56 protein-coding genes and 1 riboswitch (2 of these 57 running past the window's edge) are annotated in these 55,261 nt (G+C 71.5%); of the genes, 24 read left to right on the forward strand and 32 right to left on the reverse strand.

All coding sequences use genetic code 11. From position 1 onward, the window contains the following. Positions 1-284 carry the 3' portion of an RNA polymerase-binding protein RbpA gene (locus ACIBKX_RS38660; protein WP_030360404.1) on the forward strand. 91 nt of this gene lie to the left of the window's left edge, so the window shows 284 of its 375 coding nt (coding positions 92-375); the start codon falls outside the window, past its left edge; the stop codon is at positions 282-284. 84 nt (positions 285-368) lie between these two features. Here ACIBKX_RS38660 and fxsA read toward each other — a convergent pair whose 3' ends face one another. The 4 genes from fxsA to ACIBKX_RS38680 form a co-directional block, all read right to left on the reverse strand. Beyond that, entirely contained in the window at positions 369-944 is a 576-nt protein-coding gene (gene fxsA / locus ACIBKX_RS38665; protein ID WP_363275461.1) for an FxsA family membrane protein, read from the reverse strand. A 91-nt stretch (positions 945-1,035) separates the two neighbouring features. Continuing rightward, on the reverse strand, positions 1,036-1,764 hold the full coding sequence (locus ACIBKX_RS38670) for a polyprenol monophosphomannose synthase (RefSeq protein WP_363275531.1): 729 nt from the start codon (positions 1,762-1,764) through the stop codon (positions 1,036-1,038). Positions 1,765-2,314: 550 nt separating this feature from the next. Continuing rightward, the gene (locus ACIBKX_RS38675) at positions 2,315-3,958 is read right to left on the reverse strand and encodes an amidohydrolase (protein WP_363275462.1); all 1,644 of its coding nucleotides are present in this window, start codon (positions 3,956-3,958) and stop codon (positions 2,315-2,317) included. 48 nt (positions 3,959-4,006) lie between these two features. Next, the gene (locus ACIBKX_RS38680; protein ID WP_030789227.1) at positions 4,007-4,447 is read right to left on the reverse strand and encodes an Lrp/AsnC family transcriptional regulator; all 441 of its coding nucleotides are present in this window, start codon (positions 4,445-4,447) and stop codon (positions 4,007-4,009) included. A 198-nt stretch (positions 4,448-4,645) separates the two neighbouring features. On the opposite strand from ACIBKX_RS38680, the gene ACIBKX_RS38685 reads away from it, so the two are divergent. Then, the gene (locus ACIBKX_RS38685) at positions 4,646-5,095 is read left to right on the forward strand and encodes a hypothetical protein (protein ID WP_363275463.1); all 450 of its coding nucleotides are present in this window, start codon (positions 4,646-4,648) and stop codon (positions 5,093-5,095) included. Positions 5,096-5,111: 16 nt separating this feature from the next. Here the strand turns inward: ACIBKX_RS38685 and ACIBKX_RS38690 are convergent, their stop codons facing one another. Both ACIBKX_RS38690 and ACIBKX_RS38695 read right to left on the reverse strand, forming a co-directional pair. Then, complete coding sequence (locus tag ACIBKX_RS38690) at positions 5,112-6,203, reverse strand: phosphotransferase family protein (protein WP_363275464.1); 1,092 nt, start codon at positions 6,201-6,203, stop codon at positions 5,112-5,114. A 62-nt stretch (positions 6,204-6,265) separates the two neighbouring features. Continuing rightward, complete coding sequence (locus ACIBKX_RS38695; RefSeq protein ID WP_363275465.1) at positions 6,266-7,393, reverse strand: hypothetical protein; 1,128 nt, start codon at positions 7,391-7,393, stop codon at positions 6,266-6,268. Positions 7,394-7,652: 259 nt separating this feature from the next. On the opposite strand from ACIBKX_RS38695, the gene ACIBKX_RS38700 reads away from it, so the two are divergent. After that, the gene (locus tag ACIBKX_RS38700; protein WP_363275466.1) at positions 7,653-7,937 is read left to right on the forward strand and encodes a hypothetical protein; all 285 of its coding nucleotides are present in this window, start codon (positions 7,653-7,655) and stop codon (positions 7,935-7,937) included. On the opposite strand, the gene ACIBKX_RS38705 is transcribed toward ACIBKX_RS38700, so the two are convergent. Continuing rightward, positions 7,900-9,150, reverse strand: coding sequence for an acyl-CoA dehydrogenase family protein (locus ACIBKX_RS38705; protein WP_399377210.1), 1,251 nt, complete (start codon positions 9,148-9,150; stop codon positions 7,900-7,902). The genes ACIBKX_RS38700 and ACIBKX_RS38705 overlap by 38 nt on opposite strands. Positions 9,151-9,484: 334 nt before the next feature. Between ACIBKX_RS38705 and ACIBKX_RS38710 the strand changes: the two genes are divergently transcribed. After that, a complete protein-coding gene (locus ACIBKX_RS38710; RefSeq protein ID WP_363275469.1) occupies positions 9,485-10,729 on the forward strand; it encodes a glycoside hydrolase family 18 protein in 1,245 nt (414 codons plus the stop codon). Positions 10,730-10,801: 72 nt separating this feature from the next. Here the strand turns inward: ACIBKX_RS38710 and ACIBKX_RS38715 are convergent, their stop codons facing one another. Next, on the reverse strand, positions 10,802-11,425 hold the full coding sequence (locus ACIBKX_RS38715; protein ID WP_399377186.1) for a TetR/AcrR family transcriptional regulator: 624 nt from the start codon (positions 11,423-11,425) through the stop codon (positions 10,802-10,804). A 141-nt stretch (positions 11,426-11,566) separates the two neighbouring features. Between ACIBKX_RS38715 and ACIBKX_RS38720 the strand changes: the two genes are divergently transcribed. Genes ACIBKX_RS38720 through ACIBKX_RS38730 form a run of 3 tightly spaced genes read left to right on the forward strand, consistent with a single transcriptional unit; the run spans position 11,567 to position 14,077 of the window. Beyond that, positions 11,567-12,181: a DUF6230 family protein gene (locus ACIBKX_RS38720; RefSeq protein WP_363275471.1), complete on the forward strand. Its 615-nt coding sequence runs from the start codon at positions 11,567-11,569 to the stop codon at positions 12,179-12,181. Then, positions 12,172-13,158, forward strand: coding sequence for a DUF6114 domain-containing protein (locus ACIBKX_RS38725; protein ID WP_399377188.1), 987 nt, complete (start codon positions 12,172-12,174; stop codon positions 13,156-13,158). The genes ACIBKX_RS38720 and ACIBKX_RS38725 overlap by 10 nt, the downstream gene beginning before the upstream one ends. A gap of 10 nt (positions 13,159-13,168) precedes the next feature. After that, positions 13,169-14,077 (forward strand): hypothetical protein, encoded by a 909-nt coding sequence (locus ACIBKX_RS38730; protein WP_363275473.1) that lies wholly within the window; start codon positions 13,169-13,171, stop codon positions 14,075-14,077. On the opposite strand, the gene ACIBKX_RS38735 is transcribed toward ACIBKX_RS38730, so the two are convergent. Further along, on the reverse strand, positions 14,055-14,207 hold the full coding sequence (locus tag ACIBKX_RS38735; RefSeq protein ID WP_363275474.1) for an SCO1431 family membrane protein: 153 nt from the start codon (positions 14,205-14,207) through the stop codon (positions 14,055-14,057). The genes ACIBKX_RS38730 and ACIBKX_RS38735 overlap by 23 nt on opposite strands. Positions 14,208-14,450: 243 nt before the next feature. On the opposite strand from ACIBKX_RS38735, the gene ACIBKX_RS38740 reads away from it, so the two are divergent. Continuing rightward, positions 14,451-15,929 carry a M1 family metallopeptidase gene (locus ACIBKX_RS38740; RefSeq protein WP_363275475.1) on the forward strand — a complete coding sequence of 493 codons (1,479 nt, stop codon included), beginning with the start codon at positions 14,451-14,453 and terminating at the stop codon, positions 15,927-15,929. A gap of 118 nt (positions 15,930-16,047) precedes the next feature. Then, a complete protein-coding gene (locus tag ACIBKX_RS38745) occupies positions 16,048-16,410 on the forward strand; it encodes a hypothetical protein (protein ID WP_363275476.1) in 363 nt (120 codons plus the stop codon). Between the two features lie 61 nt (positions 16,411-16,471). Here ACIBKX_RS38745 and ACIBKX_RS38750 read toward each other — a convergent pair whose 3' ends face one another. After that, a complete protein-coding gene (locus tag ACIBKX_RS38750; protein WP_363275477.1) occupies positions 16,472-17,830 on the reverse strand; it encodes a peptidase C39 family protein in 1,359 nt (452 codons plus the stop codon). 205 nt (positions 17,831-18,035) lie between these two features. Here ACIBKX_RS38750 and ACIBKX_RS38755 point away from each other — a divergent pair, with 205 nt between their 5' ends. Both ACIBKX_RS38755 and ACIBKX_RS38760 read left to right on the forward strand, forming a co-directional pair. Further along, a complete protein-coding gene (locus tag ACIBKX_RS38755) occupies positions 18,036-18,695 on the forward strand; it encodes a hypothetical protein (RefSeq protein WP_363275478.1) in 660 nt (219 codons plus the stop codon). Positions 18,696-19,139: 444 nt separating this feature from the next. Then, complete coding sequence (locus ACIBKX_RS38760; protein ID WP_363275479.1) at positions 19,140-21,011, forward strand: AAA family ATPase; 1,872 nt, start codon at positions 19,140-19,142, stop codon at positions 21,009-21,011. An 18-nt stretch (positions 21,012-21,029) separates the two neighbouring features. Here the strand turns inward: ACIBKX_RS38760 and ACIBKX_RS38765 are convergent, their stop codons facing one another. The 10 genes from ACIBKX_RS38765 to ribD form a co-directional block, all read right to left on the reverse strand. Continuing rightward, a complete protein-coding gene (locus ACIBKX_RS38765; protein WP_363275481.1) occupies positions 21,030-22,109 on the reverse strand; it encodes a hemolysin family protein in 1,080 nt (359 codons plus the stop codon). Continuing rightward, entirely contained in the window at positions 22,106-23,458 is a 1,353-nt protein-coding gene (locus ACIBKX_RS38770) for a hemolysin family protein (protein WP_363275482.1), read from the reverse strand. The genes ACIBKX_RS38765 and ACIBKX_RS38770 overlap by 4 nt, the downstream gene beginning before the upstream one ends. A 198-nt stretch (positions 23,459-23,656) precedes the next feature. After that, on the reverse strand, positions 23,657-24,124 hold the full coding sequence (locus ACIBKX_RS38775) for a PH domain-containing protein (protein ID WP_363275484.1): 468 nt from the start codon (positions 24,122-24,124) through the stop codon (positions 23,657-23,659). Between the two features lie 22 nt (positions 24,125-24,146). Next, positions 24,147-24,995: an ATP phosphoribosyltransferase gene (gene hisG, locus ACIBKX_RS38780; protein ID WP_363275485.1), complete on the reverse strand. Its 849-nt coding sequence runs from the start codon at positions 24,993-24,995 to the stop codon at positions 24,147-24,149. Between the two features lie 60 nt (positions 24,996-25,055). Then, a complete protein-coding gene (locus tag ACIBKX_RS38785) occupies positions 25,056-25,328 on the reverse strand; it encodes a phosphoribosyl-ATP diphosphatase (RefSeq protein ID WP_135330016.1) in 273 nt (90 codons plus the stop codon). Positions 25,329-25,363: 35 nt separating this feature from the next. Beyond that, the gene (gene ribH, locus ACIBKX_RS38790; protein WP_160503731.1) at positions 25,364-25,849 is read right to left on the reverse strand and encodes a 6,7-dimethyl-8-ribityllumazine synthase; all 486 of its coding nucleotides are present in this window, start codon (positions 25,847-25,849) and stop codon (positions 25,364-25,366) included. 90 nt (positions 25,850-25,939) lie between these two features. Then, positions 25,940-27,238: a bifunctional 3,4-dihydroxy-2-butanone-4-phosphate synthase/GTP cyclohydrolase II gene (locus tag ACIBKX_RS38795; protein ID WP_363275486.1), complete on the reverse strand. Its 1,299-nt coding sequence runs from the start codon at positions 27,236-27,238 to the stop codon at positions 25,940-25,942. Continuing rightward, positions 27,235-27,822 carry a nicotinamide mononucleotide transporter family protein gene (locus tag ACIBKX_RS38800; protein WP_363275533.1) on the reverse strand — a complete coding sequence of 196 codons (588 nt, stop codon included), beginning with the start codon at positions 27,820-27,822 and terminating at the stop codon, positions 27,235-27,237. The genes ACIBKX_RS38795 and ACIBKX_RS38800 overlap by 4 nt, the downstream gene beginning before the upstream one ends. A gap of 56 nt (positions 27,823-27,878) precedes the next feature. After that, positions 27,879-28,505, reverse strand: coding sequence for a riboflavin synthase (locus ACIBKX_RS38805; protein ID WP_363275487.1), 627 nt, complete (start codon positions 28,503-28,505; stop codon positions 27,879-27,881). Further along, the gene (gene ribD, locus ACIBKX_RS38810) at positions 28,506-29,627 is read right to left on the reverse strand and encodes a bifunctional diaminohydroxyphosphoribosylaminopyrimidine deaminase/5-amino-6-(5-phosphoribosylamino)uracil reductase RibD (RefSeq protein WP_363275488.1); all 1,122 of its coding nucleotides are present in this window, start codon (positions 29,625-29,627) and stop codon (positions 28,506-28,508) included. Between the two features lie 153 nt (positions 29,628-29,780). Beyond that, positions 29,781-29,911: riboswitch (FMN riboswitch) on the reverse strand. Positions 29,912-30,039: 128 nt separating this feature from the next. On the opposite strand from ribD, the gene ACIBKX_RS38815 reads away from it, so the two are divergent. After that, entirely contained in the window at positions 30,040-30,930 is an 891-nt protein-coding gene (locus ACIBKX_RS38815; RefSeq protein WP_363275489.1) for an RNA polymerase sigma-70 factor, read from the forward strand. An 87-nt stretch (positions 30,931-31,017) separates the two neighbouring features. Continuing rightward, positions 31,018-31,764, forward strand: a complete 747-nt coding sequence (locus ACIBKX_RS38820) for an NAD(P)H-binding protein (protein WP_363275490.1) — start codon at positions 31,018-31,020, stop codon at positions 31,762-31,764. A gap of 44 nt (positions 31,765-31,808) precedes the next feature. On the opposite strand, the gene ACIBKX_RS38825 is transcribed toward ACIBKX_RS38820, so the two are convergent. Beyond that, positions 31,809-32,969, reverse strand: coding sequence for an ROK family transcriptional regulator (locus ACIBKX_RS38825; protein WP_363275491.1), 1,161 nt, complete (start codon positions 32,967-32,969; stop codon positions 31,809-31,811). A gap of 111 nt (positions 32,970-33,080) precedes the next feature. Here ACIBKX_RS38825 and ACIBKX_RS38830 point away from each other — a divergent pair, with 111 nt between their 5' ends. Together ACIBKX_RS38830 and ACIBKX_RS38835 are read left to right on the forward strand one after the other, a co-directional pair. Next, positions 33,081-34,286: an MFS transporter gene (locus tag ACIBKX_RS38830; RefSeq protein WP_363275492.1), complete on the forward strand. Its 1,206-nt coding sequence runs from the start codon at positions 33,081-33,083 to the stop codon at positions 34,284-34,286. A gap of 80 nt (positions 34,287-34,366) precedes the next feature. Further along, the gene (locus tag ACIBKX_RS38835; RefSeq protein ID WP_363275493.1) at positions 34,367-35,788 is read left to right on the forward strand and encodes a solute carrier family 23 protein; all 1,422 of its coding nucleotides are present in this window, start codon (positions 34,367-34,369) and stop codon (positions 35,786-35,788) included. 7 nt (positions 35,789-35,795) lie between these two features. Here the strand turns inward: ACIBKX_RS38835 and ACIBKX_RS38840 are convergent, their stop codons facing one another. Further along, complete coding sequence (locus ACIBKX_RS38840) at positions 35,796-36,926, reverse strand: glycoside hydrolase family 6 protein (protein WP_363275534.1); 1,131 nt, start codon at positions 36,924-36,926, stop codon at positions 35,796-35,798. A gap of 220 nt (positions 36,927-37,146) precedes the next feature. On the opposite strand from ACIBKX_RS38840, the gene ACIBKX_RS38845 reads away from it, so the two are divergent. Beyond that, positions 37,147-37,851 carry a DUF5995 family protein gene (locus tag ACIBKX_RS38845; RefSeq protein ID WP_363275495.1) on the forward strand — a complete coding sequence of 235 codons (705 nt, stop codon included), beginning with the start codon at positions 37,147-37,149 and terminating at the stop codon, positions 37,849-37,851. Positions 37,852-37,939: 88 nt separating this feature from the next. Beyond that, positions 37,940-38,872 (forward strand): LLM class F420-dependent oxidoreductase, encoded by a 933-nt coding sequence (locus tag ACIBKX_RS38850; protein ID WP_363275496.1) that lies wholly within the window; start codon positions 37,940-37,942, stop codon positions 38,870-38,872. 93 nt (positions 38,873-38,965) lie between these two features. Here ACIBKX_RS38850 and ACIBKX_RS38855 read toward each other — a convergent pair whose 3' ends face one another. Both ACIBKX_RS38855 and ACIBKX_RS38860 read right to left on the reverse strand, forming a co-directional pair. Next, positions 38,966-40,660, reverse strand: coding sequence for an NAD(P)/FAD-dependent oxidoreductase (locus ACIBKX_RS38855; protein WP_363275497.1), 1,695 nt, complete (start codon positions 40,658-40,660; stop codon positions 38,966-38,968). 50 nt (positions 40,661-40,710) lie between these two features. Next, positions 40,711-41,499, reverse strand: a complete 789-nt coding sequence (locus ACIBKX_RS38860) for a carbon-nitrogen hydrolase family protein (protein WP_363275535.1) — start codon at positions 41,497-41,499, stop codon at positions 40,711-40,713. A gap of 332 nt (positions 41,500-41,831) precedes the next feature. Here ACIBKX_RS38860 and ACIBKX_RS38865 point away from each other — a divergent pair, with 332 nt between their 5' ends. Both ACIBKX_RS38865 and ACIBKX_RS38870 read left to right on the forward strand, forming a co-directional pair. Further along, positions 41,832-42,470, forward strand: a complete 639-nt coding sequence (locus ACIBKX_RS38865) for a Repetin (protein ID WP_363275498.1) — start codon at positions 41,832-41,834, stop codon at positions 42,468-42,470. Positions 42,471-42,629: 159 nt separating this feature from the next. Beyond that, positions 42,630-43,196, forward strand: coding sequence for a Repetin (locus tag ACIBKX_RS38870; RefSeq protein WP_363275499.1), 567 nt, complete (start codon positions 42,630-42,632; stop codon positions 43,194-43,196). A 49-nt stretch (positions 43,197-43,245) separates the two neighbouring features. Here the strand turns inward: ACIBKX_RS38870 and ACIBKX_RS38875 are convergent, their stop codons facing one another. After that, positions 43,246-43,701 carry an Lrp/AsnC family transcriptional regulator gene (locus ACIBKX_RS38875; RefSeq protein WP_363275500.1) on the reverse strand — a complete coding sequence of 152 codons (456 nt, stop codon included), beginning with the start codon at positions 43,699-43,701 and terminating at the stop codon, positions 43,246-43,248. A gap of 10 nt (positions 43,702-43,711) precedes the next feature. Beyond that, positions 43,712-45,181: an amino acid permease gene (locus ACIBKX_RS38880; protein WP_363275501.1), complete on the reverse strand. Its 1,470-nt coding sequence runs from the start codon at positions 45,179-45,181 to the stop codon at positions 43,712-43,714. A gap of 311 nt (positions 45,182-45,492) precedes the next feature. Here ACIBKX_RS38880 and ACIBKX_RS38885 point away from each other — a divergent pair, with 311 nt between their 5' ends. The 3 genes from ACIBKX_RS38885 to ACIBKX_RS38895 are packed head-to-tail and all read left to right on the forward strand — an operon-like array spanning position 45,493 to position 48,379. Further along, positions 45,493-46,608 carry an LLM class flavin-dependent oxidoreductase gene (locus ACIBKX_RS38885; RefSeq protein WP_363275502.1) on the forward strand — a complete coding sequence of 372 codons (1,116 nt, stop codon included), beginning with the start codon at positions 45,493-45,495 and terminating at the stop codon, positions 46,606-46,608. Continuing rightward, positions 46,605-47,414, forward strand: coding sequence for an SDR family oxidoreductase (locus ACIBKX_RS38890; protein WP_363275503.1), 810 nt, complete (start codon positions 46,605-46,607; stop codon positions 47,412-47,414). The genes ACIBKX_RS38885 and ACIBKX_RS38890 overlap by 4 nt, the downstream gene beginning before the upstream one ends. Further along, on the forward strand, positions 47,411-48,379 hold the full coding sequence (locus ACIBKX_RS38895; protein WP_363275504.1) for a GDSL-type esterase/lipase family protein: 969 nt from the start codon (positions 47,411-47,413) through the stop codon (positions 48,377-48,379). Before ACIBKX_RS38890 ends, ACIBKX_RS38895 begins: the two co-directional genes overlap by 4 nt. On the opposite strand, the gene ACIBKX_RS38900 is transcribed toward ACIBKX_RS38895, so the two are convergent. Further along, complete coding sequence (locus tag ACIBKX_RS38900) at positions 48,358-48,783, reverse strand: helix-turn-helix domain-containing protein (protein WP_363275505.1); 426 nt, start codon at positions 48,781-48,783, stop codon at positions 48,358-48,360. The genes ACIBKX_RS38895 and ACIBKX_RS38900 overlap by 22 nt on opposite strands. Before the next feature lie 113 nt (positions 48,784-48,896). Between ACIBKX_RS38900 and ACIBKX_RS38905 the strand changes: the two genes are divergently transcribed. Continuing rightward, entirely contained in the window at positions 48,897-49,709 is an 813-nt protein-coding gene (locus ACIBKX_RS38905) for an NAD(P)H-binding protein (protein WP_363275506.1), read from the forward strand. An 87-nt stretch (positions 49,710-49,796) separates the two neighbouring features. Here ACIBKX_RS38905 and ACIBKX_RS38910 read toward each other — a convergent pair whose 3' ends face one another. The 5 genes from ACIBKX_RS38910 to rpe form a co-directional block, all read right to left on the reverse strand. Continuing rightward, complete coding sequence (locus tag ACIBKX_RS38910; protein ID WP_363275507.1) at positions 49,797-51,239, reverse strand: GuaB1 family IMP dehydrogenase-related protein; 1,443 nt, start codon at positions 51,237-51,239, stop codon at positions 49,797-49,799. Between the two features lie 174 nt (positions 51,240-51,413). After that, positions 51,414-51,797, reverse strand: a complete 384-nt coding sequence (locus ACIBKX_RS38915; protein ID WP_363275508.1) for a barstar family protein — start codon at positions 51,795-51,797, stop codon at positions 51,414-51,416. Continuing rightward, on the reverse strand, positions 51,794-52,195 hold the full coding sequence (locus ACIBKX_RS38920) for a ribonuclease domain-containing protein (RefSeq protein ID WP_363275509.1): 402 nt from the start codon (positions 52,193-52,195) through the stop codon (positions 51,794-51,796). Before ACIBKX_RS38920 ends, ACIBKX_RS38915 begins: the two co-directional genes overlap by 4 nt. Positions 52,196-52,308: 113 nt before the next feature. Continuing rightward, on the reverse strand, positions 52,309-53,355 hold the full coding sequence (locus ACIBKX_RS38925) for a sugar-binding domain-containing protein (protein ID WP_363275510.1): 1,047 nt from the start codon (positions 53,353-53,355) through the stop codon (positions 52,309-52,311). Positions 53,356-53,513: 158 nt separating this feature from the next. Beyond that, positions 53,514-54,200 carry a ribulose-phosphate 3-epimerase gene (gene rpe, locus ACIBKX_RS38930; protein WP_363275511.1) on the reverse strand — a complete coding sequence of 229 codons (687 nt, stop codon included), beginning with the start codon at positions 54,198-54,200 and terminating at the stop codon, positions 53,514-53,516. A gap of 157 nt (positions 54,201-54,357) precedes the next feature. Here rpe and ACIBKX_RS38935 point away from each other — a divergent pair, with 157 nt between their 5' ends. Next, positions 54,358-55,261 carry the start of an MMPL family transporter gene (locus tag ACIBKX_RS38935; protein WP_363275512.1) on the forward strand. Its footprint extends 1,280 nt past the window's final position, so 904 of the gene's 2,184 nt are visible here — the first part of the coding sequence; its start codon is at positions 54,358-54,360; the stop codon falls past the right edge of the window.

Below are 55,261 nucleotides of genomic sequence, written 5' to 3' on the forward strand. Positions count from 1 at the left end.
AGTACGCATGCCAGAACGGACATCGATTTGAGATGCCCTTCTCGGTAGAGGCGGAAATCCCGCCGGAGTGGGAGTGCAAGGTCTGCGGGGCCCAGGCACTCCTTGTTGACGGCGATGGACCTGAGGAGAAGAAGGGGAAGCCTGCGCGTACGCACTGGGACATGCTCATGGAGCGCCGGACTCGGGAAGAACTCGAGGAGGTCCTGGAGGAGCGCCTCGCGGTGCTCCGTTCGGGAGCCATGAACATCGCGGTGCACCCGCGGGACAGCCGCAAGTCCGCCTGACGGCCGGCTGACCACACCGCAAGACATACGAAGGCCGGGGCCCCGCTCAGCGGGGCCCCGGCCTTCGTGCTGCGTATGGCCGCCTCAGTGCGGGAGCTGCGGGTCGTCCGGGCGCGGGCTCCGGGGCTGCGGCTCGTCGTTCCTGATGACCTCGCCCTGGACGACCTTGCCGTCCGGGCGGTGGATGCGCGCCTGCTGGAAGGCGTCCCCGAGGCCGCCGGCCGAGGCCTCGCGGACCTTGCGCTCGAAGGTGCGCTCCGCGAAACGGCTGACGGCCTTCTGGACGGGCGGCACCAGGAGAACCAGCCCCAGGGCGTCGGAGATGAGCCCCGGCAGGATGAGCAGCAGGCCGCCCAGCATCGTCAGGGCGTTGCCCCCGCCCCGCTCGGCGGTCGGCGGCGTCAGGCCGCTCTGCTGCTGTTGCAGCGTCTCGCTGAGCTCGCGGAAGGCCCGCCGCCCGGCGCGCTTGATGACCACGCCGCCGAGCACGACACCGGCCACGAGCAGCAGGAACACCGTGAACCCGCCGGCGGCGCCGGCCACGACGGTGAGCAGCCAGATCTCCAGGACCAGCCACGCGGCGATGCCGAGCGGCAGGAACCTCAAGGCGCGGGAGCGCCGGGGCCGGGTCGGTCGGGTGGGCGGTACGCCAGTCGTCATGGCTCCAGTGTGCCTGGGCCCGGTTCAGTCCGGCATAAGGGGATGATCAATAAGCGCCGCTCAGAGGCCCTGGGAGCCCCTTGTGGGGCACTCAGGGGGACTTGCGGCCGATGACACGGCCGACCCGCTCCCCCACGCCCCAGGCGGTGACCCGCCACAGCGCCTCGGCGACGATGTCCTGGCTCATCTTGCTGTCGCCGAGCTCGCGCTCGATGAACGTGATCGGCACCTCGACGACGTGGTAGCCCGACTTGATCGCGCGGCGGGCCAGGTCCACCTGGAAGCAGTAGCCCTGCGATGCGACCTCGTCGAGGCCGATGCCCTCGAGGGTCTCGCGGCGGAACGCGCGGTAGCCGCCCGTGACGTCGCGGATCGGTACGTCGAGCATCAGCCGGGAGTACGTGCTGCCGCCGCGCGAGATGAACTCGCGGTACTTGGGCCAGTTCACGATCCGCCCGCCCGGCACCCAGCGCGAGCCGAGGACCAGGTCGGCGCCCTTGAGCGCGGTGAGCAGCCGGGGCAGCTCCTCGGGCTGGTGGGAGCCGTCGGCGTCCATCTCGACCAGCACGCCGTAGTCGTTGTCGAGGCCCCACTGGAAGCCCGCGAGATAGGCGGCGCCGAGGCCTTCCTTGCCCTTGCGGTGCAGTACGTGGATCTGCTCGTCGTCCGCCGCGAGCTCGTCGGCGATCTTGCCGGTGCCGTCGGGGCTGTTGTCGTCGGCGACGAGGATGTGCGCCTCGGGCACGGCGGCGCGGACGCGGCCGACGATGGACTGGATGTTCTCCGCCTCGTTGTAGGTCGGAATGATCACCAAGGCCATGCCGAGCGGGCCGAATTGCCTCCCCTGGTCACCGGTTTCGGAGACCCCACCGCCGTCTGTCACTACTGCCCCTTCGTTCGTACGCAGAGGACCACCATAGTGGCCGCCTTCAACGAAGCCACGGCGGCGTGCGGATGTGGGGAGTACTGCGGATCGGGGCCCGGCACCCTTCGGGCCGACCTGGGGCCCGCTGGCTGCGGGTCGACCGAGAGCCGTTGTCTACTGAGTGTCCGGGCCCCACCCGGGTCGCACCTGCCGACTCGGTGGAACGTTCCCTCGCGTCCGCGGCGCGGGCGCTGGACCTGGCTCCCAGTGGTGGTGCGCCGGTGCGGCACACCACCCGTGGCCCAGCGGCGTTCGACGGCTGCGTGGAGGTTCCCCGATCGGACGTCCTGTGGTGGACCCGGCCGAACCTACCGGCCGACGGCGGCGTTCTGTCAATAGCCGTTTGACCTGGGTCGTTTCCGCAGACAGCCAGGTCAGTACGGCGGATGCGCAGGTCGCGGGAGGCGGCGGCGGTCCGCGATCGGCGGCATGGACCGCCCTGACATCACTCTTCCGGCCGCACGAAGACGGTCCGCCCGCCGACCACGGTGCGCAGGCAGACGGGCAGCTCGGCGCCGGGTGTGAGGTCCGGCAGTCCCGGCGTCCCGGAGCGCGGGTCGGTCGACCAGCGGGCGACGCGGTCGTCCGGGGCCTGCACCACCAGGTCGGCGGTGCGCCACACGGCGTAGTCGGCGGGGGCGCCCGGCACCAGGACGCCCGCGTCGTCGCGGCCGATGGCCCGCCAGCCGCCACGGGTGTGGGCGGTGAAGGCGGCACGCACGGAGACGCGGTGTTCGAGGGTGTGGTGGAAGGCGGCGGCGCGGACGGTGCCCCAGGGGTCGAGCGGGGTGACGGGGCTGTCGGAGCCGAAGGCGAGCGGGACGCCGGTGCGCAGCAGGGCCGCGTACGGGTTGAGGCTGCGGGCCCGCCCGGCGCCCAGGCGCTGGACGTACATGCCGTCGTCGCCGCCCCACAGCGCGTCGAAGGCGGGCTGCACGGAGGCGGTCAGGCCCAGTTCGGCGAAGCCGGCGATGGTCTCGGGGGCGAGCATCTCGGCGTGTTCGACGCGGTGCCGTGCGGCGCGGACGCGGGGCAGGCCGACCTTCTCGGAGGCGGCGCGGATGCCGTCGACGACGGCGGTCACGGCGGCGTCGCCGATGGCGTGGAAGCCCGCCTGGACGCCGGCCTCGGTGCAGGCGACGACGTGCGCGGCGACGGCTGCGGTGTCCAGGTAGGCGGTGCCGGTGTGGGCGGCGTCGGCGTACGGCTCATGGAGGCAGGCGGTGTGGGAGCCGAGGGCGCCGTCGACGAAGAGGTCGCCCGCGGCGCCGACGGCACCCAGTTCCTTTGCACGGGCGACGCCTTCGTGGCCCTGTTCGGCCCAGTAGCCGACGACGCGCGGGCCGGGCTCGTCGAGGGCGAGCCGCAGCAGCCCGGTGAGGTCGTCGGCGCCGGAGATCTCGGGTCCGGCGCACTCGTGCACGGAGCCGATGCCGAGCGAGGCGGCGCGTCGCAGGGCCGCGCGCTGGGCCTCGGTGCGCTGCTGCGGGGTGAGCGCGTCGTGCGCGGCGGTGCGCACCGCGTGGTGGGCGTCTGCGGTCAGCGGGGCGTCGGCATGGAAGCCGGTGCGGTCGGTGACGCCGGGGACGAGGTCGAGGAGGGCGGTGGTGACGACCGCCGAGTGGACGTCGATGCGGGAGAGGTAGAGGGGACGGCCGCCGGTCGCCTCGTCCAGTTCCCCGCGCGTGGGCGGGCGACCGCCGGGCCAGCGGGCGGCGTCCCAGCCGTGGCCGAGCAGGACGCGGTCGTGCGGCCGGGCGGCGGCGTGCGCGCGGACGAGGGCGAGCGCGTCGTCCAGGGACTGCGCGCCCGTCAGATCCAGTCCCGTCAGGGCGAGTCCGGTGGACGTCGTGTGCACATGCGCATCGGTGAACGCCGGGGTGACGAGGGCCCCTTCGAGGTCGACGACCTCGTCCACGCCGTCGGCGAACGCGTCGGCCGCGCCCTCCGAACCCACCCAGGCGACATGCCCGCGCTCGACGACCATCGCCGTGGCGAAGGGGTCGGCGGGGCTGTGGACGTCTCCGCCGCGCAGCAGCACGGTGCGGTGGCCCTGCGGGGGGTTCTGGGGGGCGGTGCTCTCAATCATGGGACCAGTCTGACCCCTGCCCGGGCGCGCCCCCGCGCAGGGGGCGCCTCAGACCTGCGGAGGCCGCGCCTCGTACGGCGTGGAAAGGACGACCGTCGTGCGCGTCGAGACCCCGGCGAGCGCGCGCAGGCGGCTCAGCAGGTGCTCCAGCTCCAGGGGCGTGGCCACCCGCACCTTGAGAATGTAGTTCTCGTCGCCCGCGACGCTGTGGCACGCCTCGATCTCCGGGACGCCCGCGAGGCGTTCGGCGATGTCGTCGGGTGCGCTGGGGTCGAAGGGTTTCACCGAGATGAAGGCCGTCAGCGGCAGCCCGACCGCCTCGGGGTCGACGACCGCGGCATAGCCGCGGATGACCCCGCGCTGCTCCAGGCGGCGCACCCGCTGGTGCACGGCCGATGTGGACAGGCCCGTGGCCTTGCCCAGGTCGGTGTAGCTCATCCGCCCGTCCTTGACGAGCAGCTGCACGATCTGTCGGTCCAGCTCCTCCATGCGCCGAACCTACAGGGCTCTTGATCCCTCCGGATACCTGAGGGCCGACGGCGGCACCTTCTCATGGCATGTGACGAACGACACATACCCGTGACCGTGTCCGAAGTGATGTCACGATTAGGTCTACGACGGGACGGGAAGTGCTTGCTGTGGTCGAGGCCGCAGCGCCTTGTCGGCCCACCCAAGGGGGAGATTCCCATGCAGAATTTGAAGCGCCCCGGTCGCTCTGCCCGCGGCAAGCAGCAGCGGTCCGATCAGCTCGCGTCCGCGTCGACCTCCGTATCGGAGGGCGTCGAACCGGCCGACACCGAGTTCGACGCGTACGACACCTTCGAGATCTACCGCGTGACGTGCCCGGACTGCGCGCAGCCGATCGCGCTCCTGGCCGACGAGGACGTACTGCCCGAGCACGCGCTGTGCCCCACGCCGTGGAACCCGTTCGGGCTCACGGTGTGCGCGGGCACGGGTCGCGCGGCGGCCGACGCGGAGCCCGCCGATGAGTCGATGGAGGCTCAGGAGCAGGATGCCGCCCTGCTGTTGACGCTCCCTCAGGGACTCGACTGGCGCACGCAGCCCTTCTCGCACGTCGGCGGCCAGGGATCGCGCCCGCTGCGCGTGCCCCAGCAGGCCCGCCGTACGGCCGCCTGAGGGCCTGTCAGCCGCCTTACCAGTAGCTGCCCTGCACCATGGCCGCGAGGCTGGCGTGGTGCAGGATCAGCGTGTCCGGGTCATCGGGCACCGCGGCCTCGCCGAAGTGCACCTGACGGTAGGCGACCCGCAGCATCACGACGGCGTGCCGCAGCGCCGCGTACAGGGTGTAGAAGTCCATGGACCGCGGTGTGTGGCCGGTGAGCCGGGCGTAGTTCTCCTCGACGCGGTCGCGGCGCAGGAAGTCCGGCAGGCCGTCCTGGCCGAAGCCGACGGTCAGGTCCTGGAAGAAGCGGTGCAGATAGACGAACCAGCCGAGGTCGACCTCGCGCGGTGCGAGTGCCGCCATCTCCCAGTCGAGGACGCCCGCGGGCGCGAAGCCGTCGTAGACGACGTTCCCGATGCGCGCGTCGCCCCAGTTGAGGACCGCCGCGCCTTCGTCGTCCGGCCACCACTCGTCGAGCCGCTCGAAGGCGCCCTCGATGAGGGGTGAGCGGGGCCGGCCCTCCACCACCCATTCGTAGTAGGCGCGTTGCGCCTCGACGTGCCGGCGCAGCGGGCTGCCCTCGCCCGGCAGGGAGAGGAACTGGGCCTCGGTGAGCGGCACTTGGTCGTGCAGCCGGGCGACGAGACTCACGGACGCCTCTTCCAGGCGGGCCCGTTCGGTGTCGCTCGCCGCGTGCAGCCAATTCCCCTCGTACGTATAGGGCATGACGTCCGGCGGGACGCGGCCCTCGACCCGTTCCATGACGAAGAAGGGCGCGCCCAGCGGACCGGGGTCGTCCTCCAGCCACAGCACGCGCGGCACCGGCAGATCGGTGTGCTCGGCGACCAGGCGCATCGTGCGGTGCTGGCGCGGCAGGTCGTAGACAGGGAAGATCGTGTACGCCGCCGGGTCCGCCGCCAGGCGCAACGCGCAGGCCCGCAGCGGTGGTTCGGGGTGCTCGATGTCGAAGAGCAGGGTCTCGCTCGACATGCCGTTGGACTCGGGGACGCGCACTCCGGTGGCCTTGGCGCCGGGCAGCCGGGTGGCGAGCCAGGCGGTGAGGCGGCGGGCCAGCTCCTCGGGGTCGCGGGTGGTGGTGCGGGGGCGGGGTGCCGTGGCCATCGCGCTCTCCTCTCAGGGGGCGATCGCTCTCAGGGGACAGCTCATCTCGGGGGCTGCCGCTCTCAGGGGGCGACCGAGTCGAAGCCCGTGAAGCCGCTCGGGTCGTGGCGGCCGAAGCTGCCGTGCTCGAAGATCCCGTACCCCGTCCGCCCGTTGAGCGTGAAGCGGGCCGCGTGGTCGATGACTCCGTAGGCGGCCATGGGGTGTGCCGCGGGGTCCGACAGGTCGTAGGCGCGGCGGTCGGTCCAGCCGCGGCCCTGCCAGGTGCCGTGCTGCCAGTCGCCGGCGGGCGGATATCCGGCGCCGACGGCGAGCGGCAGGGAGGTGAGGACCTCGACGCCGAGTTCCATGGGCTTGCGGTCGTCGGGGTCGGTGAGGTGGATGACGGCGCGCTCGGGGTGGCGGGTGCCGGAGCGGTAGGTGATGTCGGCCTGGGGCCAGCCGAGTTGGCGGTCGCGGTGGCCGTCGCGGACGAGGGTCGCCTCGTTGAGCGAGCGGTAGCCGTCCGCGTCCTCCTGGGCGATGACCATCAGGAAGCGGTCGTCGAAGCGCACCGGGCTCCAGATCCAGTGGAAGCCCTCGGTGCCGAACTCCTCCTCCAGGCGCCCGCGTTCCTCGCCGGGCACCGGCCGCACGCCCCAGCTCCGGTCGCGGGTGGCGGTCCACTCCCCCGCCGTCACGGGGATCTCCTCGCCGCCGACGCGGATCACCCCGGAGCAGCCGCCGGCCTGCACGAAGCGGCGCCCTTCGAGGGAGAGCCGGTCGCCGCGCCGCTGGATGTGGTGCGGCTCCCACAGCGCGGGGAAGCCGGCGGTCCAAGTGATGTCGTACGAGAGGGAGTCGGGGTCGTCCTGGTCGGCCTCGCACCTCAGGCGCAGGCGGCGCAGCGGTTCCTCGACGGTGATGCCCAGGGGGCCGACGGAGAGGTTCATCCGGTCGTCGCCGAGCGCGTCCGAGGCGCGTACGGCGTGCAGCGTATCCCCGATGCGCAGGGTGCCGTACGCGTCGATGACACCGAGGTTCGGATAGACGCCGAGGCCCAGGATCAGGAGTGCCCGGCCCTCGTGGTCGAAGAGGTGGAAGATGCAGCGGTCGTAGGCGTTCCTGTCGCCCGTCGCGACGTGCTTCATGGAGAGCGGTACCTGGTGGACCGGGTACTCGTCGAGCGGTACGGGGCGGTCGTCTGCCACGGCAAACCTCCCTGGGCGCACGGCAGTTGCGGGAGCGCGGGGCGGTCGGGCCGCCCCCTCGGCGCGGAGTTGACGGTACGTCAGAAACATCCAGGGAACCAGATACGCGCGCACCCGCGTCAGCGGCATGAATCCGGTGGCATGAATCCGGCGGTATGAACCCGGCGGCATGAACCGGGCACCCCCGCGGGCACGCGGCGAACAGACGCTCGAATCCGACCGGCGGTAACCTGCCCCGCGCCGCGCGCGTTGGCCCGGCATGACCACCCCCACGCCGACTCCCACGGTGCACTCGCCGACCGGCCGCCGCCGGCGGACCCTGCTGACCGCGCCACCACCACCCGCAGAATCGGTTCCGCAGCCCCAGCCGCAGCCGCCCCGCCTCCAGGACCCGCCGATCTACCGCGCGCTGATCCGCAACTGGGCCGAGCGCGGCAAGACGCTGCCGGGGCGGCACGACCCGGAGTGGGTCCGGCTCGCGGCGCCGCCCGTCGGCCTCGCCCAGTTCAGCGCGAGTCGGGACCCGCGAGGTGACGGGCGATGACCATGCGCTGGATCTGATTGGTGCCCTCGACGATCTGCAGCACCTTGGCCTCGCGCATGAATCGCTCCACCGGGAAGTCCGCGGTGTAGCCATAGCCGCCGAGCACCTGCACGGCGTCCGTCGTGACCTTCATCGCGGCGTCCGTGCACAGCAGCTTGGCCATGGCCGCCTGCTTGGAGAACGGCCTGCCCGCGTCGCGCAGTCGCGCGGCGGCGAGATAGAGCGCCCGGCCCGCCTCGATCTGCGTCGCCATGTCCGCGAGCATGAACCGCAGGCCCTGGAAGTCCGCGATCGGCCGGCCGAACTGCCGCCGCTCCGTGGCGTACGAGACCGCCGCGTCGAGCGCCGCCTGGGCCACGCCGACGGCGCAGGCCGCGATACCGAGCCGCCCCGAGTCGAGCGCGGAGAGCGCGATCGCGAAGCCCTGGCCCTCGTCGCCGATGCGGCGGGCGTCCGACACCCGTACAGCGTCGAAGTTGATCTGGGCGGTGGGCGAGCCCTTCATGCCCATCTTCTTCTCCGGCACCGCCGCGTTGAGCCCTTCGGCGTCACCCGGCACCAGGAACGCGGAGATGCCGCGCGCGCCCTCGCCGCCCGTGCGGGCAAGGACCGTGTAGAAGTCGGCGACCCCGCCGTGCGTGATCCACGCCTTGGTCCCCGTGATCACCCAGTCGTCGCCGTCCCGGACGGCCTTGGTGCGCAGGGAAGCGGCGTCGGATCCCGACGCGGGCTCGGAGAGGCAGTACGCCCCGAGCAGTCCGCCGCCGAGCATCGCGGGCAGGTGCTCGGTCTGCTGCTCCTTGCTGCCATACCCCGCGAGCGCGTGGCAGGACAGGGAGTGGACGCTGACACCGAGCCCGACGGTGAGCCGGGCCGCGGCGAGCTCTTCGAGGACCTGGAGGTAGACCTCGTACGGCTGGTCGCCGCCGCCGAATGCAGAGTCGTACGGAAGGCCGAGCAGTCCGGAGTCGGAGAGGAGGCGGAAGATCTCGCGCGGGAAGTGCCCGGCGTCCTCTTCATCGGCCGCGTTCGGGGCGATCTCGCGCTGGGCGATGTCCCGTACGAGGGAGAGCAGATCCCTGGCCTCGTCCGTGGGCAACTGACGGTCCACCGGCTGCGGGGCTCCCGCCCGTCGCCCACCATCGCCCTTATCGGACGCGCTACGCGCGGCACCTCCCTGATGGGGCATGACGCTCTCCTCCCTGTTGGGCACTGCGACGGGACGCACCGGGTGAGGCGACGCCGTCGGGATTCACTGCCGGACCGAGGTCTCCTTCCGGGTCACGGAAGCGTCTGACCAGCGGTTGTGGCGCGTTGAGTATGCCCGATCGACGGCAGCCAGTCACTAGTTAACGACCGCTTACTCAAAAGATAGTCGAAGGTCACTGAGGCACGCGGGATTGGTCCGAACCATTGACCCCACTGGTCTAGTCCTCCTACTGTTCCCCCGAACGACTTAACGCGTTCATGCCAAGACGCAAACGGCTCCATCCGCAGGTCCACAGCACCACTTCCCCCCGCCCTGTTTCCCCCCACGAGGAGACACGATGCTCAGACCGCACACCCCCCGCGCCGGATACAAGGCGCTCCTCGCCGCCACCTGTTGCGCCGCGCTCGGCGCCGGCCTGCTGGCCGGCACCGGCAGCGCCGCCGCCGGGCAGGACAAGGGCTCCGCGACGCGGGCCGCCGCCGGCTCCAAGGTCGTCGGATACTTCACCGAGTGGGGTGTCTACGACCGGAACTACCACGTCAAGAACATCGAGACGTCCGGCTCGGCCGCCAAGCTCACGCACATCAACTACTCCTTCGGCAACGTCCAGGGCGGCAAGTGCGCCATGGGCGACGCCTACGCGGCGACGGACAAGGCGTACACCGCCGACCAGTCCGTGGACGGCGTCGCCGACACCTGGGACCAGGAGCTGCGGGGCAACTTCAACCAGCTGCGCAAGCTGAAGAAGAAGCACCCGGACCTCAAGGTCCTGTGGTCGTTCGGCGGCTGGACCTGGTCGGGCGGCTTCACCGAGGCCGCGAAGAACCCCGAGGCCTTCGCCCAGTCCTGCTACGACCTGGTGGAGAACTCCAAGTGGGCCGATGTCTTCGACGGCATCGACATCGACTGGGAGTACCCAAACGCCTGCGGTCTGACCTGCGACACCAGTGGGCGCGACGCGTACAAGAAGCTGATGGGCGCGGTCCGTTCGAAGTTCGGCGCCAACAACCTGGTGACCGCGGCGATCCCGGCGGACGCCTCCGACGGCGGCAAGATCGACGCCGCCGACTACGCCGGTGCGGCCCAGTACGTCGACTGGTACAACCCCATGACGTACGACTTCTTCGGCGCCTGGGACGCCAAGGGTCCGACGGCTCCGCACTCGCCGCTGACCTCGTACAGCGGCATCCCCAAGGAGTCCTACAACTCCGACGCCACGATCAAGAAGCTGAAGGGGCTCGGCATCCCGTCCGAGAAGCTGCTGCTCGGCATCGGCTTCTACGGCCGCGGCTGGACCGGCGTCACACAGAAGGAGCCGGGCGGCACCGCGACCGGCCCCGCGGCGGGCAAGTACGAGCAGGGCATCGACGACTACAAGGAACTGAAGACCAAGTGCCCGGCCAACGGCACGGTCGGCGGGACCGCGTACGCGCACTGCGGGAACAACTGGTGGAGCTACGACACCCCGCAGACCATCGCGGGGAAGATGGACTACAAGAACCAGCAGGGCCTCGGCGGCACGTTCTTCTGGGAGCTCAGCGGTGACACGTCCGACGGTGAGCTGATCAAGGCCATCAACTGACCTCGCGGGCACGGGAACTCGGGGCGGGAGCCGGTCGGCGGCTCCCGCCCCGTCCGCGTGCCCGCGACGGCTTCAGGGTCGCGGCGGCGCCGGGTACGACGGCTCGAAGTCCTCGATGACGCACAGCGTGTTCCCGAGTGTGCGCACCAGCAGATCGCAGACGGTCTCGCGGGCCAGCGCCCGGTGGCCGATCCAGTCGAGCGTGACGCCCTCGACGCTGCACAGCCAGCCGAGCAGCGCGATGCGTACGAGCGGCGGGATGTCCTTGCGGCCGTAGGCGCCGTCGGCGATGGCGCCGATCAGCGCCTCGCGCACGCCGTCCCGTATGGCGTGCACCTCGGTGTCGAAGCCGACGCCGCCGCTGATGATCGTGCGGTACGCCGCCTGATGGTGCTCGGCGTAGCGCAGATAGCCGTCGACGGTGCGCTGCACCCGCTCGACGGGCGGCAGCTCGTCATGGCGTCCGGCGCGCTCGACCAGGTCGGCCACGGAGTCCTCGATGATCGCGAGGTAGTAGCCGCGCTTGGACTTGAAGTAGTAGTAGATCAGCCCTTTGGCGACGCCCGCCTGCTTCGCGATGTCGTCCATCGACAGGGCGTCGTAGGACGTGTCGGCGAACAACTTCCGGCCGATGGCGATGAGTTCGGCGCGGCGTGCCACGGAGCGGTCGGTGCCGCGCTGTTGACTATTATTCAATTTCAGCCCTAGTCTCCAACTGCCTCGGGATGTCCGCAGTATGGCAGAACCGTGCCACCTGCCCGTTCGGTCCCGACGGCGCTTCACGCACTTCCCCTTACGCACGCTTGACGACGCGGAACGACGTACGGGAGGAAGACAGTGGCCGCAGCACGCGACGCGTTACGCGAGGGCAGAACCTCCTGGAAGAAGACGGCCGTCGTGGCCCTGCCCGCCGTCTTCGCGGTCGGCGCGATGGCCTCCGTGATGGCCGAGGGCGCGCTCGCCGCGTCCTTCGCCGTCTCCGGCACCAGCTTCCAGGTGTCATCCGGGAAGCTCACCAGCCAGGGGCTCTCCTCCTACGTGCAGACCGACCGGGACATCGACGGCAAGGGGCACCCGGTGGCGCTCCTCGGGATCGGTGACGCCACGCTGTCCGACATCTGCCAGGCCGCCGAGGTCAAGACCCCGGTCGGCACGGTGGTGTTCAAGCTGACCGCGGGTGGTGCCGCCGGCCAGGTCACGGCGAGCAATCTGGTGATCGACGGCGAGGACCTGGAGGGCGACGCCCGCTTCGGCACCGCCCAGATCGGCCGGGACGCCTCGACGCTCGACGAAGTGCCGGGAATCCAGGGCGAGAAGGGCAAGTTCGGGCTGCAGGCCGGCGACATCACCGTGTCCGGCGTGAAGTCGCACGCCTGGTCGGCGACCGGCGGGAACTTCCGGCTCAAGGGCATGAAGGTCGATGTGAGCATCGGCGGCAAGAAGTGCTTCTGACCGGCGGCCGAAGAGCCGGGGTCAAACCCTTCTCGCGGGACGGCGGGGGCTGGCTCGACCGGCGGCTTCCGCTGCCACAGCCGCGCCGGGTGCTGCGCAGATGGCGGCGGACCCGGCCCTTCTGGGGCGGCCTGCTGCTGATCCTGGGCGGCGCCGAGCTGCTGCTGGTGCCGCTGTCGCCGCTGACCGTCCTGGTCAGCCTGGGCCTCGGCGGGCTCGCCGCGATCGGCATCGGGCTCGCGCTGATCACCGCCGGGATCTTCCTGTGGCTGCTGCCGCAGGCGCACCACTATGTGAGCGTCAACGCCCTGATCCTGTCGGTGCTTTCGTTCGCCGCGACCAATCTGGGCGGGTTTCTGGTGGGCATGGTGCTCGGCATCGCGGGCAGCGCCATGGGCTTCGGCTGGACACCGGTCCCGGAGGGGCCAGAGGGGGGTGAGGATTCCGCCGAGGTGCCGAAGGTGCGGGACGGGCAGGGGACGCGGACGCTCGCCGTGCTGCTTCCCGTGCTGATCCTCGCCGGGCTCATGAACGGGAGCACCGCCAAAGCGGCTCCGGGGGACGCGATCGTGGCGCCCCGCACTCCGCCGACCGTCACCACGACCCTCTTCGCGCCGCAGGGCTTCACCCTGGCCGGCGTACGCGAAATCCCCACGGCGGACGGGCCGTTGAAGGTGATGGTGCTGCGGATGAAGGCGGCGTCGCTCACCGACTACCGGCTGAGGACGCGCGACGGCGGACGTGAACTCGCCCTGGGCGCCGACACCTTGGACCTCAGCGGCTCGGTCACCCTCTATCTGACCAAGTTCAAGGGCTGCCTGGAGGGGCTGCTCTGTCTGACCTTCACGCCCGACAAACTGCCGGTGCCGCCCGTCGTGCCGCCGTTCGTCTTCATGACGGACGTGAGCGCCGAACAGGCCCTGGTCACATCGGACCTGATCGTCACGGACGGGCTCACCCTGAAGGCCTCGGCGTGAAGGGCCCGGCATGATCCAGATCCAGGCCGCCCTCTTCTGGGCGTACGCGATCGGCGCGACGTTCGCGCTCTCGGCCGGGCGGCAGTTGCAGGTGTGGGAGCGGATCAACGCGGGCGAGGGTCCGCGCACCCGCAGCCGCGCCGCCAACCCCTATCTGGCCCTCACCGTGCTCTTCGCGGCGGTGCTGCTCGTCCCGACGGGGCTCTTCCTGCTGTGGCAGAACCCGGCGTGGGCGACGATGCACGTCGCGGAGGGGCACGAGGGGGTGTGGGCGGGGTTCGTGCTGTGCTACGCGGGCGGGATTCCCGTGGCCGCCGCCATCGGGTTCCTCGTGGCGCAGTCACTCGTCCTGGTGGGGGCCGGCTACTGGGCGTATCTCCAGTGCGTCGGCGGGTACTTCCTGCTCTTCGGGACGCTGGTGCACGGCTGGGACGGCCGCGGATACGAGCGGCTCTTCGCGCCCGGCGCTCGGGACTTCGCGCGGTGGCGGCAGGACAGCGTGGTCAACCACGTCCTGGACTTCCTGACGTCCGGCACGTTCCTCGCCCTGCTGGTCTTCGGGGCCGCGGTGATCGGGACGATGCTGCTCACCGAGATCGGCTGGCTGATGGAGGGCTGGTCGCTGCCGGGCGCGGACGAGGACCGCAAGGTGCACCGGTTCCTGGCGATCGCCATCGCGGCGGCCGGGGTCTACGGCCTGCCGTTCACGGGCGCGCTGGTCGCGAGCGTCCTCGTACACCTGGCCGGCGGCTGGATCGGGCTCCCGCTGTTCGCGGTGCTCGCGGGGTTCACGCTGCTGTCCCGGCGGTCGCCGGTGCGGTGGCTGTACGGCCTGGTGGGCGTCCCGGACCGGCACTGGCGGGCGGATCTGGACCAGGAGGGCCACGCGACCGGGGTCACATCAGCCCGGTCTGCGTGACGAGCATCGCGAGCACGACGACGAGCGTCCAGCCGAGCACGTGCTCGAGGATCTTCGGGCCGTCTTCCTTGGGGCCGCCGGTCCGGGTGACCGCGCGGGTCGCGGTGGCGGTGGCTGTGCTCGCAGTCATGGCAACTCTCGGTACGTCGGCCGGCGGCGCTCCCGTGTGACGCGTCGCCCGGCGGTGGACTCCCCCACGGACCCATCCACCATGCCACCGGATTCCGGCGCCGCGGGCGAGAGCTTGGTCACTCGCCGCCGGGCGGGAGGCGCACGCCGGCACAACCGGCACCGGCAGCCGTGCGTCTCACTACGAACGGCGGGGCATCTTCCCGCCGCCCGTCCGCGCAACCATCCGACCGAAAGGTTTCCGATGAGCACGTACCGGACGCCCCGCCGCAGAGCACGGCTCGCCCTCGCGGCCGCCGTCACCGTGACGGCAGCCCTCACAGGAACGGTCTCGCAGGCCGCACCGTCCGCGCCGGGCACCCCGTCCCCCGGCGCGCCCGGCCTGGGCGACCCCATGTTCCCGCTCGACGGGAACGGCGGATACCGCGTCGACCGCTACACCCTCGACTTCGACTGGCAGGCCCCGAAGACCCCGTTCGAGGCGACGACGACGATCCGGGCCACCGCCACCCAGTCGCTGTCCCGCTTCAACCTGGACTTCGGCGGCAACACGCTGCACGCGGTGAAGGTCAACGGCTCGACGGCGGGCACGTCGCGCGACGGCGACGAGCTGACCGTCACACCCAAGTCCCCGATACCCAAGGGCAGTTCCTTCACGGCCAAGGTCAGCTACACCGCCGACCCGACCCAGACGCGGCACCGCGACGACGCCATCGAGGACTACGGCTGGATACCCACGGCCGACGGCACCGTGGTCTATCCGCAGCCGAACGGCGCCCGGCTGATCTTCCCGGCGAACGACCACCCCAGCCAGCGCGCGCCGATCACCTTCCGCATCACCACGCCGAAGGACCGCACGGCCGTCGCGAACGGCAGGCTGGTCGACAAGACCGAGCGCCCCGGCGACCGGGTGCGCTGGACGTACGACTCGGAGCAGCCGCTGTCGACGCAGCTGGTGCAGCTGGCGGTCGGCAGGTTCCAGCTGGTCGACTCCAAGGGGCCGGGCGGCATCCCGCTGCGGGACGTCGTGCCGGACGCCCTGGTCGAGCCGACGGCGGAGTACCGCAAGCTCACTCCGGATCATCTGACGTGGCTTCAGAAGAAACTGGGGCCCTACCCGTTCAACCGCTACGGCCTGCTGGTCGGCGACACGGACCTGGGCGTCGCCCTGGAGACGCAGACGCTCTCCCTCATCCCGAAGGCCGACCTCCTCGGCACGAAGGTCGACGCCGAGCGGAACATGGTGCACGAGCTCACCCACCAGTGGTTCGGCGACAGCGTCGCCCTCAAGAGCTGGTCCGACCTGTGGGTGAGCGAGGGCCACGCGCGCTTCTACGAGCGGATGTACTCCGAGGAGCACGGCGGCGACAGCTTCGAGGCCGCGATGAAGACCGCGTACCAGGCGCATGACCAGTGGCGCCGCGATTTCGGCGCGCCCGCGGAGCCGACCGAGCCGAACCTCTTCAAGCGCATGCGGTACGACGGTTCCGCCCTGGTCCTCTACGCCTTGCGGGAGCAGGTCGGCGACGCGGCGTTCCAGCGGATCGAGCGGGCCTGGGTCAGCGAGTACCGGGGGAAGGCCGCGAGCACCCAGGACTACATCGACCTCGCATCGAAGGTGGCGGGCGAGGACCTCGAAGGGTTCCTGAAGCCGTGGCTCTACGGCGCGAAGACGCCGCCGATGCCGGGGCACCCGGACTGGGTGGTGGATCCGGCCAGGTGACAGGCTCGCGGGTCCGAACAAAAGCGGAAGATCCCGTTCGGCCCCACGGTGCCCTTTCCGTCCTTATGATCACAGTCGATCTCCAGGGGGGAGATCAACTGTGATCGAGGAGGGGACCATGACCGGAGTTTCCAGACGTGCCCTACTGGGCTACTCGGGCAGCGCCGCGGCGGGCGCGGCGCTCGCCGGCACCGGGACGGCGCGGGCGGCGGAGGGCGAGCCGGCCAAGGCCGCCCCGGCGGCCGACGCGGCCCAGGAGTACGACGCCAACGTCCCGAACGGCCAGGAGTTCGGGGGCGATGTCAGCATCGGTGACATCGACGCGATGATGCAGTTCTCGTTCAAGCTCAGGGTCGAGAACGCGCCCGCCGCGAAGCAGATCACCCCGATGGAGATCGTGGACGCGTTCAACGAGATCGCCACGTCCCGCGGGTGGCCTTCGATGACGTTCTACTACGCCACGTCGGCGCCGCTGAACTGAGCGGACGACGAGGGCCCCACCCACCCGCGCCCGGGTGGGTGGGGCCCTGGTCAGACCCGGCTCAGCGGATGCCGACCCCGGCGAGCGCGCTGCGCTGCGCCGCCGAGAGCTTCGTGGGGAAGTACAGGTAGCAGACCCCGCCCGTACCGGAGACGACCTTCCCACTGGCGTTGTACCGCTTAGTTCTGAGCCAAATATTTTCCCACTCCCGCCGCTTGTAGACGCGGCGGACCGCCGTATTCGTCGGCGACGCCGGATCGTTGGCGATCACGTCGCCGTCCGCGGTGAAGCCGATCACCGTCATGAGGTGCCCCGCGGTGCCGTAGCCCGCGCCGGTCAGCTCCTCCTTGAGGAACGACTGGGACGTTATGGCCGGGATCCCCACGGCGATCAGCGACTCCAGCTCGGTGAGCGAGTCGAGGCGCGTGACGACGCCGCGCAGATCCTTGTACGTCGACGCGTACGCCGCGTTGAACGGCCAGTTGCCGCAGCCCGCGTACTGATAGTCGAAGGTGTACCGGGCCGCGTGACAGACCTGCGGGTCCGCGTAGGTGGGGTCGACCCAGGCCAGGTCCTCCGGGGTGGGCTTGCGGCCCCAGTACTCGATGATCATCTGCGAGGAGGTGGGGCTGCACCAGGCCTCGCCTCCGTTGTCGTACTCCGGGTACTGGCCGGCGTGGATCTCCTGCGAATAGCGCGGGACCGTCAGCTCCTTGGCGAGGCCCGGCTTCGACGCGGGCACCGTGAAGCGGTCGGGGACGTCGGACGCCATCGCGCCGAGCCGCCACACCGTGGGCGTCGCGGTGGAGCCCGGCTTGCGGTACAGGGTCAGGCGCAGCCGGTACGAGGCCAGACGCAGGCCCGTCGTGGTGTCGTCGATGGAGAAGGTGTCCGTCCAGATGCTGGACTTGCCGTCGCTCTGGTCGTCGACGGAGGTGCGGCGGATGTCCTTCTCGGCGTCGTCGCCCGAGGTCCAGCGGCCCAGGACGTACGAGGGCGTCTTCGTGCCGTCCGAGTACGTCCCCTGGAGCTCGACCTGGAGCCAGGTGCCCTGGGGCGTGCGGGCGTTCCAGGAGGCGACGAGCTCTGTCGCGGGCACGCTGGAGCGGTGCACGGGCGAGGTCCAGCGGGCGTACTCCCAGGTGGCGGTCCTGCCGGTGTGCGGATCGGCGTAGTCGGTGCGGCCCACGGCCTTGGCGATCTCCACGGCGGGGCGGGTGCCCGCGACGGCACGGGTGCCCTCGGCGGTGCCCGCGCTCCAGTCCGCGTGGCTGGCCCAGAAGCGGTTGTTCACCGGCCGCTTCGCGCGGGGCGCCGCGCCGCCCGCAGCGAGCGCGGTGCCGGCGCCTGCGGCGACGGCGGCCAGTGCGGCGGCTGTGGCGAGGACGGTTCTGCGGGACATGTCATCAGCTCGGTCCATGGCGGGGACCCCCAGTCGACGTGGGTTCCGGAGCAATCCGGAAAGGGCAGGTCAGGTACTCGGCGGTAGGCCAACTATGGCTGCTGCACGCCGACTTCTGCCAGCGCTTCGAAGGCCCCCGCGTCCACCAATATTGGCCTCGACCACTGGCGTGAGCAGGGACGGCACGCGGAGCAGCGCATTCCGCACCCGTACGCTGGATGTGATGACCGCACACGCCACACCCGCACCTGCCACACCGCTGCCCCGTCTCGCCGGGGCCCTGCTGCGGCTGCCGCCCTCCTGCGGCCCTGTCCGGCTCGTCGGCGTCGACGGACACGCGGGCTCGGGCAAGTCGACCTTCGCGCGGCGCCTCGCCGATGCGCTGGGCGGCGCCCCGGTGCTGCGTCTGGACGACATCGCGAGCCACGCGGAGCTGTTCGGCTGGACCGAGCGGCTGCGGCGGCAGGTGCTCGTGCCGCTCTCGCACGGCGAGACGGCGCGCTATGAGCCGTACGACTGGCACGCGCACCGCTTCGGCCCCGAGGTCCGGACGCTGCCGCCGGCGCCCGTGGTGCTCGTCGAGGGGGTGGGCGCGGGGCGCCGCGCGGTGCGCCCGTTCCTCGCGTGCCTGCTGTGGATGGATCTGCCCCGGGACGAGGCATGGGCGCGGGGGCGCGGCCGGGACGGGGCGGAGCAGCGTGACTTCTGGGACGGGTGGGAGCCGGCCGAGCGCCGGCACTTCGCGGATGACCCCTCGCGGCCCTTCGCCCACTCTTTGGTACGACAGTGCCGCGAGGGTTATGAGGTGCTGCCGGGGCCCGATGACACCGCAGCGCACAGCCAAACCGTCACGCACGGTGAGGGACCGTCGGCGGTGCGCTGAACCTCCGGAAGTCCACTTCCACAAGTCCCCAAGAGTTTCCATGAGTGCCCCAACTCCGCTTGACCGAGGGCCCTTACAGGACTTACGTTCTGAATGTGCGGTCCTACGGGGCCGCCCGCAGACGCGAAGCCCCCGGTTGTTCCCCCGTGATCGGGGGCTTCGTTCTGCCCTTCACGCCCGCGTTCCGGGCGCTGCGAGCCGCCATTCGCTCACCCTCGGTGACCATCGGGGCCCACCTCGACGCCACGTCACCCGATCGATCCCGCGCTGCGGCACCCTACGGCCGAGCACTCCCCCGCAGGTACGATGCCTTTCGGTGCGACCTACGGACGGCTGCTCTGCGCACCGAGACAACTCCCGTCCGCAGCACGGCGGTTCAGCGAAGTTGCCGACGGGCACCGGCCTGGCGGTACACAAACGGGGGCACGGTTTGTGGGGGACGTGATGGACTTCGGCACGCAGGGCTCACCCGCCCCGGCCGACCTCGCCTGGATCAGGGGCGTCGACGCCTACACCATGGGCGCCTACCCGCAGGCGGAGGAGGAGTTCCGGGCCGCGGTGCGGATGGATCCGGGGATGGCCGACGGCTGGCTCGGACTGCACGCACTGCGCATCGACACGACGACGGCGCTGCTGCGGATGTTCCAGCACCGGGACCGGTTCGGCGAGCAGCGCACTCGGCACGGGCGCACGCTCAACTCCTGGTACTGGCTGGGCTGGTGGGTACAGCCCGTCCTGGAGAGCACGCGCGATCTGCTGCTCGCCCATGCCTCGCACTGGCTCGACGGACGCCATGTGCCGGAGCTGGACCGGGCGTTGGCGGGGCTGCCGCCGGTGGACGCCGATCCGCAGGTGCGCTTCCTGCACGCCTGCCGGTCCTATCTGGTCAAGGACTGGGAGCAGTTGGTCCGGCACACGGACTCGCTCATCGACGACGCGATGCTGGGCATCGAGGCCGGTCTCTTCGGCGGCATGGCCCGCGTACGCCTGGAGATGTACGGGCAGGCGGAGCCGCTGCTCTCCGCCGCCCTGATGCGCTGCCGCAGCGAGCAGCCGCAGCGCAAGGAGCTGCGCTACTGGCTGGCGCGCGCCCACGAGGGCACAGGACGCTCGGCGGCGGCGCTGCCGCTGTACCGGGCGGTGCACCGGGTGGACCCGGCGTTCATGGACACCTCGGCACGGCTCGCGGCGATCGCCGAGGGCGACGGGTACGACGAGGTCACCGATCTGGCGTCGATCACCCTGGCCGGCTTCGGGCAGGACGCGGTGGACGCCCCGGACGGGGTCGATCCGCTCTTCGGCACGGAGGGCCGTGACCTGAAGGTCACCGAGCCCGAACTGCCGCCCGCCGGCGGCCCGTCAGAGACCGACGCGGTCCGCGAGAAGGCCGTGATCCCGGTCCAGCCGGGGCTCCCGCAGCTGCCGCCCGGACCGACGGACCCGGCGCTCCTGGAGGCGGCCATCGCCGAGCTGGAGGGCATGGTCGGCCTCGAACCGGTCAAGCGTCAGGTGAAGGCGCTGTCCGCACAGCTGAACATGGCGCGGCTGCGGGCGGCACAGGGACTGCCCGTGCAGCCGCCGAAACGACACTTCGTCTTCTCCGGACCCTCGGGCACCGGCAAGACCACCGTGGCCCGCATCCTGGGCCGCGCCTTCTACGCGCTCGGGCTGCTCGGCGGCGACCATCTGGTGGAGGCGCAGCGCGCTGACCTGGTCGGCGAGTATCTGGGCCAGACGGCGGTGAAGGCCAACGAGCTGATCGACTCGGCGATCGGCGGCGTCCTCTTCGTGGACGAGGCGTACTCGCTGTCCAACTCGGGCTACGGCAAGGGCGACGCGTACGGCGACGAGGCGCTGCAGGTCCTGCTCAAGCGCGCCGAGGACAACCGCGACCACCTCGTCGTGATCCTGGCCGGCTACCCGGAGGGCATGGACCGGCTGCTCGCCGCCAACCCCGGCCTGTCGTCACGCTTCACGACGCGGGTCGACTTCCCCTCGTACCGGCCGCTCGAACTCACCGCCATCGGCGAGGTGCTCGCCGCCGAGAACGGCGACGTGTGGGACGAGGAGGCGCTCGACGAGCTGCGCTCCATCAGCGGCCATGTCGTCGATCAGTCCTGGATCGACGAACTGGGCAACGGCAGGTTCCTGCGCACCCTCTACGAGAAGAGCTGCGCCTACCGCGACCTGCGTCTGACGGGCTACCCCGGCCGGCCCAGCCGTGACGACTTGTCGACACTGCGCCTGCCGGACCTCATGCAGGCGTACGGAGAGGTGCTCTCGGGCCGCGGGCCGCACGATCCACCGAGGATGTGAGGCGGCCCGCGGCCCGGCTCAGCCGACGAGCGCGCCGCCGCGGGTCTCCTGCGGGGTGCGGGGCACCGCGACCCGGTGCGCCGGGTCCCGGACCTCGCCGACCAGGAGTTCCAGGACGTCCTCCAGGGCGACCAGGCCGAGCACCTTGCCGGACGCGTCGGCGACCTGCGCCAGATGCGTGGCGGCGCGGCGCATCACCGTCAGCGCGTCGTCCAGCGGGAGTTCGGCCCGCAGCGTCGTCATCGGGCGCCAGACCTGCTGCGGAACGGCGCGGTCCGTCTCCGCTCCGTCGGTCAGGTCCAGTACGTCCTTCACGTGCAGATAGCCCATGAAGGCGCCGTTCTCCGCGCACACCGGGAAACGGGAGTAGCCGGTGCGCCCGGTCAGCTCGATGACCTGGCTCGGCGTGACCGACGCGCCCACGGTGACCAGGGAGGCCCGGTCGAGCAGGACGTCCGTCACCGGGCGCGAGCCCAGCTCCAGGGCGTCCTCCAGGCGCTCCTGCTCCTCGGGCTCGAGCAGCCCGGCCTGGCCGGAGTCACCGACGAGCCGGTTGAGCTGCTCGCTGGTGAAGACCGCCTCGACCTCGTCCTTGGGCTCGACCCTGAAGAGCTTCAGCACGACGCGTGCGCAGGCCCCGAGCGCCACCGTGACCGGCCGGCACAGCCGGGCGAAGGCGACGAGGCCGGGGCTGAACCAGAGCGCGGTCTTCTCCGGGGCCGCCATCGCCAGGTTCTTCGGGACCATCTCGCCGATCACGAGGTGGAGGAAGACCACCAGGGCGAGCGCGATGGCGTACCCGAGCGGATGGATCATCCCCTCGGGGATGTGCGCCGCCGCGAAGACGGGCTCCAGGAGATGCGCGACGGTCGGCTCGGCGACCGCGCCGAGCGTCAGCGAGCAGACAGTGATGCCGAACTGGGCGGCCGCCATCATCTGCGGCAGATGCTCGAGGCCGTACAGGACCTGGCGGGACCGCTTGGTCCCCAGCGGCTCGATCTGGCTGCGCCGCACGGAGACGAGCGCGAACTCGGCCCCCACGAAGAAGCCGTTGGCGAGCACGAGGAGCAGGGCGAACAGGAGTTGGAGCACGCTCATCGGGCGGCCTCCGCCACAGTCAGGGCACCGGCGGCCTCCGTGGCACCACCGGTCCGTACGAGACGCACCCGCTCCGCGCGGTAGTGGTCGACCTGGCGCACCGCGAGCCGCCAGCCCGGCAGTTCGGCCCGGTCGCCCGGGGCGGGGATGCGGCCGAGCAGGTCGGCGACGAGCCCGGCGACCGTCTCGTAGGGCCCCTCGGGCACGTCGAGCCCTATCCGCTGGAGCGTGTCGACCCGGCAGCTGCCGTCGGCGTCCCAGGCGGGGCGGCCGTCCTCGGCCGGTGCCGCGGCGAGTTCGGGCAGATCGTGCAGGTCGTGCTCATCACGGACCTCGCCGACGAGCTCCTCGACGATGTCCTCCAGGGTGACCACACCGGCCGTACCGCCGTACTCGTCGACGACGACGGCTATCGGCTGCTCGCTGCGCAGCTGCTCCAGGAGCTGCTGCACGGGCAGCGTCTCCGGGACCAGGAGCGGCGCCTGGGCGATCCGGCTCACCGGGGTCCGCAGCCGGTCGTGCGCCGGGACCGCGAGGGCGTCCTTGAGGTGCACCATGCCGACGATCTCGTCGATCCGCTCGCGGTAGACCGGGAACCGGGACAGGCCCGTGGCCCGGGTCAGGTTCACCACGTCCTCGGCGGTCGCCGACGTCTGCAGCGCGCCGACCTTCACCCGCGGCGTCATCACGTGCTGCGCGGTCAGCTCCGCCAGCGAGAGGGTCCGCACGAACAGGTCGGCGGTGTCCTGCTCCAGCGCACCGGCCTGCGCCGAGTGCCTGGCCAGGGAGACCAGTTCGCCGGGGGTGCGGGCCGAGGCCAGCTCGTCGGCGGGCTCCACGCCGAACAGCCGCACCAGACGGTTGGCCACGGCGTTCAGGAGCGCGATCACCGGGCGGAAGAGCCGCGCGAAGACATGCTGCGGGCCCGCCACGAAGCGGGCGACCTGCAGCGGCCTGGAGACGGCCCAGTTCTTCGGGACGAGCTCGCCGATCACCATCTGCACGGCGGACGCGAGCAGCATGCCGACCACTACGGAGACACCCGGTACGGCGCCTTCCGGAAGGCCGGTCGCGGTGAACGGACCGGCGAACAGCTGGGCCAGCGCCGGTTCGGCGAGCATGCCCACCACCAGCGAGGTGATGGTGATGCCGAGCTGGGTGCCGGAGAGCTGGAAGGACAGCTCCTTGAGGGATTCGACGACCGTACGGGCCCGTCGGTCGCCGTCGGCCGCGGCCTGCTCCGCGTCCGGGCGCTCGACGGTGACGAGCCCGAACTCGGCGGCCACGAAGAAGCCGTTGGCGAGAATCAGCAGAAATGCCGCCCCGAGAAGCAGCAGGGAGGTGGTCATGCCGCCGCCTCCCTGGTGAGACCGGTCCCGGTATGTCGGGAGGGGGCGGCGCACGTACTACAGGACGAACCGTCCATCGCCGGAGGGAGTCACTCCTCGGGTAGCAGGAGCCCCTGGGGGCCGGGCGGGCCCGTCAGGGGCGGGGCGGCACACCGGGCGTGCCCCGCCACCAGATTAATCAAGACCGGGGCCGGGACGTCAGTCCCCGAGGGCCGCGCGGGCGTCGGCGAGGGCGCGCAGCGCACGGGCGTCGCTGATGGCCCGCTGCTTGGCGATGCCCGGCTGGATGCCCATGACGGGCAGGCTGGTGCCGTCGCTGAGGTTGAGGAAGACCCAGGGGTCGCCGGGGCGGAGGTTCACCTGGATGATCTCGGCCCAGTCGAGCCGCCTGCTGGTGGCGATGTTGACGACGCGTACGCCGGTCTCGTCGGCCACCACCTTGGGCCTGCTCAGCAGCATGAGCACGCCGAAGAGCAGCGCCCCCACGAAGACGAAGCTGGTCCGCTCCCCGGTGCTGAGGTTCGGGATGAGCAGGGCGATCACCGTGAGGACCACGAAGATCGTGGCGCCCGCGGTGAGCAGGACGGCCCTGGTCCTGCCCGGCCGGAAGGTGACGGGCAGAGCGGGAAGATCCGGGCGATCGGTGTGATCGGTCTGATTGGTCACGGCTGCTGTCTCCTGCCGGTCGTCAGAGGCGGCAGGCGTGGATGGCCGTGGTCAGGATGGCCCGCGCGCCGAGGGCGTACAGGTCGTCCATCACCCGCTGGGCCTCCTTGGCGGGGACCATGGAGCGGACGGCGACCCAGCCCTCGTTGTGCAGCGGCGAGATGGTCGGCGACTCCAGGCCCGGCGTGAGGGCCACGGCGCGCTCCAGGTGCTCGGCGCGGCAGTCGTAGTCCATCATCACGTACGACCTGGCGACCAGGACGCCCTGGAGGCGGCGCAGGAACTGCTGCACCTTCGGGTCGTCGCCGTCCGCGCCGGTGCGCCGGATGACGACCGCCTCGGACTTCATGATCGGCTCGCCGAAGACCTCCAGGCCCGCGTTCCGCAGCGAGGTGCCGGTCTCCACGACGTCCGCGATGACCTGGGCGACGCCCAGCTCGATGGCGGTCTCGACGGCGCCGTCCAGGTGCACCACGGAGGCGGTGACGCCGTGGTCCGCGAGGTGCTTGGCGACGATGCCCTCGTACGAGGTCGCGACCGTCTTGCCCGTGAGGTCCTTGATGTCGTCGGCCGTGCCCGGCTTCGCGGCGAACCGGAAGGTGGAGCGGGCGAAGCCGAGCGGCAGGATCGTCTCGGCGTCGGCGCCGGAGTCGACCAGGAGGTCCTGGCCGGTGATGCCGATGTCGAGGCGGCCGGTCGCGACGTAGATCGCGATGTCCTTGGGGCGCAGGTAGAAGAACTCGACCTCGTTCTCGGGGTCGACGAGGACGAGCTCCTTGGACTCCTTGCGCTGCTGGTATCCGGCCTCATGGAGCATCGCCGACGCAGGTCCGGACAGTGAACCCTTGTTGGGGACGGCGATGCGCAGCATGAGGCGGGATTCCTTTGCGTTAAGGCGTTAAGGGGAGTTGGGTTCGGCCGGGCGTACGGCTCAGAGGTGGGCGTACACGTCGTCGAGCGAGATGCCGCGGGCGACCATCATCACCTGCACGTGGTACAGGAGCTGCGAGATCTCCTCGGCGGCGGCTTCCTTGCCCTCGTGCTCGGCGGCCATCCAGACTTCGGCGGCCTCCTCGACGACCTTCTTGCCGATGGCATGGACGCCCTTGTCGACCAGCTCGGCGGTGCGGGAGGTTGCGGGGTCGCCGTTGGCGGCCTTGTGCTGGAGCTCGGCGAAGAGCTCCTCGAAAGTCTTCTTGGACATGATGTCGCTTACTTTACGCGGCTCCTCGCCCCCGCTCACCGCCAGGGTTCGGAGATCGTACGCAGCGTGGTCGCGGTGGCGACGGCGGCGGTGACCGCTTCGTGCCCCTTGTCCTCGCGGGAGCCCTCGATGCCCGCGCGGTCCAGGGCCTGCTCCTCGGTGTCACAGGTCAGCACGCCGAAGCCGACGGGTACGCCGGTGTCGATGCTGACCTGGGTCAGACCCTGGGTGACGCCCTGGCACACGTACTCGAAGTGCGGGGTGCCGCCGCGGATGACGACGCCGAGCGCCACGATCGCGTCGTAGCCGCGGCCGGCGAGGACCTTGGCGACGACGGGCAGCTCGAAGCTGCCGGGGACCCGCAGGACGGTCGGCTCGTCGATGCCCAGCTCGTGCAGGGCGCGCAGGGCGCCGTCGACGAGGCCGTCCATGACCTTCTCGTGCCACTGGGCGGCGATCACCGCGACCCGCAGGTCGCCGCAGTTCTTCACGCTCAGTTCGGGTGCACCCTTGCCGCTCACGCGCTTCTCCTTGTGTTCGTACGTCGTAGTCGTAGGGGGGTCGTCGGTGTGCTTACTGGATTGCCATGGGACTACTTGGTTGCCGCAGGGCTACTGGTTGCCGCAGGCCGACACCTCGGGGGTGTCGAGCCAGGGCAGGTCGTGCCCCATCCGGTCCCGCTTGGTGCGCAGGTAGCGGAGGTTGTGCTCGCCCGCCTGGACCGCCATGGGCTCGCGTGCGGTGACCTTCAGGCCGTGCCGGACGACCGCGTCGGTCTTGTCGGGGTTGTTCGTCATCAGGCGCAGGCTGCGCACGCCGAGGTCGTCGAGGATCCGGGCGCCCGCTCCGTAGTCCCTGGCGTCGGCGGGCAGGCCGAGTTCCAGGTTGGCGTCCAGGGTGTCGCTGCCGCGCTCCTGGAGTTCGTACGCGCGGAGCTTGGAGACCAGGCCGATGCCGCGCCCCTCGTGGCCGCGGAGGTAGACCACCACGCCGCGTCCCTCCTCCGTGACGCGCCGCATGGACGCGTCCAGCTGGGGGCCGCAGTCACAGCGCAGCGAGTGGAAGACGTCGCCGGTGAGGCACTCGGAGTGGATGCGGACCAGGACGTCGTCGCCGTCGCCGATCTCTCCGTGGACGAGGGCGACGTGCTCGACGCCGTCGACGGTGGAGCGGTAGCCGTACGCCGTGAAGTCGCCGAAGGCGGTGGGCAGCCGGACCTCGGCCTCGCGGCGGACGGTCGGCTCGGCGGAGCGGCGGTAGGCGATCAGGTCCTCGATGGAGATGATCGTCAGGCCGTGCTTGCGGGCGAAGGGGATCAGCTCCGGGAGGCGGAGCATCGTGCCGTCCTCGCCGGCGATCTCCACGATCGCGCCTGCCGGGCGCAGGCCCGCGAGCCGGGCCAGGTCGACGGCGGCCTCCGTGTGGCCGTTGCGGGCCAGGACACCGCCGGACTTGGCGCGCAGCGGGAAGATGTGGCCGGGGCGCACGAAGTCGGCGGGCTCGAAGGTGCCCGCGGCGAGCATCTGGAGCGTGGTGGCGCGGTCGGCGGCCGAGATGCCGGTGGTGACGCCGTGCGCGCCGCTCGCGTCGACGGAGACGGTGAAGGCCGTCCGCATCGACTCGGTGTTGTTCTCGACCATCTGCGGGAGCCGCAGGCGGTCCAGCTCCTCGCCCTCCATGGGGGCGCAGATCAGGCCGCGGCACTCGCTCATCATGAAGGCGACGATCTCGGGGGTCGCCTTCTCCGCGGCGATGACGAGGTCGCCCTCGTTCTCGCGGTCCTCGTCGTCGACGACCACGACGGGCCGCCCGGCGGCGATGTCGCGGATGGCCGCCTCCACCGGGTCGAGGGCCAGGTCCGGTGCGTCTTCCTCGTGACCGGTGCTGTACCAAACAGGTGCCGCGCTCATGCCGGGGCTCCTTCCATGACGGGCTGCGAGGTCGCGGTGCGCGACCGCAGCCACCAGTCGCGCATGCCCCACAGGACGAGGGCGAGGTAGATGACGTACACGAGGCCGGAGAAGGCGAGGCCGCTGCTGAACGCGAGCGGCACGCCGACCACGTCGACGAGCAGCCAGGCGAACCAGAACTCGACGAGACCACGGGCCTGGGCGACCATCGCGGCGAGCGTGCCGACGAAGATGTAGGCGTCCGGCCACGGGTTCCAGGACAGGTCCGGTACGGCGGAGAACAGGGCGCCGACGGCGACCGTGCCGACCGCCGTGCCGCCGACGAGCACCCCGCGCTCCTTCCAGGTGGCGAACCGGATGGCGATGGAGCCGTCCTGCGCCTGCTGCCTGCCCTGCGTCCACTGCCGCCAGCCCCACAGGGCCACGGCGATGACGAGGAGCTGCTTGCCGACGCCGCCGGAGAGCTGCGCGGAGGCGTACGCGGCGACGAGGATGAGGCCGGACAGGAACTGGGCGGGCCAGGTCCATATGGAGCGCCGCCAGCCGAGCGCGAGGGCGATCAGGCCGATGGTGTTGCCGACCATGTCGGACCAGATGACGTGCTGCCCGAAGGCCGTGAAGGCTTCGGAGTTGAGCCAGTTCACTGTGTGGCCTCCTGGGCGGAAGAGCGGGCGGTGACGCGGTCGCCGAGCATCCGCTCGACGTACTTCGCGATGACGTCCACCTCGAGGTTGACCGGGTCGCCGGGCTGCTTGATGCCGAGCGTGGTCAGCGCGAGGGTGGTGGGGATGAGGCTGATCGTGAAGTAGTCGGGCCCGGCGTCGACGACGGTCAGGCTGACGCCGTCCACCGTGATCGAGCCCTTCTCCACCACGTAGCGGGAGAGGTCCGCGGGGAGCGAGACCTTGACGATCTCCCAGTTCTCGGAGGGCTTGCGCTCGACGACGGTGCCGACAGCGTCAACGTGTCCCTGCACGATGTGCCCGCCGAGGCGGTCGCCCACGGCCGTCGGCCGCTCCAGGTTGACCCGCGAGCCGACCGCGAGCGCCCCGAGGCTGGAGCGGTTCAGCGTCTCCGCCATCACGTCGGCGGTGAACTCGTCGCCCTCGTGCTCCACGACCGTCAGACAGACGCCGTTGACCGCGATGGAGTCACCGTGCTTCGCGCCGTCGGTGACGACGGGGCCGCGGAGGCGGAAGCGCGAGGCGTCGGCCAGCTTCTCGACGGCGGTGATCTCGCCCAGCTCTTCGACGATTCCGGTGAACACTCAGTGCTCCTTCGCTGCAAGGGTGGCGGTGATGCGCAGGTCGGGACCCATGGGGACGGTCTCGCTCATGTCGAGGCGCAACGCTTCGGTGATGGTCGTGATTCCGCCGCCGGTCAGGGCGGCGGGGCCCGCGCCGAGCAGGGCGGGGGCGAGATAGGCGACGACGCGGTCGACGGCTCCGGCGGCGACGAAGGCCCCGGCGAGCGTCGGCCCGCCTTCGAGGAGGACGGAGCGCACCCCGCGCGCGTGGAGCTCGGCGAGGAGGGTCGGAATGTCCAACCCGCCCTCCGCGCGGGGGAGTCGGACCGTGTCGTCCGCTTCGTACGCAGGTGTGGTGTCGTCGGCGACGGCGATCAGGGTGGGTGCCGCGTCGTCCAGGACGCGGGCGCCCGGGGTGACGGCGGTGCCGTTCGTGTCGACGACGACGCGCAGCGGCTGGACGGCGCCTTCGATGCCGCGCACGGCGAGGTGCGGGTCGTCGGAGCGCTGGGTGCCGGAGCCGACCACGACCGCGTCGCACTCGGCGCGCAGCCGGTGGACGTCGGCGCGGGACTCGGCGGAGGTGATCCAGCGGCTGGTGCCGTCGGCGGCGGCGATGCGGCCGTCGAACGTCGCGGCGTACTTCCAGGTGACGTGCGGACGGCCGAGCCGTACGGAGGTCAGCCAGGCGGCGTTCCCGGCCGCTGCCTCGTCCTCCAGGAGGCCCGACTCCACCTCGACCCCGGCCGTACCCAGCCGCTGTGCGCCGCCGGTCGCGGTGGGGGTCGGGTCGCCGACCGCGTAGACGACGCGGGCGATGCCGGCGTCGATGAGCGCCTGGGCGCAGGGGCCGGTGCGTCCGGTGTGGTTGCAGGGTTCGAGGGTGACCAGGGCGGTGGCGCCGCGGGCCCGCTCTCCGGCCGCCCGCAGGGCGTGCACCTCGGCGTGCGGGCCACCCGCGCGCTGGTGGTAGCCCTCGCCGACGGTCTCTCCGGAGGCGTCGATGATGACGCAGCCGACGACCGGGTTGGGGCTGGTGGAGCCGAGTCCGCGCGCGGCCAGCGTGATGGCGCGGCGCATGGCTGCACGCTCATGCTCGTTCGCTGCGGCTGCGGTGGCGGCCACCGGGTCCTCCTGCCTCATGGGGCACGGACTCCGGGGCCTGTCGATGACGACAGAATGTACGGACTGCGACACCGGGTACGCCGACGGATCGAGACCTCTCCCTTGAAGCCCCCGGAAATCCGGGAAACCCAAGAGCAAGCCACTACGACGACGTGCACGAATGCCCGCCCGCCGCGCACTGCCTCCCATCCGGACTTTCACCGTCGGTCCAGGAATTTCACCTGGTCAACCGGTCGCTGGAGGCGATCGGGTCGCGGACTATAACCGCCGGTTCGGAATTACACCGACCCCGGAGTGCGCTGCTTTTGGTACGGGACCAGTCTGCCACGCCTGATCGACGCCCATACGGGCGAACCCCTGTGGGCTGGCTCACAACAGTCCGTCGTACCCCCGTGACCGGTGGTGACGCGCCCTTTGGCACGCTGAGCGCGTGACGACCGCAGCACTTGCCGACGAGTTCGAGGCCCATCGGCCGCGCATGTTCTCCCTCGCCTACCGCATGCTCGGCTCCGCCCAGGAGGCGGAGGACGCCGTCCAGGACGCGTATCTGCGCTGGAGCGGCGCGCGCCGCGCGGACATCGGGCAGCCCGCGGCCTGGCTGGCCAAGGTCGTCACCAACCTCTGTCTGAACCGGCTGACGTCGGCGCGGGCGCGGCGCGAGGAGTACGTGGGCCCCTGGCTCCCGGAGCCGGTGATCACGTCGGGCGGCGCGCTCGGCCCCCTGGAGTCGGCGGAGCAGCGGGACGCGGTGTCGATGGCGCTGCTCATCCTCCTGGAGCGGCTCACTCCGGTGGAGCGGGCGGTGTTCGTGCTGCGGGAGGCGTTCGCGTACAGCCACCGGGAGATCGCCGGTGTGCTCGACATCGGCGAGGCCAACTGCCGTCAGCTGTACCGCAGGGCGGCTCGGTCCGTGGCCGGGGAGCGGGCGCGGTTCGAGGCGGCGGCCGAGCGGCGCGAGGAGTTCGTCGCGTCGTTCATCGCGGCGGCCCGCGAGGGTGATCTGGCGGGCCTGGAGAAGGTGCTCGCGGCGGATGTGACGTGGTGGGGCGACGGCGGCGGCAAGGTCACCGCCGCGCGCAGGCCGATCGTGGGGCGCGAGAAGGTGCTGCGCTTCCTGGTGGGCGGGATGCGGAAGTTCGCGTACGCGATGGATCTCTCGTACGCCGAGGTCAACGGCGCCCCGGCGGTCGTCGCGCGGCTCGACGGGGCCGTGGTGGGCGCCGCGGCGTTCGAGTTCCGCGACGGCCGGGTCAGTGTCGTGCGGGTGGTGGTCAACCCGGACAAGCTGGGCTTTGTGGCCGGGCAGCTCGGGGCTTCCTGACGGCGGTGTCACATTCCCGGCCGCTGTCCGGTTCTCAGCTGGTGACGGACGCCGCGGCGGCGTCCCGGACAGCGAAGGAGCCTTGCGATGACCACGATTCTGGTGACCGGCGGCACGGGAACCCTCGGCCGCCCGGTGGTCGAACGACTGCGGGCGCAGGGCCATGACGTACGCGTCCTGAGCCGTGGTTCCCAGGAGTACCCCGTCGATCTGCGCGAGGGCACGGGTCTGGACACGGCGATGGCGGGCGCGGACGTGGTGGTGCACTGCGCGAGCACGCCGCGCGGGGGCGACGAGCAGGCCGCGGGGCATCTGATCGAGGCGGCGCGGCGGGCTCAGGTCGCGCATCTCGTCTACATCTCGATCGTGGGCGTGGACCGGGTGCCGCTCGCCTACTACAAGGCGAAGCTCGCCGTGGAGCGGCTGGTCGAGGAGTCGGGGCTCGGCTGGACGGTGCTGCGGACCACGCAGTTCCACGATCTGGTCCTGAACATCCTGCGGAGTTCGGCGAGGTTCCCGGTGATGCCGGTGCTCTCGGGCATCAGCGATCAGCCGATCGAGGTCGGTGAAGTGGCCGAGCGCCTGGCCGAGTTGGCGGTGGCGCCGCCTGCCGGGCGGGTCGCGGACATGGGCGGTCCCGAGGTGCGTACGTTCGCCGAGCTGGCCCGCGCCTATCTGCGGGCGAGCGGCAAGCGGCGTCCGCTGGTGCCGCTGCGGCTCGCGGGCAAGACGTACCGGGCAGCGCGAGCGGGCGGCCATCTGGCGCCGGAACAGGCCGTGGGGAAGGGCACGTTCGAGGAGTTCCTGGCGGGACGGTCCGGCGGACGCGGGTGACCGGCCGGTCGGGGTGGTGATCGCCCCGTGCCGGCTCCGATGTCTCAGCGTGCGGGGCCGAACAGCTCCTCCTGCGCCGACTCCCTGGCCGCGAGCAGCGCGCCCCGCAGCACCGCCGAGCCGCCGAGGGTGCTCGCCCTGACCTCCGTGTGCAGCGGGGACATCGCGGTGACGCGGTCCATGACACGGGCAGCGAGCGCGCCGCCGCCGGCGCGGCCCAGTTCGCCGCCGAGGACGACGCAGCCGGGGTCGAGGATCGCGGCCATCGCGGCGGCGCCGACGGCGATGCGGTCGGCGGCGGCGTCGAGATAGCCGCCGTGGCCGGTGTCGACGGCGCGGCGCAGTACGTCGGCGGCGCTCGCGCCCGGCTCCAGGAGCCCGTGGTCGGCGCCGAGTCGGCGCAGCGCCGCCGCGCAGGCCAGCGAGTGGAAGCCGCCGTCGCAGCCGGTGGCGGACGGCAGCGAGGAGGTGCCGGGCACCGGCAGGAAGCCGATCTCGCCGGTGCCTCCGGAGGCGCCGCGGCGCAGCGTCCCGTCCAGGACGACGGCGGCGCCGACGCCCTCGCCGAGCCAGAGCAGGACGAAGGTGTCGCGGTCGCGCGCGGCGCCCTCGCGCTGTTCGGCGCGGGCGGCGAGGTTGGTCTCGTTCTCCACGAGGACGCGGGCCGGCAGCCGCTCCTGGAGGGCTCCGGCCAGGCGCCGGTGCCAGGCGGGCAGCGAGGTGGTGTCGCGCAGTTCGCCGGAGGCGGGGTCGATCAGGCCGGGCGCGCCGATGCCGACGGTGTGCAGCCGCTTGGCGCCGCCCGCGAGCGCGGTCCGCTCGACGAGGGCGACGGCCTGCTCGACGGCGGGCTCGGTGCCGGTGTCGCCGCCGATGGGCAGCGAGTCCTCGGCGAGCACGGCGCCCAGCAGGTCGGTGACCACCACGGAGAGCCCGCCGGTGCGTACGTCGAGGGCGGCGAGGTGCGCCCGGTCGGCGACGATCCCGTAGAGCCGGGCGTTGGGGCCCCGGCGCCGCGCGCCCGCCTCCCCCACCACGGCGATCAGCCCGGAGCCCTGGAGCCGCTCGACGAGATCGGCGACGGACGGCCGGGACAGGCCGGTCAGTTCCTTCAACTGGTTGGCCGTCAGCGGCCCTTCGCGCTGCAGGAGCCCCAGGGCGAGCCGGTCGTTGATGGCCCGGGCGGTGCTCGGTGATGCGGGCATGCCGGGGATCCTTCCATAAGGCTTCTATTTATCAGGCAGGGTTCCTGATAGTTTACGTCGCCGTGTGGGACGGCAGGAGCGGGGCAGCACCCTGGGAGGGGCGGAGCATCAATGGCTGAAGTGGTCTACGACATGCGCCAGTTGAAGCGGGCACGGTACGCCGTGGCCGCCGTCTTCTGTGTGCACGGCGCCGTCACGGGCTCCTTCGCGACCCGTGTCCCCTGGATCCAGGATCACGCCGACCTCAGCGCGGGCCTCCTCGGCCTCGCCCTGGCCTTCCCCGCGATCGGCGCCTCCGTGGCCATGCCACTGGCCGGCTGGGTCAGCCACCGCTTCGGCGCCCGCACGGCGCTGCGCGGTCTGCTCGCCCTGTGGACGATGGCGCTGATCCTGCCCTCGCTCGCGCCGAACCTGCTCACGCTCTGTCTGGCCCTGTTCGTGTACGGCGCCACGGCGGGCATGTCGGACGTCGCGATGAACGCCCTGGGCGTCGAGGTCGAGACCCGGATGAAGAAGTCGATCATGTCGGGTCTGCACGGCATGTGGAGCGTCGGCGCCCTGATCGGCTCCGCGGCGGGCACGGTCGCCGCCCACCTCGGCTCGGACGCCCGGCTGCACCACGCGCTCGCCGCCGTGACGCTCACCGTGATCGGCCTGATCGCCTGCCAGGGCGTGCTCGATCTGCAGGCGGCGCCCGAGGAGGAGGCGCCCCCGCGCTTCTCGCTGCCGCCCAAGTCGGCGCTCCTGATCGGCGCGGTCGGCTTCTGCGCGGTCTTCGCGGAGGGCGCGAGCCTGGACTGGTCGGCGGTCTATCTGCGGGACGTCCTCGGCAGCTCGGCCGGGCTCGCCGCGGCCTGCACCACCGGCTTCACGCTCACCATGGCGATCGCGCGGCTCGCGGGCGACGCGGTGGTGGACCGGTTCGGGGCGGTGCGGACGGTGCGCGTGGGCGGGGTGGGCGCCGCGCTCGGCGGCGTGCTGGTCGTGGCGGCGCCGCATCCGGCGATGGCCATGTGCGGCTTCGCGCTGATGGGGCTCGGCATCGCGGTCGTGGTGCCGCTCGCCTTCGCCGCGGCCGGGCGCAGCGGCCCGAACCCCAGCCAGGCCATCGCGGGCGTCGCGACCATCACGTACACATCGGGTCTGATCGCCCCGTCGGCGATCGGCACGCTCGCCGACGTGACGAGCCTGGTCGTCTCCTTCGGCCTGGTCACGGTCCTCGCGTGCGGGCTCGCGGTGTTCGCGGGCGTGCTGCGCACGGACGGCCGCGAGGCGACCCCGGCCGCGCCCGCGGACACGCCGGCCGGGAAACCGTGATCCTTACGCCGGATTAACATTGCGCTGACTCATTCAGGTCTTGACAACAGGTCGGGCGCACAAGAAGGCGGAACAGAACCATGGATCTCGGCGTGCGCTGGAGACTGCACGGCGACGGGCGCACCCCGGCGCCCGGAGCCGTCGTCCGACCCGACGAGCGGCTCTCCTGGCCACGGACCTTCGGGCTCGGCGCCCAGCACGTGGTGGCCATGTTCGGCGCGTCCTTCGTGGCGCCCGTCCTGATGGGCCTCGACCCCAACCTGGCGATCATGATGTCGGGCGTCGCGACCGTCATCTTCCTGCTCGCCACGCGCGGCCGGGTCCCCAGCTACCTGGGCTGTTCGCTCTCCTTCGTGGGCGTGGCCGCGGTCATCCGGGCACAGGGCGGCTCGTCCGCGACCGTCACCGGCGCGGTCTTCGTGGTCGGCGCCGCGCTGTTCCTGGTGGGCCTGGCCGTCCAGAAGTTCGGGGCGCGGATCATCCACGCCGCGATGCCGCCGATCGTCACCGGCGCCGTCGTCATGCTGATCGGCTTCAACCTGGCGCCGGTCACCGCCTCCACGTACTGGCCGCAGGACCAGTGGACGGCGCTCTGCGTGATGCTGTTCACCGGTTTGGCCGTGGTGTGCCTGCGCGGATTCTGGTCACGCGTGGCGATCTTCCTGGGCCTGATCTTCGGGTACGCCCTGTCCTGGGCCCTTGACCTGGTCTTCGGCAAGATCCACTCGGCGGACGGCTCGGGCAAGGTCGTCGACCACTGGCGCCTGGACCTCTCGGCCGTCGGCAACGCGGACTGGATCGGCCTGCCGACCTTCCACGCCCCCAGCTTCGAGTGGTCCGCGATCCTGGTCGCGCTGCCCGTCGTGATCGCTCTGGTCGCCGAGAACGCTGGCCACGTCAAGGCGGTCGGCGAGATGACCGGCGACTCCCTGGACGACAAGCTCGGCACCGCGATCTCCGCCGACGGCGCCGCGTCCATGCTCTCCACGGCGGTCGGCGGCCCGCCCAACACGACGTACTCCGAGAACATCGGCGTGATGGCCGCGACCCGCGTCTACTCGACGGCCGCGTACTGGGCTGCGGCCTGCTTCGCGCTGCTCTTCGGCCTCTGCCCCAAGTTCGGCGCGGTCGTCGCGGCGATCCCCGGCGGCGTCCTCGGCGGCATCACCGTCATCCTGTACGGCATGATCGGCCTGCTCGGCGCCCAGATCTGGATCAACGCCAAGGTCGATCTGCGCAATCCGCTGAACCTGGTCCCGGCCGCCGCGGGCATCATCATCGGCGTCGGCGGCGTCTCCCTGAAGATCACCGACAACTTCGAGCTGAGCGGCATCGCGCTCGGCACGATCGTCGTCATCACCGGCTACCACGTGCTGCGCGCGTTCGCGCCGCCACACCTCAAGACGCAGGAGCCGTTGCTCGATTCGGGCACTTCCACGTACGACGACGAAGAGCGGGAAGAGGGCGGCGCCGACGGCGCTCAGCCGCGCGCCAGGTCGTAGGCGTGCCTCAGCCGCGCGCCAGGTCATAGGCGTACCCGGGCGTGAACGTCCCCGGCTCGCCCTTGCAGCCGTCGGACTCGCCCGGCAGCTTGATCCACAGATAGGCGTCGATGCGGGCCTCGCCGGTGCGCAGCGTCGGGCTCTGCCCGAGCTTGCGACCGGCGGGGTCGCACCATTCGCCGTCGGCGGGGGCGCCGTTGCCGTTGCGGCTGGTGTCGATGACGGCACCCAGGCCCGCCGGGCCGCCGAGCGCGGAGAGCACCCGGCGGGCGTAGGCGGCCTCGTCGGCGGTGCGGTGGAAGTTCGAGACGTTGGTGAAGATGCCGTCGGACGACGCGGCCGATGCGGCGCCCGCCGCGCGCAGCCGTCCGGCCTGCTTCGTCGCCGCGTTCCAGCCCGAGTGCCCGGCGTCGTAGTAGACGCGGGCCTTGGGGTTGGCGGCCTTGAGGGTGCGGCCCGCGCGGGCCAGTGAGGCGTACCGGTCGGCCCGTTCGCCCGCCGAGAGGCATTCGGAGAGCGCGATCGCGTCCGGTTCCAGGATCACGATGACCTCGCCGGAGCCGAGGCCCGCGGCGAACTTCTGGATCCACGCGTCGTACGCCCCCAGGTCCGGCGCCCCGCCCTCCGAGGCGCCCCCGCAGTCGCGGTCCGGTATCGCGTACGGCACGACGACGGGCACCCGGCTCCCGGCCCCCGACGTCACGGCCCGCACCCGCGAAGTGACGGTCTGCGGCGTGTAGTCGGCGAACCAGACGGCGGCGGGCCGGTCGGCGATCCTCGACTCGATGAGCGGGCGGCGGGGGTCGCTCCGGTTGGCCCTGACCCAGTCGAGCACCTGTGAATCGCCGTACCGGTAGAGGGAGTTGGCCTCAGGGGCGGCGCTGCTCGGCTTCGGCCGCTTCGACGATGACTTCGGGTCCGGCTTCGGTTTCGGCTTCGGCTTGGCGGAGGACTTGGCCGGGGACGGCTCCGCCTCGGACGTCGACACGGACGGCGTCGGGACGGCGGGCAGCGGCTCCAGGGTCGGCGACCCGGTCACCTCGGGGCGCGCCTGCGCCTTGCCGCGCCCCTCGTCGAGCGCGGACACCATGCCCGCGACGGTGCCGACGGCGGCCACCACGGAAGCCGCCGCGACCATCACCCCATGGCGGGCGGCGCGCCTGCGCTCGGCCCTTCGTTCGGCGCGATGTCGCGCACGGTTGCCTGACACGGTGCTGCTCCTCCCCCTCCTCCGTGTCCCCCCGGACACGGTGTACAGCTCCCCTCCCCAGGGGCACACACGGACGCCGTTCCCCCGTTCTGGGGAAGCCTCCGGTGCGGTGACACTCGGGCCAGCCTATGGCTGGGACCCTGCCACCATGGCGCAGTTGGAGCGGTTCGCGGAGTTCACAGGCCCGGCGCGGGGGGTTGACGGGGTGCTGGCGCGAATGCGCGCGCTCGGCGCGGAGCTGCCGTCCGGCGACGGCGTCGGCGTCTTCAACCAGGTCTACCTCTCGGTCACCGAAGAGGTCGACCGGCACCTCGACGACGGCCGGTTCACCGACTCCGGGGCGGCGATCACGCTGGACGTGCTGTTCGCCGAGCACTATCTGCGGGCCGTCGACACGGCGGCGGGCCACCGCGGGGCGCCCGCGTGCTGGCGGCCCCTGCTCCAGTTCCGCCGCCACCCCGGCGTACGTCCGCTGCAGTTCGCGCTCGCGGGCATCAATGCGCACATCGGGCACGATCTGCCGCTCGCCGTCGTGGACACCAGTCGTACGCTCGGCTGCGAACCGGCCGACATCGAGGACGAGTTCGACCGTGTGGGCGACATCCTCGTCTCGCTGGAGGAGCGGATCCGCGAGGAGCTGATGCCGGGTCCCGATCTCTTCCAGATCGCCGATCCGCTGACGCATCTGGTGGGTTCCTGGAGCCTGGAGCGGGCCCGCGACGGGGCGTGGGCGGCGGCGCGTGCGCTGTGGGCGCTGCGCGGGCTGCCGTCCGTCGCCGAGGAGTTCCGGGCGCGGCTCGACGGCGCGGCGGGTCTGGTGGGCCGCATGCTGCTCACTCCGTTGCCGGACTGATCCGGCCAGTCATGGCCCGCCGCCCCGGAACTCCCGGACGACAGTTGTACGTTGAAGCGAGGGACCCCGGATGCGAAGGAGCACCAGCATGGCCACTCGACTCGGACTGAGCCTCCCGCAGGGCCGGCAGTACGACATGGGGCGTGACGTCCCGGCCGTCGCCCGAGCCGCAGAGGAGATCGGGTACGAGAGCCTGTGGGTGTACGAACGCGTCCTGTTCCCCGAGCCCGCCACCCAGGGTCTCTACGGCATCGAGGGCCTCCCCTGGCCCGACACGTACCGCTCGGTGCCCGACCCGCTGGTCACGCTGACGCTGGCCGCGGCCGCCACGGAGCGGGCCCGGCTCGGCACCAGCGTCCTGGTGGCCCCGCTGCACGTGCCGTTCCAGCTGGCGCGCTCGCTGGCCTCGCTGGACGCGGCGAGCGGCGGCCGGGTCGTCGCGGGCCTGGGCACGGGCTGGTCCCTCGACGAGTACGCGGCGGCGAGCGTCGCCCCCTTCAAGAAGCGCGGCAAGGTCCTCGACGAGACCATCGACGTCTGCCGCGCGGTGTGGGGCCCGGACCCGGTGTCCTACGAGGGAGAGCTGACCAGGATCGCCCCGTCCGTGGTCGGCCCGAAGCCGGCCCACCCCATCCCGATCCTGCTTCCGGCCAACAGCCCGCGCGCGCTGCGCAGGCTCGTCGAGCGCGCGGACGGCTGGATGCCGATCGGCATGGGCGCGGAGGGCCTGGCCGAGCAGTGGCAGCAGGTCAAGGACGCCGCCGCCGAGCACGGCCGCACGGAGCCGATCCAGAGCGTCCTGCGCGTCAACACCCGGTACACGGCAAAGGCGTACGAGGGCGAGGACCGCTCCCCCTTCCACGGGAACGTGGCCCAGATCGTTGAGGACCTGGCGGCACACGCGGCGGTCGGCGCGGTGGAGGAGATCCTCCTGGAGCTGCAGGGCAGCGCGCGGGACGGGGAGGAGCTGAAGGACGTGGCGGCGGAGGTGTACGCGGCGGCGCGCGCAGCAGGGGTCTAGGGCAGCGCCCCTGAAAGGGGCGCGGGGAACTGCGCGACCAGCCACAGCAGGCCGGCAGACTCCCACGCGCCCCAACCGTAACGGCGCCACGGATCAGTCCTCGGGCAGCTCGACGGGAGCAATCTCGTCGTACACGTCCCCAGGCCCGGGATTCGTCCCGTCCGTGGCCCCGCCCAGGTGGTTCATGACGCCCCAGACCGCGTTCAGCGCGGTCGTCACGGCGCCCTCGGCCCAGCCCGCCGTCCAGGAGATGTCGTCCCCGGCGAGGAAGATCCCCCGCTTGTCCTCGGGGAGACGGTCCTGCATGAAGTGGGTGAACAGGCGCCGCTGGTAGCGGTAGTGCCCCGGCAGGTTCGCCTTGAACGCGCCCATGAAGTAGGGCTCGTTCTCCCAGGACACGGTCACCGGGTTGCCGATGATGTGCTTCCTGATGTCGACCTTCGGGTAGATCTCGCCGAGCGACTTGAGCATGACCTCCATGCGCTCGTTCGCCGACAGCGGCAGCCACTTGAGGCTGTCGTCGCACCAGGTGTACGAGAGGCAGATGGTGGCGGGCTTGTCCGGGCCGTCGTCGAGCAGGTACGTCCCGCGCGTCATCCGGTCGGTCAGCGTCATCGACATGACGTCCCGACCGGTCTCCTCGTCCTTGTCCAGCCAGAACGGCCGGTCGACAGGAACGAACAGCTTGCTCGACTCCATGTAGTGGGTCCGCTCCATCGCCGTCCAGTGGTCGATGGGGAAGAGCGTGTCGTCGCAGGCGATCTTCGAGAGCAGCATCCAGGACTGGGCGGTGAAGATCGCCGCGGGGTAGGTGCGGATGTCGCCAGAGGCGTCGGTGACGGTGACGCGGTTGCCCGCGGTGCGGTCGAGGCGCGTCACGGCGGGCTTGGGCTTGCCGCCCTCGTGCAGCGAGCCCAGGGACGTACCGGGGGCCCAGTGCACGATCTTCTGCGGCTCGCGGTCCCACAGCCGCAGGGGCAGCTGCTGGCTGCCGCCGACGATGCCGCGGTGGTGGTCGTCGGCCTCGGTGTAGACGACGCGCAGGATCTCCAGGATGGAGTTCGGGAAGTCGGTGTCCCAGCCGCCGGTGCCGAAGCCGACCTGGCCGAAGATCTCACGGTGCCGGAAGGACTTGAAGGCCTCGGACTCGCAGAGGAAGCCGTAGAAGGTCTGGTTGTCGAGCTTCTCGACGAGCTTCGACCAGATCTCACGGATCTTCGGTACGTCGCGCTCGCGCAGCGCGCGGTTCATGTCGGTGAAGTCCGCGCCCTCCTCCAGGCAGGCGTTCCACGCGTTCATCACGTCGCGGTAGACCTGCGGAAGGTCGTCGACGGACGTCGCGTAGTGGGACTCGCCCTTGAGGTCGACGACCGTCGAAGGCGTCGACTCCGCGAGCGGGTTGGGGAACGGCTGGGTCTTGAGGCCCACCAGGTCGATGTAGTGCTGCAGCGCCGTGGAGGACGGCGGGAAGCGCATGGCGCCCATCTCGGCGGTGAGCGAGTCGTCGCAGCCCTCGAAGCCGACGGTGCGCAGCCGGCCGCCGATCTGGTCGGCCTCGTACACGACGGGCTTGAGGCCCATCTTCATCAGCTCGTAGGCCGCGATGATGCCGGACAGACCACCGCCGATGACGGCCACCTCGGTGCCGTGCTCGGTCGCGGGTATCTGGCCGAGCCCTGCCGGGTGCGCGAGGAAGTCGTCGTACGCGTAAGGGAAGTCGGGACCGAACATGGTGATCGGCGGCTGCGCGTCGGTGTGCTGGACGGCATTGGGCACCGTGGACGTCATGGGGTACGGACTCCTTGCGGGAACGGCATAACTACAGGGGCGGTGGGGGCTCAGACCAGCGACGCGTACAGCTCGGGGCGGCGGTCTCGCAGGTAGGGGTTGGCCTCGCGCGACGCGGCGAGGAAGGCGGGGTCCGCGTCGGCGAACACCAGCTCCTCGGAGCGCCCGGCGCGGGCGCGCGCGACGCCGTCGGGACCGGCGAGCGTGGAGAGCCCGACGAACTCGAACTCCCCTTCCTGGCCGACCCGGTTGACGTAGGCGACGTACATCTGGTTCTCGAAGGCCCGCACCGGCACGACGGACTCGGCGACGAACTGGAAGGGGTGCATCTGGGCCGTGGGCACGAGCAGCAGGTCGGTGCCCGCGAGGGCGTGCGCCCGGACGTTCTCCGGGAACTCCACGTCGTAGCAGATGAGCAGGCCGATCCGCAGTCCGCCGAGCTCGGCCTGGACGACGGTCTGCTCGCCGGGCGTGAAGGAGTCCCGCTCGAAGCAGCCGAAGAGGTGGGTCTTGCGGTAGTTCGCGAGGCGCGCGCCGTCGGGGCCGATCAGCTGGACGGCGTTGTACACCTGCTCGCCGTCGCGCTCCGGGTAGCCGTAGGCGACGGCGACACCGTGGCGTACGGCGGTCTCGGCGATCGCGGCGGCACAGGCGCCGTCGGCGGGTTCGGCCAGCCGGGCGACGTCGTCGCCGATGGCGTACCCGGTGAGGTGCATCTCGGGGGCCACGAGGAGCCCCGCGCCCGCCTGGGCGGCACGGGCGGCGGCCTCGTCGAGCGCCTTGAGATTGGCGGCGACGGAACCGGGACGGCCCGAGCTCTGGAGCAGGGCGGTGCGCAGCGGGGGCATGGCTGACCTCGGGGCGTACGAAGGGGCTGGTGGGGACTGTTAGACGGTACGGTCGGCGGCTGTGCCCGGACAAGGCGCGACCGTTGCGGGCCGTCGCACGATCCGTTGCGTGTGCGGGGCCGGGGGCGGCGATTCGTTGCGCGACGGTGTGCGGCCGGGGTCGTAGCGGTGTCCACCGCCGGGTGCACGGGTGCCCGGGGGCTTCCCCGCCGCGCGGCGGAGGCGGATTGCCGCCCGTGGCCGGACGTGCCGGCACCCCCTGCCGCGAGACCGTGATCTCGCCCGGAAGGACCGGGTGAACGGCACGTACCAGGAGGCCCCTCGTGAGCCGCAACGCCAGCACCGAAAGCCCCACCGTCCGCACCCGTGTCCTCGCGGTGGGCACCGCCCTGCTGATCACCGCGGGCGCGGCGGGCGCGGCCGTCGCGTCGGACGACGACGGGCCGCGGCGGTCGGCGGACAGCCGGGCGCAGGCCCGGCAGCAGCCCGCCCCGCACACCGGGCAGCGGGAGGCCGCCGCGCTCACCGGCAGCGCGAAGATGTACCGCAAGACGACGGAGGACGTGACGTTCACCTTCGACGCGCATCTGGCGGCGAAGCACAACGCCGACCCGTCGAAGGCCACCGGCACGTTCCGCTTCGTGCACCTGGACAAGCCGGGCGGCAAGGGCGGCTGGGCGAAGGGCCGTATCGACTGCCTGATGACGGGCGGCAAGGTGGCCACGGCGACCGGCATCATCACCGACACCAACCTGAAGGACATCAAGGGCGGCCGCGTCGGCTTCTCGGTCCACGACCAGGGCAAGATCGACCGCGTGGGCTACAGCTGGGCCGCGGTGGGCGGCCCCGACGGCACGAAGAAGCTGCCCAAGTGCACCAGCTCGGCCCCGCACGAGAAGGTCAGGCAGGGCACCGGCGACTTCGACGTCGTGCCGTGGAAGGTGCCGTACCCGACGGACTGATCCCCCGCTCATCCCCAGGGAGGGGCGCCGGCTCCGGCGCCCCCGCCGCGCGACGGAGGCGGTCACCGCCCCGCGTGCGATGTGCGGGGCGCGGGCGCACGGAAGTGTTGGTCCCGCCCGGAGGAACCGGGCGCAGCCACCGCAGACGGAGGACCTCCCGTGAGCCCCAAGCGCCGTACCGCCACCCGTGCCGCCGTCCTGGGAGCAGTGGCCCTGCTCCTGCTCACCGGCGGGGCAGCGGCCTCGACCGCTTCCGACTCCCCGCACCCCGTGCGGGAGGCGGCCCTGACCGGCACCGCGATGATCGACCGGCCGAAGGGCGACGAGATCACGTTCACCTTCGACGCCCGTCTGGCCGCCGCCGACAGGAGGGATCCGGGGAAGGCGCGCGGCACCATCAAGTTCAGCCACTACATGGAGGAGCTCAAGTGGGGCGGCGCCGGCGAGGCGAAGGTCGACTGCCTGCTGACCGCGGGGAAGGTCGCCACGGTCTCGGCGGTGGTCACGATGGCGGACGGCGACCTGAAGCCGTCGGTGGGCAAGCGCGTCGGCCTGACGATCCACGACCGGGGCAAGCAGGACGGCTTCGGCTACAGCTGGGCGATGGTCGGCCTGCCGAGCGACCTGCCGGACGACATGCCCAAGTGCGTCAGCTCGGCCCCGTTCGAGAAGACGCGGCCGGGGAGCGGAGACTTCCGCGTCAAGCCGATGGACCAGCGCCCCTGAGGGACGCGGGAACCGCGCGCTCGGCCACGGCGAACCCGCACCAGAAGAACTAGGCGGGCGACCCCGACGAGAACCGCCGCATCAAAGGCGAAAGCACCAGCACGGACCGGGTCCGCTCCACGAACGGCTCCCCCGCGATCCGCTCGAGCACCCGCTCGAAGTGCCGCATGTCGGCGGCGAAAACCTGGACGATCGCGTCCGCGTCACCGGTGACGGTGGACGCGGACGCGATCTCCGGGTACCGCTCGAGCCCTCGCTGAATCGCCTCCGGCGAGGTATTGCGGCGACAGTAGATCTCGATGAACCCCTCGGTCTCCCAGCCGAGCGCGGCGGGGTCGACCCGCACGGTGAACCCGGTGATCGCCCCGCTCTCCCGCAGCCGGTCCACGCGCCGCTTCACGGCGGGGGCGGAGAGCCCCACCAGCTGGCCGATGTCGGCGTAGGAGCGGCGGGCGTCCTCGGCGAGGGCGTGCACGATGCGTTCGTCGAGATCGTTCAGTCGCACTGGGGGTGGATCACTTCTCTGCTGAGGCCAATCGGGAGCGGCTCATGCCGTACAGGAAGTAGAACACGAGGCCGACGGCCATCCAGACACCGAAGACCGTCCAGGTGGTGGAGTCGAGGCTGAACATGTTGTACGCGCAGAAGCCGAAGCCGAGCACGGGGAAGAGCCAGCCGAGCGGCACCCGGAAGGTGCGCGGCATGTCGGGGCGGGTCCGGCGCAGCACGATCACGGCGATGTTGACCAGGCCGAAGGCGAAGAGCGTACCGATGCTGGTCGCGTCGACGAGCTTGCCGAGCGGGATGACCGAGGCGAGCGCGCCGCAGAACAGCGACACGATGACGGTGTTCACGCGGGGCGTGCCGGTCTTCTTGCTCACCTTGCCGAACGCCTTGGGGACCAGGCCGTCGCGGGACATGGCGAACAGGACGCGGGTCTGGCCGTAGAGCACGGTCAGGACGACGGAGGCGATGGAGATGACCGCGCCGGCGGCGAGGATCGTGCCCCACACGCTCTGCCCGGTGACATCGTTCATGATCGCGGCGAGCGTGGCCTCGGAGCCCTCGAAGTCCTTCCAGTTCCACGCGCCGACGGCGACCGCGGCGACCAGGACGTAGAGCGCCGTGACGATGATCAGGGAGAGCATGATCGCGCGGGGCAGGTCGCGCTGCGGGTTCTTCGCTTCCTCACCGGCGGTGGATGCGGCGTCGAATCCGATGTACGAGAAGAAGAGGCTCGCTCCGGCGGCGCTGACGCCGGCCATGCCGAGCGGCATGAAGTCGGAGTAGTTGCCGGACTTGAAGCCCATGAAGCCGATGGTGCAGAAGAGCACGAGCGCGGCGATCTTCACGATGACCATGATCGTGTTGGCGGTCGCCGACTCCTTGGCACCGCCGAGCAGGAAGACCATGGCGAGCAGCACGACGATCAGGCCGGGCAGGTTGATGATCGCCCCGTCGACCTCGCCGGGCGCCGCGGAGAGCGCGTCCGGGATGGTGACGCCGATGGTGCCGTCGAGCAGTTCGTTGAGGTATTCGCCCCAGCCGACGGCCACGGCCGCGACAGACACTCCGTACTCCAGGACCAGGCACCAGCCGCAGACCCAGGCGATGAGTTCGCCCATCGTTGCGTACGCGTACGAGTAGGACGAGCCCGCGACCGGTATGGAACCCGCGAGCTCGGCGTACGAGAGGGCCGAGAAGAGGGCGGTGAGACCGGCGATCACGAAGGAGATCGTGACGGCGGGTCCGGCCTTGGGGACGCTCTCGCCGAGGACGACGAAGATGCCGGTGCCGAGCGTGGCGCCGATGCTGATCATGGTCAGCTGCCACATGCCGAGGGAGCGTCGCAGCGAGCCGCCCTCACCCTGGCCGCCCTCCGCGACCAGGCGTTCCACCGGCTTGCGCCGCATCAGCTTGCCGCCAAGTCCGGTGGCCCCCGGGGGGCTTGGGCGGTTCTGCGGGGGTGCGCCTTGGTCGAGCACGCGCTGGCTCCTTCATCGCTGCCGGTCAGGGCGGAAGGGACCGGCGGCAGCACCCACGGATCGACCGGGACTGCCGAGCAGGCGGTCCCCGCCACACCACGTACAGCGGATGACTCTAAAGGTTGCGAGTTCCCGACCGTAACGCAGCACCCTTGCGCGTACCCGGTTGATCATTGCGCACTTCCGTCATATGCGTCTCTTTGTTGCGCGGTCCGTTTCGTCCGTTGCGCGAAGGAGCCTCGGGCAAGTGGTTGACACTTCGTCAGATCTGCCGCATCGTGCACGCCTCCCGGTGGAGACGGAGGCACGCAATGGACCTCGATGTGCTGTACGAGATCGACGTACCGAAGCCCTGGAACGGACCCCATCCGCTCGGCCAGCGAGCCGCCGAGCAGCGCGCCTACCGGGAGGCCGTGGAACAGATCAGGCTCGCCGACCGGATGGGCTTTCGCACCGTCTGGGCCGTGGAGCACCACTTCCGCGAGGGCCGCTCGCACTGCCCCGCCCCGGAGGTCCTGCTCGGCCATCTCGCGGCGCTGACCGAGCGGATCCGCCTCGGCTTCGGCGTCACGCTCACCCCCTTCGGCTTCACTCCCCCGCAGCGGATCGCGGAGAAGGTCGCGGCGGTGGACGTGCTCTCGGAGGGGCGCGTGGAGTGGGGCACCGGGCGGTCGACTCCCATGGAACAGACGGCGTTCGGGGTCGACCGGGAGCAGTCGCGGTCCGACTGGCGCGAGGCCGTCGAGATCGTCACCGGCATGTGGCGCGAGGAGTACTTCGCGTACGAGTCGGAGCGGTTCAGTTTCCCCCGGCGCATGGTCACCCCGAAGCCGGTCCAGGACCCGCATCCGCCGTGCTGGATGGCGGCCACCTCCCCCGGCTCGGCGGAGGTCGCGGGCGCGGCGGGGCTCGGCCTCCTCTCCTTCTCGATCATGCAGCCGCTGGAGGCGATGGCCCGTCAGATCGCCGCCTACCGCGCGGCCGCGCGCACCCCCGACCCGATCACGGACGTCACCACGGACCGCGTCAGCGCCTACACCCTCGTCCATGCGGCGGACCGCCCCTCGCGGCGCGTCTGGGACTCGGTCGCGTGGTGGTACCGCAACCTCGCGCAGTTCACCCTCGACTGGGAGCTGCCGCACCTGTCCCCCGACGAGCGCGAACGGGCCTTCCCGCTCCTCACGCCGATCATCGAAGGGAGCGTCCCCTTCGAGGAGTTCGACGCCGGCGACATGATCCTCATCGGTGACGCGCAGACCATCGTCCGCAAGGCGAAGCGGTACGCCGACCTGGGCGTCGACCAGCTCATCTGTTACGTCCAGTGGGGTTATCTGGAACACCGCGAGATCCTGCGGACGATCGAGATCCTGGGCAAGGAAGTCATCCCGGAACTCGCGGCGTACGTACCGAAGGGGACCCGCTCATGACGGAGCCCCTGGACGGGACCCCCGTCCCCGACTACGCCTCCCTGCACCGCCTGGACGACCGCGCCTTCGTCGTCCTCGGCGCGGGCAACGGCATCGGCAGGCAGACCACCCACGCCCTCACGGCGGTCGGCGCCCGCGTGCTCTGCGTGGACGCCGACAAGGCGCGGGCCGATGCGGTCGCCACCGAGACGCGCGGCATCGCGTACGTCGCCGACGTGACCCGGCGCGACGAGATGCGGCAGCTCTTCGCTTACGCGGCAAGGGAGTTGGGCCCGCTCGGCGGTGTCGTCGACATCGTCGGCATGGCCCGCTACACGCCCCTCGCGGACCTGGACGACGCCGCCTGGGACTGGCACTTCTCCCTGGTGCTGCGGCACGCCTGGCTCGCGGTCCAGTACGGCGGCGAGGCGCTCGCCGACGCGGGCGGCGGCCCCATGGTCTTCGTGGCCTCGGCGTCCGGGCTCACCGCGGCGCCCCTGCACGCGGCGTACGGCGCGGCCAAGGCGGGCCTCGTCTCGCTGGTCCGCTCGGCGGCGGTGGAGTACGGACCGCGCGGGGTCCGGGTGAACGCGGTGGCGCCCGGCGTGGTGTGGACTCCCCGGGTGGCGGGCCTGATCGGCGCGGAGGGCCGGGAGCGCAACGCGGCCAACGCCCCGCTGAACCGCGTCGCCGAGACCTCGGACATCGCCTCGGCCCTGCTGTTCCTCGCCTCGCCGCTCTCCTCGTACGTCACCGGGCAGACGCTCGTCGTGGACGGCGGGGTCGGCGTGAAGTTCCCCTATCCGACGATCGGGGACGCCCGGTGAGGGAGTTCCTGCGGGGCGTGGCGTGGTGGGCGCCGGACGGGCGCCCGGTGCGCGCCGATCCGGCGGACCGGGACCGGCTGCCGGGCGACACGTGGGAACGGGCTGGGTTGCCGGCCGGGGTGCGCCTTGAGTTCACCGCGCGGGGGGTGCGGGCGGTGGAGGTCGCGTACGTGGGCGTGGCGGCGTCGGGGACGGACGCGTATCGGGCGGAGCCGCCGGTGTTCACGCTCCTCGGGCCGCGCCCCGAGGAGGGCGCGAGCGACACCCCCGCAGGACCGGGCTCTCACCTGGCGGTGCTGGAACTCCCGTATCCCGACGGCGACTTCACCCTCCACCTGCCGGAGACCCTGCGTCCCACTCTCACCGGCCTGCGCCCCGTCGGCGGCGGCACGCTCGAACCCGCCCCTGGCCGCCCGCGCTGGCTGGTCTACGGCGACTCCATCGCCGAGGGCTGGTCGGCGAGCCGCCCCCATCTCGCCTGGCCCGCGCCGGCCGGGCGAGCGCTCGGCGTCGACACGGTCAATCTCGGGTACGCGGGCGCGGCACGCGGGGAGCTCGCTTCGGCGCAGCAACTCGCCGCGCTGGACGCCGACTTGATCACCGTCGCCTTCGGCACGAACTGCTGGTCCCGTACGCCCCACTCAGCGGGGCTGCTGTACGAGACGACGCGGGCGTTCCTGGGCCTGGTCCGCCGGGGCCACCCGGACGTCCCGCTCCTGGTGGTCTCCCCCGTGGTCCGCCCCGACGCCGAGTCGACGCCGAACGCGCTGGGCGCCACGCTCGGCGAACTGCGGGCGGCCGTGGAGCGGGCGGCGCGGGACGCGGGCGCCGAACTGCTGCCGGGCGGAGACCTGTTGGAGCCCCGGCACCTGGTGGACGGCGTACATCCGGGAGACGCGGGGCACGCCGTCCTCGCGGACGCGGTGACGTCAGCGCTGCGGCGTCACTCCTGCCCCGCGTCGTAGGACTCCCGCGCCGCCGCGATGGCCGGGCGGTGGTCGATGGACCAGTCGGCGAGGGCCTTCACCAGGTGGGTGAGGCTGTGGCCCATCTCGGTCAGCTCGTACTCGACCTGCGGCGGAATCGTCGGGTAGACGGTGCGCTTGACCAGACCGTCGCGCTCCAGGCGCCGCACGGTGAGGGTCAGCATGCGCTGCGAGATGTCGCCGTGGATCCGGCGCTGCAACTCCTTGAACCGCAGGACGCCCGCGGCGAGTTCGACCACCACGTACACGGACCACTTGTCGCCGAGCCGGTCCAGGACGTCCCGCACCCCGCACTCGTCCTGCGGGGTCTCGCAGCTGATCACCGGCTCGACGGGGACCGTCGCGGCCTGAGGGGCGGTTACCGCCGTGTGCCCTGCTGACATCAGAGTGCCTCCTTACGCGGCGACGCGCCGCCGATCACCATGGTCACAGGCCCGGACACCGGGCCGGCCGCCCGGACAGCGGGCACAACCACTCACCACGGGGGAACCTTCCCATGCTCATGATCACCGGCGCCACGGGCGCCCTCGGCAAGCTCGTCACCGCCCGCCTCACCGGCCGCGACGACGTCGTCATCGGCAGCCGCAGCCCCGCTCCGGGCGGCCGCCGGGTCGACTTCGACGATCCGGCGTCCCTGGACTTCACGGGCGTGGACACGCTGCTCGTCATCTCGGCGGGCGCCGCCGAGGACGACGTGGTCACGGCCCGCCACGAGGCCGCGATCTCGGCCGCGGAGAAAGCGGGCGTCCGGCACCTCGTCTACACCAGCCTCAGCGGCGACGGCGACCACCTGGCGTACGCCCTGGCCCACCGCTGGACCGAGCGCAGACTGCGCCGCTCCTCGCTGGACTGGACGGTGCTGCGCAACGGCCTGTACGCGGAGCTGCTCGCCCGCGTCGCGGCGCCGGGCGCCGACGGCACCATCGCGGCCCCGCTGGGCGACGGCCGGCTCGCCGCGGTGGCGCGCGAGGACCTGGCGGAGGTAGCGGTGCGGGTGGCGACGGACCCGGCCCCGCATGTGGGCCGTACGTACGAGCTGGTCGGCGAAGAGGCGCTGGGCGGGGCGGAGTTGGCGGCGGCGCTCGACGCGACGTACGAACCCGCCACACTCGCCGCGACCCGCGAGGCACTCACCGCGGCGGGTCAGGCCCTGCCGTTCCAGGTCCCGATGCTCATGAGCACGTACTCGGCGATAGCGGGCGGCTTCCTGGACGGCTCAGGAGTCGAGGCCCGGGGAGCACTCCGCACCCTGCTGGGCAGGGAGCCCCGCCCGGCGATCGAGGCGTACGCCGCCGCAGTGCAGGCCTGACTCAGGGGCGCCCCGAAGGGGCGCGGGGAACCGCGCGACCAGCCACGGCAGACCCGCGGTCACGTCACGCAGCTCCCCGCGGAGCGACTAGCTCCAGCTGGCGTGCAGAGGCTTGCCCTCTGCATAGCCGGCGGCGCTCTGCACACCCACGGTGGCCCGCTCGGCGAACTCCTCCAGGGAGCCCGCACCGGCGTACGTGCAGGAGGAGCGGACACCCGCGATGATCGAGTCGATCAGGTCCTCGACACCGGGACGCTCCGGGTCGAGGAACATCCGGGAGGTCGAGATGCCCTCCTCGAACAGCGCCTTGCGCGCACGGTCGTACGCGGACTCCTCGCTCGTACGGTTCTTGACCGCACGCGCGGAGGCCATGCCGAACGACTCCTTGTAGAGCCGGCCGTTGGCGTCCTGCTGCAGGTCGCCCGGGGACTCGTACGTACCGGCGAACCAGGAGCCGATCATCACGTTCGACGCACCGGCGGCCAGCGCCATCGCGACGTCACGGGGGTGGCGGACACCGCCGTCGGCCCACACGTGCTTGCCGAACTTCTTGGCCTCGGCGGCGCATTCGAGCACCGCGGAGAACTGCGGGCGGCCGACGCCGGTCATCATGCGCGTGGTGCACATGGCGCCCGGTCCGACACCCACCTTGATGATGTCGGCGCCGGCCTCGATGAGGTCCCGGACGCCTTCGGCGGCGACGATGTTGCCGGCCACGATCGGCACCTGCGGGTCGAGCCCGCGCACGGCCTTGACCGCGGCGATCATCGACTCCTGGTGGCCGTGCGCGGTGTCGACGACGATCGTGTCGGCGCCCGCGTCGAGCAGCTGCTTGGCCTTGGCGGCGACATCGCCGTTGATGCCGACGGCGGCGGCGATGCGCAGCTTGCCGTTGGCGTCGAGGGCGGGGGTGTAGAGGGTCGCGCGCAGGGCGCCCGTGCGGGTCAGGATGCCGGCGAGGCGGCCGTCCTTGTCCACGGCGGGGGCGTAGCGCCGGTTGGCGTGGTCCAGCTTGTTGAAGGCGTCGCGCGGGTCGATGTCCGCGTCGAGCAGCAGGAGGTCCCTGGACATGACCTCGGAGAGCTGGGTGAAGCGGTCCACGCCGTTCAGGTCCGCGTCGGTGACGACGCCGACCGGCTTCTGGTCCTCGTCGACGACGACGCCCGCGTTGTGCGCGCGCTTGGGCAGCAGGGCCAGCGCGTCCGCGACGGTCTGGTGGGGGGCCAGCACGATCGGGGTGTCCAGGACGTGGTGGCGCGTCTTGACCCAGGAGATGACGTCGGTGACGACCTCGATCGGGATGTCCTGCGGGATCACGACGAGCCCGCCGCGGCGGGCGACCGTCTCGGCCATGCGGCGCCCGGCGATCGCGGTCATGTTCGCCACGACCAGCGGGATCGTGGTGCCCGTGCCGTCCGGCGACGAGAGGTCGACGCCCTGCCGCGAGCCGACGGCGGAGCGCCGGGGAACCATGAAGACGTCGTCGTACGTCAGGTCGTACGCGGGCTGGATGTCATTGAGGAAACGCACGTGCTGCTCATCCCAGTCGATCAGAGGTGGCCCCCGGACAGTTAGGCCGAGGGAAAAGCACGTACTTCAGTGTCCCATGCCGTGGGGGTCGAACCGCCTGGGATGATCACCCAGGCAGGTCACGGAGCCGCTGGTCGGATCGTCCAAGCGACCCCCGCAAGCGGAACACTCCGCTCAGACCTCGCCACGCTCCGTGCCGACGGCGGGCCCGAGCGCGAGAACGATCTCCAGTCCGGTCCCGCGCTCCCGCGCGTACGCGACCGAGTCCGTGAAGACCTCCTGGGCGACGATCCACTCCTGCGGCGCGGCCTCCGCGTACGCCTGCCAGCCGGAGACGACGATCAGCAGCCCGGCGGCGGACGGCGCCCGCGGCAGATCGGTGAGGCAGTCGGCGAGCGCGTCCCAGTTGCGCCCGAACCAGTCGGGCAGTCCGAGCGCGCGGGCGCACCGGTCCATGAACGCGCTCTTGTCCTGCACGCCGCTCAGGTCCAGCGAGACGCCGCCCATGCCGGCGCCGCGCGCGGCGCCGAACAGGGCCGCCAGGGGTTCGGACGTCATCTCAGTACCGCCTTGAAGGACGCGTAGTGGTCATCCGTGTAGTAGATCTCGCCACCGCTCCCGGTGACGATCCGCCGTGCGCCGCGGTCGCGTTCGCCGGGGGTGCGGACGGTGTACTCGCGGTAGTAGCCGCGCCGCTGCTTCGGCAACTCGCCCTCGAAGTTCCCGAAGACGGCGCCGTCCTTGGCGTACGGAAAAGGCCCACCGTCATCGATGAGCCGTAGGGTCCGTCGGCCTTCGGCGGGCAGCCGGTCGGCCTGGACGGTGTCCAGGCCGTGGGCCCAGGCGGGGGCGGAGGCCGCCGCCCGCCCGCCACTGTCCGAGGAGCACGCCGAAACGAGAACGGCGAGACAGCACAGCAGCACACCCAGCACGCGAGGGGCGAATCGGGACACCATGGGCAAATGCTGCCACAGGGGCGTTCACACAGCAGTGCCCCGCACAGGAGCGCCCCTTCAGGGGCGCGGGGAACTGCGCGACCAGCCCCCACGACCCGCAGGTACGCAACTCCTCAGCTACCGTCCGGATCCGCCCTATCAAGCGCCGCACGAGGCGAAGGCCCCATGACGAGCAACTGATCAGCCGCAGCCGTATCCGTGACAAGGCTCGTCACAAGCCCCGACCGCAGCACAGCGTCAATCGCAGCAGCCTTCCGCTGTCCCCCGGCAATGGCCACGACCTCAGGAATCCGTCGAAGCCGATCAGCTTCGACGGTGATGCACCGCTCGCCAAGGTCACGCCCGACCCGACGCCCCTCGGCGTCGAAGAGGTGCGCGGACATCTCGGCGGCCACGCCCAGCGAGGCGTAATGCGCCCGCTCCTCGTCGGTCAGCATGTCGTGCACCGTCGAGATACCCGGCTCCCAGGAGCCGATGGACACCGCCGCGACGGTGACCTTGTCGAAGTACTCAAAAGCCCGGGCGATCCCCGTCTGGTTCCGCAGCGCGGCCGCCGTGGCCGGGTCCGGAAGCAGCATCGGCGCGTAGATCGGGTGGGCCTCGCCGCCCGAGACCTGCGCGGCACGCCGCACCGCCTCGACCGAACCGCGCTCGGCGGTCCCGGCGTCGTACACACCCGTCAGCTGGACGACCGTGCACGGCGGCAGCTGGTCCAGCGCCGCCGCCATGTGGATCGTCGAGCGCCCCCAGGCAAGGCCGAGCACATCGCCCTCGGTGACCAGCTCGCCGAGGAGATCGGCCGCGACCTCGCCGAGGTTCTCCGGATCGGGAGAGTCGTCGACCTCCTCGGACGGCGCCGGCGACTCCACGACGACCGCGTGCCGCAGGCCGTAGCGGGCGCGCAGCGCGTCCGAGCGCTCGGCGTCCAGCTCCGCGGGCACTCGGATCTCGATCCGTACGAGATCACGCTCGAGCGCGGTCTCCAGGACCCTGGCCACCTTGAAGCGGCTGACGCCGAACTCCTCGGCGATCTGGATCTTGGACTTGCCCTCGAGATAGAAGCGGCGGGCCATGGCCGCCGCCTGCACCAGCTCCGCGGGTCCCATCCGCATGGCTGACCGGCCGCCCGTCGACACGACGATCTCCTCACTGTCATTCACGCAACTGTCGTTCACACATTCACACGCTTTTCTGCGGCTTCACGTGTGTTGCTGCGGTTTCGAGCGCGTTGCCGCAGCGCAACCCTGGTTCGCCGTTCATCCTTGCAGATCCGGCGTGCTTGATCAGCCCTGAAGGACGGCGTTCACGTTCCCGTGGCTCAGTGGTCGCACGCCCATGCCGCCGCGGCCGTCGCGTCCGCCGCTTGGCTGCGCAATGCACGTACCGCCGCCTCGGGGTCCTTCGCGCCGTAGACCGCGGAACCCGCGACGAAGACGTCGGCCCCGGCGTCGGCGCAGCGCTCGATGGTCGCGGCCGAGATGCCGCCGTCGACCTGGAGCCAGAGCTCGAGGCCGTGCTTGCTGATCAACTCGCGGGTGCGGCGAATCTTCGGGAGCATGATGTCGAGGAATGCCTGACCACCGAAACCAGGCTCAACCGTCATGATCAGCAGCATGTCGAGCTCGGGGAGCAAGTCCTCGTACGGCTCGATGGGCGTCGCGGGCTTCAGCGCCATGGAGGCGCGGGCACCCTTGGCGCGGATCTCGCGGGCGAGCCGGACGGGAGCGGCGGCCGCCTCCGCGTGGAAGGTGACGGATCCGGCGCCCGCTTCGACGTACTGGGGAGCCCAGCGATCGGGGTCCTCGATCATCAGATGGCAGTCCAGCGGGGTGTCCGTCGCGCGGGCGAGGGACTCTACGACCGGCACCCCGAGGGTGAGGTTGGGGACGAAATGGTTGTCCATGACGTCTACATGGAGCCAGTCGGCACCTTCGACCGCCCTTGCCTCCTCGGCAAGACGGGCGAAATCCGCGGACAGGATGCTGGGGTTGATCTGCACGGCCATGCCCCAAGCCTGCCATGCCCGGCGCCGGTTGCTCACCGCCGTCCGTAGCGTGGGCGGAACGGCATCTTTCAGCCTGAGCGGAGCGGGTCCCTTCGCCGGGTGCCCCGTGCCATGCTGGGCGGTCCACCGGCACCATGCGGGGCAGCGGGGGTAAGCCATGCCGGAGACGCGGTCGAAGGAACGGTCCCAGACGGGTCGCTCAGTGGCCTGGCTGGTGGCAGGGCGGCGTACCAAGTGGCTGGTGGTGCTGTTCTGGCTGGTGGTGATCATCGTCGCGGCGCCGCTGGCCCAGAAGCTCACCGACGCCCAGGACAACCAGGCCTCGTCGTGGCTGCCCGGCTCCGCGGAATCCACCCAAGTCCTCGACATCTCCGAGGACTTCAGGCCGGAGCAGATTCCCGCCATCGTCGTGTACGCCCGTGACGGCGGGCTGACCGTGCAGGACCGCGCGCAGATCGCGAAGGACGTCACCGAGCTCAAGCAGCTGAGCGACCACGGCATCCGGGGCGCGGAGACGCGCGGGCCCGTCTTCGACACGAAGAACCCGGCGAGCGCCGAGGCGGCGCAGATCTTCGTGCCGATCACGATGGACGAGAAGGGCTGGGAGCGGATCGCACCGGCCGTCGACTCCATCCGCGAGCGGGTGGGCGAGGGCTCCGGCGCGCTCGCGGTGCACATCACCGGCCCCGGCGGTACGTCGGCGGACTTCTCCGAGGCGTTCGAGGGCATCGACTCGACGCTGCTGCTCGCGGCGGGCGCGGTGGTCGTGGTGATCCTCCTGATCACGTACCGCAGTCCGATCCTGCTGATCGTCCCGCTGCTCTCGGCGATCGTCTCGCTGTTCGCCGCGCAGGCGCTGATCTATCTGCTCGCGGAGCATGCCGGCCTGACGGTCAACGGGCAGAGCGCGGGCATCCTGACGGTCCTCGTCTTCGGCGCGGGGACGGACTATGCCCTGCTCCTGGTCGCCCGCTACCGGGAGGAGCTGCGCCGCCACGAGGACCGGCACGAGGCGATGCAGCTGGCCCTGCACCGGGCGGGCCCCGCGGTCATCGCGTCGG

This window comes from Streptomyces sp. NPDC050658, assembly GCF_044457025.1.
Classification (GTDB): domain Bacteria; phylum Actinomycetota; class Actinomycetes; order Streptomycetales; family Streptomycetaceae; genus Streptomyces.

Excerpts from the sequence above, each read along its gene's own strand:
- ACIBKX_RS38905 (WP_363275506.1), top strand. The coding sequence starts at position 48,897 with ATGCTCATGATCACCGGCGCCACGGGCGCCCTCGGCAAGCTCGTCACC.
- ACIBKX_RS38755 (WP_363275478.1), top strand. The coding sequence starts at position 18,036 with ATGACCGCACACGCCACACCCGCACCTGCCACACCGCTGCCCCGTCTC.
- ACIBKX_RS38710 (WP_363275469.1), top strand. The coding sequence starts at position 9,485 with ATGCTCAGACCGCACACCCCCCGCGCCGGATACAAGGCGCTCCTCGCC.
- ACIBKX_RS38745 (WP_363275476.1), top strand. The coding sequence starts at position 16,048 with ATGACCGGAGTTTCCAGACGTGCCCTACTGGGCTACTCGGGCAGCGCC.
- ACIBKX_RS38700 (WP_363275466.1), top strand. The coding sequence starts at position 7,653 with ATGACCACCCCCACGCCGACTCCCACGGTGCACTCGCCGACCGGCCGC.
- ACIBKX_RS38845 (WP_363275495.1), top strand. The coding sequence starts at position 37,147 with ATGGCGCAGTTGGAGCGGTTCGCGGAGTTCACAGGCCCGGCGCGGGGG.
- ACIBKX_RS38835 (WP_363275493.1), top strand. The coding sequence starts at position 34,367 with ATGGATCTCGGCGTGCGCTGGAGACTGCACGGCGACGGGCGCACCCCG.
- ACIBKX_RS38885 (WP_363275502.1), top strand. The coding sequence starts at position 45,493 with ATGGACCTCGATGTGCTGTACGAGATCGACGTACCGAAGCCCTGGAAC.
- ACIBKX_RS38760 (WP_363275479.1), top strand. The coding sequence starts at position 19,140 with ATGGACTTCGGCACGCAGGGCTCACCCGCCCCGGCCGACCTCGCCTGG.
- ACIBKX_RS38685 (WP_363275463.1), top strand. The coding sequence starts at position 4,646 with ATGCAGAATTTGAAGCGCCCCGGTCGCTCTGCCCGCGGCAAGCAGCAG.
- ACIBKX_RS38680 (WP_030789227.1), bottom strand. The coding sequence starts at position 4,447 with ATGGAGGAGCTGGACCGACAGATCGTGCAGCTGCTCGTCAAGGACGGG.
- ACIBKX_RS38850 (WP_363275496.1), top strand. The coding sequence starts at position 37,940 with ATGGCCACTCGACTCGGACTGAGCCTCCCGCAGGGCCGGCAGTACGAC.
- ACIBKX_RS38820 (WP_363275490.1), top strand. The coding sequence starts at position 31,018 with ATGACCACGATTCTGGTGACCGGCGGCACGGGAACCCTCGGCCGCCCG.
- ACIBKX_RS38735 (WP_363275474.1), bottom strand. The coding sequence starts at position 14,207 with ATGACTGCGAGCACAGCCACCGCCACCGCGACCCGCGCGGTCACCCGG.
- ACIBKX_RS38890 (WP_363275503.1), top strand. The coding sequence starts at position 46,605 with ATGACGGAGCCCCTGGACGGGACCCCCGTCCCCGACTACGCCTCCCTG.
- ACIBKX_RS38740 (WP_363275475.1), top strand. The coding sequence starts at position 14,451 with ATGAGCACGTACCGGACGCCCCGCCGCAGAGCACGGCTCGCCCTCGCG.
- ACIBKX_RS38765 (WP_363275481.1), bottom strand. The coding sequence starts at position 22,109 with ATGAGCGTGCTCCAACTCCTGTTCGCCCTGCTCCTCGTGCTCGCCAAC.
- rpe (WP_363275511.1), bottom strand. The coding sequence starts at position 54,200 with ATGGCCGTGCAGATCAACCCCAGCATCCTGTCCGCGGATTTCGCCCGT.
- ACIBKX_RS38670 (WP_363275531.1), bottom strand. The coding sequence starts at position 1,764 with ATGGCCTTGGTGATCATTCCGACCTACAACGAGGCGGAGAACATCCAG.
- ACIBKX_RS38900 (WP_363275505.1), bottom strand. The coding sequence starts at position 48,783 with ATGTCAGCAGGGCACACGGCGGTAACCGCCCCTCAGGCCGCGACGGTC.
- ACIBKX_RS38750 (WP_363275477.1), bottom strand. The coding sequence starts at position 17,830 with ATGGACCGAGCTGATGACATGTCCCGCAGAACCGTCCTCGCCACAGCC.
- ACIBKX_RS38840 (WP_363275534.1), bottom strand. The coding sequence starts at position 36,926 with ATGGTCGCGGCGGCTTCCGTGGTGGCCGCCGTCGGCACCGTCGCGGGC.
- ACIBKX_RS38675 (WP_363275462.1), bottom strand. The coding sequence starts at position 3,958 with ATGATTGAGAGCACCGCCCCCCAGAACCCCCCGCAGGGCCACCGCACC.
- ACIBKX_RS38800 (WP_363275533.1), bottom strand. The coding sequence starts at position 27,822 with ATGGTCGGCAACACCATCGGCCTGATCGCCCTCGCGCTCGGCTGGCGG.
- ACIBKX_RS38795 (WP_363275486.1), bottom strand. The coding sequence starts at position 27,238 with ATGAGCGCGGCACCTGTTTGGTACAGCACCGGTCACGAGGAAGACGCA.
- ACIBKX_RS38915 (WP_363275508.1), bottom strand. The coding sequence starts at position 51,797 with ATGACGTCCGAACCCCTGGCGGCCCTGTTCGGCGCCGCGCGCGGCGCC.
- ACIBKX_RS38770 (WP_363275482.1), bottom strand. The coding sequence starts at position 23,458 with ATGACCACCTCCCTGCTGCTTCTCGGGGCGGCATTTCTGCTGATTCTC.
- ACIBKX_RS38825 (WP_363275491.1), bottom strand. The coding sequence starts at position 32,969 with ATGCCCGCATCACCGAGCACCGCCCGGGCCATCAACGACCGGCTCGCC.
- ACIBKX_RS38730 (WP_363275473.1), top strand. The coding sequence starts at position 13,169 with ATGATCCAGATCCAGGCCGCCCTCTTCTGGGCGTACGCGATCGGCGCG.
- ACIBKX_RS38785 (WP_135330016.1), bottom strand. The coding sequence starts at position 25,328 with ATGTCCAAGAAGACTTTCGAGGAGCTCTTCGCCGAGCTCCAGCACAAG.
- hisG (WP_363275485.1), bottom strand. The coding sequence starts at position 24,995 with ATGCTGCGCATCGCCGTCCCCAACAAGGGTTCACTGTCCGGACCTGCG.
- ribD (WP_363275488.1), bottom strand. The coding sequence starts at position 29,627 with ATGAGGCAGGAGGACCCGGTGGCCGCCACCGCAGCCGCAGCGAACGAG.
- ACIBKX_RS38855 (WP_363275497.1), bottom strand. The coding sequence starts at position 40,660 with ATGACGTCCACGGTGCCCAATGCCGTCCAGCACACCGACGCGCAGCCG.
- fxsA (WP_363275461.1), bottom strand. The coding sequence starts at position 944 with ATGACGACTGGCGTACCGCCCACCCGACCGACCCGGCCCCGGCGCTCC.
- ACIBKX_RS38920 (WP_363275509.1), bottom strand. The coding sequence starts at position 52,195 with ATGGTGTCCCGATTCGCCCCTCGCGTGCTGGGTGTGCTGCTGTGCTGT.
- ACIBKX_RS38690 (WP_363275464.1), bottom strand. The coding sequence starts at position 6,203 with ATGGCCACGGCACCCCGCCCCCGCACCACCACCCGCGACCCCGAGGAG.
- ACIBKX_RS38830 (WP_363275492.1), top strand. The coding sequence starts at position 33,081 with ATGGCTGAAGTGGTCTACGACATGCGCCAGTTGAAGCGGGCACGGTAC.